Genomic DNA, 55868 nt, shown 5'->3' with positions numbered 1-55868 from the left:
GCCCAGTCGCTGTATTCCTGGCTCCAGAACGTGGTCGTCCAGGCGTCGTTGAGCGCCTCGAGGCTGCCGTGGCGCTCGCGCAGCCAGCGGCGGAACGCCTCGGCGGTCAGGTCGCAGTGGCAGGTGGTGCCGTACTCGTTGTGCACGTGCCACAGGGCCAGGGCGGGATGGTCGCGGTAGCGCTCGGCCAGGGCGGTGGCGATGCGCAGGGCCGCCGACCGGTACGCCGGTGCGCTCACGCAGTACGTGTCGCGGCTGCCGTGGCTCAGGCGTACGCCGTCCGCGGTGACCGGCAGCGCCTCGGGGTGGGCCAGGCTGAACCACGGCGGCGGTGAGGCGGTCGGGGTGGCCAGGGCGACCGAGATCCCCTGTGCGGCCAGGCGATCGAGCACCGTGTCGAGCCACCCGAACTCGAAGCGGCCGGGGGCGGGCTCCAGCCGCGACCAGGCGAAGACGCCGACCGTCGCGAGGTTCACCCGGGCACGGCGCATCAGCTCGACGTCCTGCAGTTGCACCTGATCCGGCCACTGCTCAGGGTTGTAGTCACCGCCGTAGAGCATCCGCTTGTCCTTTGTTGGGAATCAAGCCAAACTAGGAGCGGTGCGAGAAGCTGTCAATTGGGAGCACGCGCGGATCACCGGCAACGGTCGCCAAGGCGCCCTGTGCTGGGGCGATCCCGGCGCGCTGCGGGTCACGGTGTCCCACGAGCGCCTGTTCCTGCCGATGGGCCCGCCGCTGGACGCACCCGACACGGCCGCGATCCTCCCCCGCCTCCGCGAGCTGCTGAGCCGGGGCGAGTACGCCGCAGCCGCCGACGCCGTGTGCGCGCACGCAATCGCCGGCGATCCCGCGTACGCGGAGACGGTCTGGATCGATCCCCTGGTCGGCGCCGCGACGCTGACCCTGCGCCCCGACGTTCCCCTGACGGACCTCCGGCAGGACATCGATCCGGCGACCGGCCTGGTCACGCACCACTGGACGGGCGGCTCCCTGGAGGTGTTCGCCTCCCGGCCGGCGGACGCGATCGTGCTGCGGCTCGAGGGATTTCGCGGTGAGCTGCAGCTCGGACTCATCGACGGCACCCCGCCCGTCCCGATCGCCGTGAGGCACGACGGGCTGGCGCTGACCGTCGGCTTCGGCGCGGACTGGCCTGGTGCACCGACCGGCTATCGCGTGCGGTGCCAGCTGCTGCCCGGCAGCGAGGACGTGGTGCTGGTGCTGCGGACGTTGCTGCCCGGTGAGCCCGATCCGCCCGTCCAGGAGGACTTCGAGGCCCTGCTCGCCGCGCACCGCGAGGTCCACGGTGAGCTGATGGACCGGGTGCGGCTGGAGCTCGGCGACACCCGGATCGAGCGGCTCTTCGACGCCGGCCGGTACACGATCGTCAGCAGCACCGGTGAGCTCCCGCCGACCCTGCAAGGCGTGTGGAGCGGCACCTGGACACCACCGTGGTCCAGTGGTTACACCCTCGACGGCAACCTGCCCGCCGCGGTCGCCGGGCTCCTCCCCACCGGCACCCCGGAGCTGCTGCTGCCCGTCTTCGACCTGCTCGACGCCGTCCGCGACGACCTGCGCCACAACGCGCGCCGCCTCTACGGGGCCCGAGGTCTGCTGACACCCGTGCACCTGTCGTCGCACGGGCGGCAGAACCACTTCGGACCGGTGTGGTGCCAGACGTTCTGGACGGCGGGTGCGGCGTGGATGGGCCGGCTGTACACCGACTACTGGCGCTACACCGGCGACGACACGTTCCTGCACGAGCGGGCGCTGCCGTTCCTGCGGGAGGCCGCCGACTTCTACCTCGACTTCGTGACGATCGAGGACGGCGGGGCGGTGTTCAGCCCTTCGTACTCCCCCGAGAACGCCCCGCCCGCGACCGGTTCGCAGGCCTGTGTGAACGCGACGATGGACGTGGCGGTGGTCCGTGACCTGCTGACCACGCTGCTGTCCGTCGACGCCGACCATGCGGAGGCGCCGCGATGGCGCCGGCTGCTCGACGCGCTGCCCTGCTATCGCATCGCCGGCGGGCTGCTCGCCGAGTGGTGCCATCCGGACCTCGACGACCAGCCGGCCCACCGTCACGCGTCCCACCTGTGGCCGCTCTGGTACGAGCCGGATCCCCTGATCACGGACGACCCGGCGATGCGCGCGTCGGCGGTGGCCGCGATCCGCCGCCGCCTGGACTGGTGGCTGAGCGCGGACTCCGACGAGATGGCGTACGGCCTGGTGCAGCTGGGGCTGGCCGCGGCGGCACTGGGCCTGGCGTCCGAGGCGTACGCGTGTGTCGTACGGATGGCCGAGTGCTACTGGCGGCCGACGCTCGTGCCGACCCACAACCGTGACGCGATCTTCAACGTGGACATCGCGGGCGGCTTCCCCGCGGTCGTGGCGGCCATGCTGGTCCGCTGCGCCCACGGCCGCCTCGACCTGCTCCCGGCGCTGCCACCTCAGTGGCCCCGCGGGCGGGTGACCGGCCTGTGCGCGCGCGACGCCGTGCGACTGCAGGAGCTGCGCTGGGATCCGGACAGCGCCGAGGTTGTCCTCACGGCCCGCCATGACGTCCGCCTGACGGTCAGTGCCCCGCCCGGCCTGCTGATCGACGGCCGGCCCGAGGTGACCGTCGAGCTGACCGCCGGGCAACCCCGCCAGCTCAGGGCGGTCAGCCTTTGATCGCCCCGACGATCACTCCACGGGTGAAGTGGCGCTGGATGAACGGGTAGATCAGCGCGATCGGCGCGACGGTCACCACCACGACGGCCATCTTGATGGCGAGCGTGGGCGGTAGTGCCGACCCGACCGTCCCGGCGTTCTGCGGCGCCTGCCCGGCCAGGATGTAGCTCTGCAGAATGCGCTGGATCGGGAACTTCTCGTTGTCGTCGATGTAGAGCAGCGCGTTGAACCAGACGTTCCAGTAGCCGACCGCGTAGAAGAGCCCGACCACCGCGATGACGGCCTTGGACAGCGGCAGGACGATCCGCCACAGGATCCGGAACTCCCCCGCGCCGTCCATGCGGGCGCTGTCCAGCAGCTCGGACGGGATGTTCTGGAAGAACGCGCGGACCACGACCAGGTTGAAGACGCTCAGCGCGCCCGGCAGGATCAGCGACCACAGGCTGTCCTTGAGGCCCAGGCCCGTCACCACCAGATATTGCGGCACCAGACCGGGATAGATCAGGAACGTCAGCAGGAAGTAGAAGAGCAGGCCGCGGTGCAGCAGCGACCCGGGCCGCGACAACCCGTAGGCCGCCAGCACGGTCAGCACCAGGCTCAGCGCCGTGCCGCCCACGGTGACCAGGGTGCTCACCAGCAGCGCCTTGGTGATCTGACCACCCGAGAAGATGATCCGGTACGCCGAGAAGTCGAGATCGCGGGGCACCACCACCAGCCCACCGGCGGCATTGATGGTCTCGCGCGACGACAGGCTGGTCAGCAGCACCACCCACAACGGGATGAGCACGGCCAGCACCACCGCGGTCAGCACCGTGCCCTTGGCCGTCTGCGCGACGACGCCGGGCTGCTCCTCCCAGGCCGGGCGGTTCGGGTGCCGCCGCCGGGTACGCAGGTCAGTGGTCATGAGCGCGAGTACACCCCCCGTTCGCCGAGTGCGTGGGCGAACTTGTTGGCGGCCAGGATCAGCACCAGCCCCACGAGGGCCTTGAAGAGGCCGGCCGCGGCACCGAAGCCGTAGTCGCCGGTGGCGATGGCCTGGTGGTAGACGAACGTGTCGAGGACCTCGGCGGCCTGGCGGCCCACCGCGTCCCGCTGCAACAGGAACTGTTCGAAGCCGACCGAGAGCGCGTCGCCGAGCCGCAGGATCAGCAGGAGCACGATCACCGGCCGCAGCCCGGGCAGGGTGATGTGCCACAGCCGGCGCAGGGGTCCGGCACCGTCGACGGCCGACGCCTCGTACAGGTTGGGGTCGACCGCCGCGAGCGCGGCCAGGAAGACGATCGTGCCCCAGCCCAGGTCCTTCCAGACGGCCTCGGCGGTGACCAGCACGATGAAGGTGTCCGGGTTGGACATGATCTCCGGCGGGGAGATCCCGGCGTCGCGCAGCTCCTGGGAGAGCAGACCCGCACCGCCCAGCATCTGCACGAAGAACGTCACCACCAGCACCCAGCTGAAGAAGTGCGGCAGGTAGACCACGGTCTGCACGAAGCCGCGCAGACGGCTGGACATGATGCTGTTCAGCACGATCGCCAGGGCGATCGGCAGGGGGAAGAAGAAGACCAGCTGGAACGCCGTGATCGACAGGGTGTTCCAGAGGGCGTCCCAGAACGCCGGGTCGGCGAAGAGCTCCCGGAAGTTCTCCAGACCGATGAACGGGCTGGCGGCCATCGCCCCCAGCGGGCTGTCACCCAGGTACGGGTTGTAGTCCTGGAACGCGACCACGTTGCCGAGCACCGGCAGGTAGTGGAAGACCGCCAGCAGCAGCGCACCGGGCGCGACCATGACCAGCAGGGGCCAGTCGCGCCGCAGCCGGGCCCGCAGCGGCGAGCGCCGGGCCTTCTTCGGCGCCCGGCGCACCCGCGGCGGGGTCTCCGCCGCGGGTGCGCCGGGAGCGACGACCGGGCGGCTCGCCTGGTCGCTGCTCATCGACCGGCGTCGGTCAGCGCCGTCCCCAGCAACTGCCGCGCCTCGTCCCCGCCCGCGGCCCGCCACTCCTTGACCACGGTGTCGAGGTCGGTCAGGGGCCGCCGCCCGCGGACGATGTCGGTGATCTTGTCCTCGGTGGGCACCAGACCCGCCTTGTACTTGTTCGGCATCTCGAACTTCAGGCCGTCCCAGGGGTCCTTCTCGAGGTGCTTCACGGTCTCGTTCGAGTACGCCAGCAGCTGCGGCACGTACTGCGGCGTCTGCGGGTACGGCTGCACGACCGGGCTGCGCCCGCTGATGAAGAAGTACTGGTTCTGGATCTCCTTGAAGCCGAGCTCGGTCTTCACGGGCCCGTCGGCGCTGCGGGTGTGGTGCTTGCCCTCGACGCCGTACTCCCGCAGGTCGAACTCGCTGGTGCCGAACGGCGCCGAGCACCAGTTGACGATCCGCAGGATCTCCTCGACCCGCGCCTTGCCCAGCCCCTTCTTGACGAACGTGTACGAGATCGGCTCGTCGTCACCCCAGGCGAGCGGGCTGCCACCGGTGGCGGAGAAGAGCTTCACCGGCTGCACGTCGAAGCCGGGTGTGATCTTCTGCTGCTCGGCCTGCATGACCTGCCACATGCCGATGCCGTCCTGGTGGAACATGATCTTGCCGCTCTGCAGCAGCTGTTTGGCGTCGGCGCCCTTGCTGGCCACGATGTCCGGGTGGACCAGGCCCGCCTGGTAGACCTTGGCCATGAACTCGGCGGCGGCCTTGAACTCCGCCGTCTCGTACTTGAACTCCGGCGTGCCGTCGGCCTTGAGCCGCCAGCCGTCCTTGCTGCCCGGCACTTTGTGGAACATCTGGACCATGGCGAAGATGTCCGAGAACGCCCAGACGCCCTTGTCGGCGTCCGTCACCTTCTGGCCGACCTCGAAGAGCTCGTCGATGGTCGTCGGCGCCGCGAGCCCGGCCTTGGTCAGCAGGTCCTTGCGGTGGAAGAGCCCCCACGGGAACGGCCCATCGGTCGGGTTGGGCACGGCCATCAGGCGCTCGTTCCAGCACGCGTTGCGCCACGCGCCGGCCGGGAACGTGCCCAGCATCGGGTAGGCCCCGACTGCGGCACCCTGCAGGTACGGCGTGAGGTCCTCGAAGAGCGCACCGACCGCGTCGCCGAAACGGGCCAGCTTGGAGACCTCCCAGCCCGGGACGCAGAGCACGTCCGGGACGTCGCGGGCACCGAGGATCGCGCCGAGCTTCTCCGCGTACTTCAGGCCGTCCTGCACGCTGAAGTCGACCTCGGTGCCGAGCTCGGTGTTGATCGCGGTCAGGTAGGCGTTGCTCGAGCCGGACGGCGGCGCGGGCCCCCAGACCGGAACCATCGCGCGGATGGCCGGACCACCCGCGCCGGGCTTGTCGGTGATGGCGTCGACCAGCCGAGCCGGGAACTTCGTGTAGCCGTCGGCGACCGGCCGGGTGCTGATGATGTCCGGTTTGGGCACCGCGATGGTGAGCGCGCGCTGCTCGGGCAGGATCCCGGCGAGCTTGTCGAGCTGCTGGGTCGCGCCGCCGCGGGTGGCCTTGTCGGCGCAGCCGCCGAGCACTCCCCCTCCGGCGACGGCGGCGGCCGAGAGGCCGATCAGGCTGAGAAAGGTCCGGCGATCGGCGGACGGGCCGGCGGGTGAACTCACGGCGCGCTCCTGTTCGATGGTCGACGGGACCGACAGCTTCCCGCTAGAGTTTGTTTGGCTTGTAGCCAAACAAAGTAGCCGACGGTGGTGGGGCCCACAAGAGATGTCCGTGCCCGCGGAGCAGGGGCACGGCATGATGGGACGGGCCAGCCGGGGACCCGGCGGCGGGAGGCAGGACTGACGTGATCGGTACGCACGGCATGACGCAGCCGGCGGACTTGTCCGACGTGAGAATGACGAACCTGGCGGTGGTCCTCAGATACGTACGCACCCACGCACCCTGCTCGCGCGCGGACATCGCCGCGTCCACGGGACTGAACAAGGCAACGGTGTCCAGCCTGGTCGCCGATCTCCTGGAGCGACGGCTGCTCCGTGAGACCGGCATGGCGGAGAACAGGATCGGACGCCCGGCGGCGATGCTCACGCTCGAGTCCCGCCCGTACGCCGCGATCGGGCTCGAGGTCGCGACCGACCACCTCGCCGTGGTCGCGGTCGACCTGACCGGTGAACGCCTGCTGACCTGGCGCCGGGCGTACCCCGGGCTGGACGGCACCCCCGGGCGGGCCGAGGCCGCGGTCGCGGCGCTGGCCGGACGGGTGGTCGCGAAGATGGCCGCTCAGGACCGCCGGGTCCTCGGGCTGACCGTCGGTGTGCCCGGGCAGGTCGGCGCCGACGGTGGTGTGCGCTTCGCACCCCATCTCGGCCGGCCCGACCTGGAGCTGCACGCCGCCCTCGAACGCGGGCTGCGCCGGCCGGACTACGAGGTTGTCGTCGACAGCGCCGCCAATCTGGCCGCCCTGGCCGAGCACCGCGCCGGCGCCGACGCGGACACACCCGACCTGGTCACGCTGGTCGGTGACGCCGGTGTGAGCGCCGGGATCATCACCGGCGGCCGGTTGTTACGCGGCGGGCGCGGATCCGCGGGTCAGGTCGGTCATCTCCAGGTCGACTGCGACGGCCCGCTGTGCCGGTGCGGCCGCACGGGGTGCCTGGAAGCCGTCGCGGGGCTGCCCGCCCTGGTGCGCCGGGCGCTGCCGGACACCGAGGACGACGGCCCGGTCACCGATTACGCGCCCGAGCTGGAGCGGATCGTCGCGCTGGCCAAGGCGGGTGACACCCGGGTGACCGAGGTCCTCGCGGACACCGGCCGGCTGCTGGGCCGCGGCGTCTCGACCCTGGCCGAGCTGCTGGACCCGCAGGTCGTGGTGCTCGGCGGCACCTTCGCGACGCTCGCACCGTGGCTGCTGCCCGCGGTGGAGGCGGAGGTGAAGTCCCGGGCCGCCGCGCCGGGTGATCTCGGCTTCCGGGTCACGGTGTCCACCCTGCACCCGGACGCCGCGGCGGTCGGCGGCGCAATGCTGGCCCTGGACCGTCTGGAGGCCGGGCGGCTGCCCGTACCCGTCGAATAGGACATCGTCTTATCTAAATGTTTCTCTTGACCGGGATCGATGCCGGGTGTCAACCTCGAAGGGCTCCGCCGTAACACGTGCGTAACAGCGCGTCGGCGGAGCCTTTTCTCAGGCCATCATCGAAGCGCTTCGACGGACTCGCAGGGAGAGCACCGCGATGGACGACACGGCCCGCCGCACCTTCGAGGACCCCGGCGCGCCACTGTCCCGGCGGGTGGCCGACCTGCTCTCCCGGCTCACCCTCGACGAGAAGGTCGGACTGCTCCAGCAGTACCAGGGCGCGGTGCCCCGGCTCGGCGTCGGGCCGTTCCGTACCGGGACCGAGGCGCTGCACGGCGTCGCCTGGCTCGGCGAGGCCACCGTCTTCCCGCAGGCGGTGGGGCTGGGCAGCACCTGGGACCCCGAGCTGGTCCGGCGGGTCGGCGCGGCGGTCGGCGACGAGGTACGCGGCCTGCACCACAAGGACCCCGTCGGCACCGGGCTCAACGTCTGGGCGCCCGTGGTCAACCCGTTGCGCGACCCGCGCTGGGGCCGCAACGAGGAGGGGTACGCCGAGGATCCCTGGCTGACCGGGGTGCTCGGGACCGCGTACGCGTCCGGGCTGCGCGGCGACGACCCCCGCTACCTGCGGACAGCACCGACGCTGAAGCACTTCCTGGGCTACAACAACGAGACCGATCGCCACCTCACGTCCAGCGACCTGCCGCCGCGGGTGCTGCACGAGTACGAACTGCCGGCGTTCCGCGGGCCCATCGCCTCCGGTGCGGCCGTTGCGGTCATGGCGTCCTACAACCTGGTGAACGGCCGGCCGGCCCACCTGAGCCCGTTGCTCGCCTCCGAACTGCGCACCTGGACCGGCGACGACGTGCTGGTGGTCGGCGACGCGGGCGCCTGCACCAACCTCGCGGGCGACCAGCACTACCTGCCCGATCACGTGTCCGGGCTGGCCGCCGCGCTGCGGGCCGGGGTCGACTGCTTCACCGAGGACCCCGCGACGACCGTGACGCGGCTGCACGAGGCACTCGACCGCGGCCTGCTGACCGCCTCCGACGTGGACACGGCCGTCCGGCGCATCCTGGCGATCCGGTTCCGGCTCGGCGAGTTCGACCCCGCCGGCCTCGACCCGTACGCGGCCACGACCGCCGACGTCGTCAACTGCCCCGAGCACCAGGAGCTCGCCCGCGAGGCGGCCCGGGCTTCCGTCGTCCTGCTGAAGAACAGCGACGACCTGCTGCCCCTGGACGCCGGGCGGACGGTCGCCGTGATCGGGCCACTGGGCGACACTGTCGCGGCCGACTGGTACAGCGGCAGTCTGCCGTACGCGGTCTCGGTGCGGGCCGGTCTGACCGCCCGGCTGGGCGTGGACTCGGTGAGCGGGACCGAGGGTGCCGACCGGATCCGCCTGCGCACTCCGGCGGGAGTCGTGACCGGCGGCGACGGGCCCGAGGGTGCCGTGCTGCGGGCCGGCGGGAGCGGCGACGACCTCTTCGACGTGCTCGACTGGGGTGGCGGCACGCTCACCCTGCGCGCCGCGGGCAACCGGCGGTACGTGCGCGCGGGCGAGGACGGCGTGCTGATCAACGACCGGCCGGAGCCCGGCGAGTGGGTCGTGCGGGAGACGTTCGAGCCGCTCCGGCGGGGTCACGCCGTGCTGCTGCGGCACCTGGCGAGCAACCGGTGGGTCGTGGCCGGTGACGACGGTGTGCTGCGCGCCGAGGCCACGGAGGCCGCGACAGCCACGGCGTTCGACGTCGAGCTGGTCGAGGACGGTGCGGCAACCGCCGCGGCTGTGGCTCGCGAGGCCGACGTGGTGGTGGTCGTGCTCGGCAACCATCCGATGGTCGCCGGGCGCGAGACCGAGGACCGCACCGGGCTGGAGCTGCCGCCGGGGCAGGACGCGGTGCTGCGGGCCGTCCACGCCGCCAATCCGCGGACCGTGCTGCTGCTGACGAGCAGTTACCCGTACGCGATCGGCTGGGCCCAGGAGCACGTGCCGGCGGTGCTGTGGTCGGCGCACGGCGGTCAGGAGCACGGGACCGGCCTCACCGACGTACTGCTCGGCGCGACGGGGACGGGTGAGCCGGTCGAGCCCACGGGCCGCCTCCCCCAGACCTGGTACGCCGGCACCGACGAACTCCCCGACCTGCTCGACTACGACATCATCGGCAGCGACGCGACCTACCTCTACTTCCGGGGCACACCGCTCTACCCGTTCGGGCACGGCCTCGGCTACACCCGCTTCGAGCACCGGGACCTGCGGCTGAGCACCCCTTCCGTCTCGGCCGGCGACCGGGTCGAGGTCAGCGTCGACGTCGTCAACACCGGCGACCGGACGGGCACCGAGGTGGTGCAGTTCTACACACGGCAGCGGCGGTCGCGGGTCAAACAACCGCTGCGGCAGCTGCGGGGCTTCCGGCGGGTCCGGCTCGCTCCCGGCGAACAGGCCACGGTGACGCTGACCCTCGACCCGGCCGACCTGGCGTTCTACGACGTGGTCCAGGACCGGCCGCTGATCGAGTCGGCCCGGCACACCGTGCTGACCGGGCGCTCGTGCACCGACCTCACGGCGTCCGCGATCCTGACGGTGCACGGCGAGACCGTCCCGGACCGGCCGGCGACCAGCCTGCGGGCGGCGAACCGCGACGCCGAGTACGGCACCGCCCTGACCGCCGAGGGCCCGTCGGAAGGCGACGCCGTGGTGGCGGTCCGGGACGGCGGGTGGCTGGCCTTCGACCGCGTCGACTTCGGCGCGGGCGAACACCGCATCACCGCCTCGGCCGCGGCCTCCGGCTCCGGCGCACGGATCGAGGTACGCCTCGACGAGCCGCTCTCCGGTCCGGTGGCCGCGGTGCTGGACGTGCCGGCGGTGGCCGGACGCCACGACTGGATCGAGGTGGACGCGCCGCTGTCCGGCGCGTCCGGCCGCCACGACCTCTACCTGGTCTTCGACCGCGCCGGCGCCCGGGTCAGCGCTGTCGGTTTCGGGCCCTGAGCTGAGCCCCGGCCTCGGCGACGGTGGTGACATCGGCGTACTTCGCGCCCAGGTCGAAGATCGACGCGTCGTGCACGGCCCGGGTCCGGTCCCCGCAGGCGTCCGCGGCGACGATCGGGCGGAAGCCGTGCTGCAGCGCGTCGGTCGCCGTCGCCCGGACACAGCCCGAGGTCGACACCCCGGCGATGACCGCGGTGTCGATCCCCCGGGCGGTCAGGGTGGCCGCCAGTGAGGTACCGAAGAAGCCGGACGCGTACTGCTTGACGACGACCACCTCGCCCGCGCCCGGTTCCAGCTCGGGGACGAACTCGCCGAGGTGTCCGGCTCCCTCGGCGAGCACCGCGAGACCGGGCACCTTGCGGACGAAGAGGCCCCCGTCGGTGAGGTCCGCGGCATAGGCGACCCGGGTGTGCACGACCGGGATCCCGGCCGCCCGCGCCACGCCCAGCAGCTCGGCGCAGCCGTCGACCGCGGCCCGGGAGCCGAGGTCGAACGGGCTGCCCGGCGTGAAGTACGCCCGCATCATGTCGATGAGCAGCAACGCCGGGCGGTCACCCCAGCCGAGGGTGGCGCCGAAGGGCGTGGTCATGTCCAGACGGGCCGGGTCGGCGCGGGCAGACCGGTCTCCTCCTCGCACCGGGCGAGGATCTCGTCGAGGCCCGGTCCCATGTCGAAGACCGGCAACTCGTCCGGCCGCCCGGCCCGCAGCCGCCGGCGCAGGTCCTCGGTGCCGTCCGTGTCGACGGCACCACCGTCGTCGGTGACCACGCCGTACCGGCGGGCGCCGTCGCTGCTGACCAGGCCGCGGCGGACCTCCAGGCCGACCAGCGCGGGGTCGCGTTCGAGCGGGTCACCCCAGCCGCCGCCACCCCACGTGACGAAGTGCAGCACGTCGCCGGGGTGGACGGGCACGTCGTGACACTTGCTGGGCAGGATCTCCCGTTCACCGCCCGCGCGGTCGATCCACTTGCGACCGCGGGCGCCCGGGGTGCCGCCGTTGACACCCCACGGGTACATCAGCCAGCGGTCGTCGTGGATCGCGATCGTGCCGGGCTCGAGGAAGCGGTAGGCGACGTCGACACCGTTGCCACCCCGGTGCAGGCCCGCGCCGCCGGTGTCGGCGAGCGTCTCCCACTTCTCGATCCGCAGCGGGTAGTACGACTCGAGGAACTCGCACGGGATGTTGACGAAGCTGGGCCAGAGCGAGTGCCCGTCGGGACCGTCGCCGAGCGGCCGCCCGGGGATGCCGCCGAAGCCGATCGAGTAGAGCTGGAACCACTCCCCCTTGCGGTCGCCGCCCGAGTAGTTCCCGGAGTACATGAAGTGCGGCGAGGACGAGAAACCGGCCGCGTTGAGCAGCGCCGGGTTGGTCTGCCCGAGCAGGCCGCCGAAGAGGTCGAAGACCCGGCCGATGCCGTGGTTGCGGGCGTTCAGGGCGGCCGGATGTTTCGGCTTCCAGTAGGAGCCGTCGGGGATCGTCACGTCGACCAGCGGGTAGAAGCCGTCGTTCCAGAGGATCTGCGGGTCGGCCACGGTGATCATGTAGATGCCGAAGAACATCCGCGCCAGGTTCTCGTTGAGGTAGTAGTTGATCGGCCCGGCGGCCTGCGGTGACGAGCCCGTGAAGTCCAGGTGCACCTTCTCACCGGTCCGGGTCAGCGACAGCTTCAGCTCGTACGGCCCGAAGCCGACCCCGTCGTCGCAGATGTAGTCGGTGAACGAGAGCGTGCGCCCCTCCTCGAAGACGACCTGGAGCAGCACCTTCATCGCGTCGTGGTTGCGCTGGAGCAGATCGTCGAGCGCGGACAGATAGGTCGCGGTGCCGAAGCGGGCGCACATCTCCTGCACCCGGCGGGCGGCCGTGCGGCACGCGGCGACGAGGCCGTTGAGGTCGGCGCGGTTCCAGTCGGGGACGCGTACCTGGTTGAGAATGATCCGGAGGGCGTCCTCGTTGACCTTGCCGTTCTCGTAGAGCTTGAAGGGCGGGATCACCACACCCTCCTCGTAGATCGTGCGGGCGTCGGTCGGCATCGACGACGGCGTCTTACCGCCCACGTCCGACATGTGCCCGAACATCGAGGCCCAGCCGACGACCCGCCCGTCGACGTAGATCGGGAGAACGACCAGCCAGTCGTTGGCGTGACTGATCGCGGCGCCGCACGCGTACGGGTCGGAGGTGAGCAGGACGTCACCCTCGCCGATGTCACCGTCGAAGCCGGCCAGGAAGTCGGGGATCGAGAGGCCGAACTGGCCCACGACCATCTTGCCGCTCGCGTCGGCGATCAGCGGGAACTCGTCGTGCTGCTCCCGGATGCCGGGTGAGAGGGCGGTGCGGAAGAGGACCTCGTCCATCTCGTACCGGGCGTTGCGCAGACCGTTCTCGACCAGGTCGAGCGTCACCGGGTCGACGTCGGCCCGGGCGAGCGGGGTGGTGTCGCGTTCGACGATGCGTGCCATCTCAGGCCTCCGAGGGGCGGATCAGGAGACTGCCGCCGGCGTCGGCCGTGGCGGTGTGTCCGGGGAGCACGAGGGTGGTCGAATCCATCTCGGCCACGATGGCCGGCCCGGCGATCACGTCGCCGGCCCGGAGCTTGAGCCGGTCGTAGAGCCCGGCATCGACGAACGCGCCGTCGACGTACACGCGGGTGTCACCGGTCCGGGCGGCGGAGGGGTCACCGTCGCCCTTCTCCAGGTGGATCGGCGCCACGCGGGGACGAGGGCCGGTGACGGTGGCTCGGGCGTTGACCAGCTCGTGCCCGGCCGCGAGGGTGAACGAGAAGAGCCGCTCGTGCTCGGCGTCGAAACGGGCGGCGAGCAACGCGGGCGCGTCCGGCGCCGCCAGCAGCTCCTCGTCGAAGGTGACCGGCAACTCGTTGCCCTGGCCGACAAAACGCAGATCGGCGGAGTAGGTCGTGGTGTGCCGGTCGGCGGGGACCCCCTGGGCCACCAGACGCTGGGAAGCCGCCTCGGCGAGCTCGCGGAAGACCGTGGCGAACTCCCCGGCATCGAGGTCGCCGACCTTGCGCAGCACGGTCCGCGCCGCCTCGTCGCGGGCCGACGTGGTGGCGTCGCCCAGCGCGCACAGCACACCGGGTGACGGCGGGACGATGACCGGCCAGGCGCCGGTGAGCCGCCCGAGGGCGTTGGCGTGCAACGGTCCGGCACCACCGAACGCCACCAGGGCGAAGTCGCGCGGGTCGAAGCCCTGCTGCACGCTGACCAGGCGCAGACCGCCGAGCATGTTCTCGTTGACGATGTCGATGATCCCGGCGGCGGCCGCCTCGGCACTCGGCAGGCCCATCGCGTCGGCGACGGTCTGCACGGCGGCGCGGGCGGCCTCGCGGTCGAGGGTGATCTCGCCACCGGCCAGCGAGGACGGCAGATAACCCAGGACCACGTTCGCATCGGTCACGGTCGGCTCGGTGCCCCCTTTCCCGTACGCGGCCGGCCCCGGCTCGGCACCGGCCGACTGCGGCCCGACCCGCAACGCCCTGGTCAGCTGCGGCACGTGGGCGATCGAGCCGCCACCGGCACCGACCGTCCGGACGTCGACCGCCGAGGCACGCACGGTCAGGTCACCGACCTTCGTCTCGCGGCCGATGCGGGCCGTCCCGCCCTGCACCAGCGCGACGTCGGTCGACGTGCCGCCCATGTCGAAAGTGATCAGCTCGGTGTGCCCGGACTGCTCGGCCACCCAGACGGCACCGGTGACACCACCGGCCGGGCCCGACAGCAACATCGTGACGGGCGCGGAGATCGCGGCGGTGGCCGACGACAGGCCGCCGTCGCTGCGCAGGATCGACAGCTCCCCGCGTACGCCCTCGGCGGCGAGCTGGGCGGACAGGTTGGCGACGTACCGCGCGACCTGCGGCTGGACGTATCCGTTGGCGACGGTGGTGAGGGCGCGTTCGTACTCGCGCATCTCGGGGAGCACCACGCTGGAGAGCGAGACCTCGATGCCGGGGAGTTCCTCGGCGGCGAGCTCGGCGATGCGCCGCTCGTGCTCGTCGTTGGCGAAGGCGTTGATGAGCGACACCGCCAGAGCCTCGATGCCGTTGTCCCGCAGCTGTCGCAGGGCCTTGCGCGTGGCCTCCTCGTCGAGCGGCCGGACGACGCTGCCGTCGCTGCCCGTGCGCCCGGGCACCTCGACGGTGTTCTCCAGGGCGGCGAGCGGTTCGGGTTTGGGCCAGATGATCCAGCCGGCCAGGCCGCCGGGCACGAACGACCGGGCGATCTGCAGCACCTGCCGGAAACCCTCGGTGGTGACGAGACCGACGGTGGCGCCCTTGCCCTCCAGGATCGCGTTCGTCGCGACGGTCGTGCCGTGCAGGACGTGCGCGACGTCGCCGCGCTCGACACCCGCCTCGGCACACACCTTGTCGATGCCGTGCAGCACACCCACCGACTGGTCACTCGGCGTCGAGGCGGTCTTGGCCCGCCAGGTCGCCCCGGAATCCTCGTCGACCAACAGCACGTCGGTGAAGGTTCCGCCCACATCCACGCCGAGTCGATATGACATCTCGCTCCCTTCTCAGATGATGCCGGCTGCACGCAGGCGCGCTTGCTCCGTCTCGTCCAGACCGATGAGTCCGCCGTAGATCTCGGTGTTGTGCTCGCCCAGGGCCGGCCCGGCGGTGCGGACGGCTCCCGGGGTCTCGGAGAGCCGCGGTGTTGCGTTCTGCATCGGCAGCTCACCGAAATCGGGATGGGGCACGGTCACGATCGCCTCGCGGGCCGCGAAGTGCGGGTCACCGAACATGTCCTTCGCCCGGAAGATCCGGCCCGCCGGTACGCCGTTGGCATGCAGCAGTCCGAGCAGGTCCTCGGCCGCGCGGCCCGAGGTCCAGCGGGCGATGTGGTCGTCGAGCTCGGCCATCGCCGCGCCGCGGGCCGAGTGGGTCGCGTACCGGGGGTCGGCGGCGAGCTCCGGCTCCCCCATCGCGACGGCCAGCCGCCCGAACACCGTGTCCTGGTTGGCGGCGATGAGGATCAGATCGCCGTCACCGGTCGGGTAGACGTTGCTCGGTGACACGTTCGGCAGCGTCGCGCCGGTGCGCTCGCGCTGGTAACCGGCGACCGCCCACTCCGGCAGCAGCGACTCCATCATCGCCAGCACCGCCTCGTAGATCGCCGAGTCGACGATCTGCCCGCGGCCGGTCCGCCCACGGCTGTGCACCGCGACGAGTGTGCCCAGACAGGCGTAGACCGCGGCGAGCGAGTCACCGAGCGAGATCCCGGCGCGGACGGGCGGGCTGCCGGGCTCACCCATGACGTAACGGATGCCGCCCATCGCCTCGCCGATCGAGCCGAAGCCGGCCCGGCTCGCGTAGGGGCCCGTCTGGCCGTACCCGGTGACCCGGGTGATGATCAGGCCCGGATTGGTCTTCCACAGCGTCTCGGGCGCCATGCCCCAGCGTTCGAGGGTGCCCGGCCGGAAGTTCTCCACCACGATGTCGGCGGTGTCGATGAGCCGGCGGATCAGCGCCTGCCCCTCGGGGTCCCGCAGATTGCAGGTGATCGACTTCTTGTTGCGGGCGACGACCGGCCACCACAGCGACTTGCCGTGCGGCTTCTCCCGTCCCCACTGGCGCATCGGGTCACCCGTCGCCGGGTCCTCGACCTTGATGACCTCGGCACCGAAGTCGCCCAGCAGCTGACCGCAGAACGGCCCGGCCAGCAGCTGACCGAACTCGACCACTCGCAGGTCGTCCAGGGGCAGGGTCATGCGGTCACCCCGATCATCGTGGCGCGGGCGTTGTAGAGGTGGGCGCGCATGATGGCCTCGGCCCAGTCGCCGTCACCCGCGCGGGCCGCGGCGACCATCTCGACGTGGTGGTTCAGGCTGCGCAGCAACGCATCCGGCGCGTAGTCGTGGAAGTTCTGGTGCACCACGGCCGCGTGCGTGACGCCGCGCAGGGCCGCCGCGAGCGGTGCCGCGCCGGCCGCCTCGATGAACAGACCGTGGAAGCGCCGGTTGAGGTCGACGATCGCGGTCAGGTCCTGGTGCCGTCCCGGACGACCGATCCGGAGCATGGCCTCGGCGAGCTCGTCCAGCTCGGCGAGCTCCCCGGCACCGAGCTTCGGTACGGCCTGACGCACCGCGTACGGCTCGAGCCGCAGGCGCAGCTCGAAGATCTCCCGCAGCTCGTCCGTCGACCAGGTGGCAACACGGGCGCCCCGGTTGGGCTGCAGCTCGACCAGCCCTTCGGCGGCGAGCCGGCTGAGCGCCTCGCGGATCGGGGTCCGGCTCACCGACAGGCGACTGGCCAACTCGGCCTCGCCGAGCCGGGTCCCGGACGCGATCACCCCCGAGAGGATCTCCTCTCGCAGTGACTGCGCCGCTTGCTCCGCCGCTGGTCGCACTGGACCTCCCGCTCAGCTCGATTGCATGCAATCCTGGTCACTGCCGGGACGTTTCCGCAAGAGGGGTGTCCATGATGTTGGTGGGTTGTATGCAATGAGCGTTTCGGTGGTAGAAGTCTCCCCGCGTGACGGGCTGCAGAACGAGGACGTCCTGCTGAGCACCGACGACAAGGTCGCCCTGATCTCGTCGCTGGCGGCGGCCGGCCTGCGCCGCATCGAGGCGACCAGCTTCGTGCACCCGAAACGGGTCCCGCAGATGGCCGACGCCGAAGCGGTCGCCGCACGGCTCCCCCGCGGGCAGGTGTCCTGGATCGGGCTCGTGCTCAACGAGCGCGGTCTCGACCGGGCGATCGCCGCCGGTCTGGACGAGGTCAACGTTGTTGTCGTCGCCACGGACACCTTCAGCACCCGCAATCAGGGCGTCACGACGGCCGAGGGCATCGCGGCGTGGCAGCGGATCGCCGTGCGGGCCAAGGATGCCGGTCTGCGGACCACGGTGACGATCGCCGCCGCGTTCGGCTGCCCGTTCGAGGGTGAGGTACCGGTGAGCCGCGTCCGCGAGGTCGTCGCCGGATGCCTGCAGGCACGACCCGACGAGCTGGCCCTGGCCGACACCATCGGCGTCGGTGTGCCCGCGCAGGTGCGGGCGCTGGCCGGAGTCGCGGCCAGCGAGGCGCCGGGTGTGCCGTTGCGGTGGCATTTCCACAACACCCGCAACACCGGTTATGCCAACGCTCTGACGGCTGCCGAGCTGGCCGGGGACTCGCCGGTGGCGCTCGACAGCAGCGCCGGTGGCATCGGCGGATGCCCGTTCGCACCGGACGCGACCGGGAACATCGCGACCGAGGACCTGCTCTACCTGCTCGGCCGCAGCGGATACGACGTCGGCGTGGACGTCAGCGCGCTGCTGCCGGTAGCCCGCCGCCTGGGCGACCAGCTCGGCCACGAAGTACCCGGGCAACTGTCACGCGCCGGCCTCTTCCCGCTGGGGTCAGCAGTGCGGTGACCAGCCGTCGGTGCCGGCCAGGTAGGACGCGACGGTGTAGCCGGTGGCCTCGGCGGCGGTGAGTTGCGGGCGGTCCGGGGTCACCAGCGCGCCGGGGCCGCGGTTGCGGAACTCCGCGAACCGCGCGTCACGCCACGACCAGGTGCCGAAGTCGCTCCACGGCGCCGGGCCGATGTGCGCGCCGAGCACCGAGTTCCGGATCACCGCCTGCCCGATCGCGTTCGGGTCCTGGCTCGGATGCCACGGCCGCCCGAGGAAGACACTCGCCGCGGGTGCGTCGGAGGCGAACGAGCAGCGTGAGAAGAGCAGCCCGTACGGGTTGGTGATGCTCGTGCTCGGCGCGGTCACGTATCCGTTGTTGGTCTCGGATCCGCGGGTCAGCGAGTGGATCCGGCAGCGGTCGAAGGCGGCCGTGCCACGGCCGAAGATGAAGTCGACGTCACCCTCGACGTAACAGCCACGCAGGTAGATCCGGGCGGGTACGTCCGCGGCCGGACTGTTGAGGTAGAGCGTGTCCTGGTTGCCGAGGAACCGGACGTGATCGAAAACGAGCCGATCAGCGCGGGTCAGCACCGCCACCGCCTGCCTGCCGGTGATCTCCGGGTGGGCGGCCTCGTCGAAGGTGTTGGCGAACGTCAGGTTCGTGGCAGTGAAATCCGAGGCGTCGACGGTGACCGAGGCGCTGCCCGAGGTGCCCCACGTGCCACCTTCGGGGCGCGGGGTGCCGTTGGCGCGGTCGTCGCTGATGACCACCTGCTCCGCACGGGTGGCCCGGCCGCGCAGCAGGACGTGCGGCTTGTCCGCCGGAACGATGACCTGCCCGGTGTAGACACCCGGCCGCACGTCGATCGTGAAGCAGGTGGTGTTCCCGGATGGCACCGCGTCGATCGCGGCCTGGACGGTCGTGACGTCACCGCTGCCGTCGGCCGCGACCGTGATCCGCCGGCCCGGGTGGGCCGGCCCGGGAAGGCCGTCGGCCGCGACCCGCCCGCCTGGGTGGGCCTGCCCGGGAAAGCCGTCGGCTGTGGTCGGCCCGCCTGGACGGGCCTGCGCGGAACGGCCGGTGGCAAGGCCGGCGGCCACCGCGGCGCCGGAGGTCGCGGCCAGCCGGATCAAGGTGCGGCGGTGCATGGGACCTCCCGAGGTAAGCGCTTACCTCAGGACGGTAGGACCGGCAGTGACATTCGTCAATGGATGCGTGTCAGCGCGCCGGGGCTTCGTGTCGGCGGCGTGTCAGCCGTCTCCGCGAAGCTCGGTCCATGACTGATCTTGCTTACGCCGGGTTGTTCTTCGCCGGGCTGCTCGCGGGCTTCGAGATTCTCGTGCGCTTCGCCCTGCGTGATCCGCTCGGGGCCGTGGAGCCGGAGCCGCAGATCCGGCTCCGCCAGGCGCTCATCCTGCGGATGAGAATCCTGGTCGCGGGTGTCTTCCTGCTCACCGCGGCCCTCGCGGTCACGGTCTCTATCACCGACGGCTCACTTCTCCGGTACGCCGGACTCGCCGCCCTGCTGGTGTGGGCCGTGACGACCTTCGGCGGGACCGTCCCGATCAACAGTGCCGTCCTCACCTGGGACCCGCAGGCCCCGCCGCCGGACTGGCGCACCCTGGTCACCCGCTGGGAACGCCTCGACACCGTCCGCGCGGGCGCGGCGCTCGCGGCCTTTGTCCTCTTCCTCCTGGCCGTGACGCCGTGAGCTCGCCCGCAGGTGGAAGCGTTCACCCTGCGGGCCGAGGATGCTGAGGAGCTCGACCGGGTGGGTGTCGGCCGTGCCGAACCAGTGCGGGAGATGGGTGTCGAACTCCGCGACCTCCCCGCTGCTCAGGACCAAACTCTGGTCGCCGAGCACGAGGCGCAGCCGGCCGTTGAGGACGTAGAGCCAGTGGTAGCCCTCGTGGGACTTCGGATCGGGCTCCCGGTCGGCCGGCCCCGCGGGCAGGACCATCTTGAACGCCTGCAGTCCGCCGGGTTTGCGGGTGAGCGGGATGACCGTCAGGCCGAAGCGGGTGACCGGGCGGGGGAAGACCCGGGGGTCGCCGCTGGCCGGAGCCCCGACCAGATCGTCGAGCGGCACCTGGAAGGCCTTGGCCAGCGGCAGCAGCAGGTCGAGCGCGGGCCGGCGCTGACCGGACTCCAGCCGCGACAGCGTGCTGATCGGGATGCCGGTCGACTCGGCGAGGGCGGTCAGAGTTGATCCGCGGCGCCGGCGCAGCTCCCTCAAACGGGGGCCCACCGCGGCCAGCACGGCGTCGAACTCGTCGTTCATGGGCGCCACTCTGCCCGACTGTTTGTCCTGGTCGCACGAAACTTTGTCAGATCGGCAAACGGCCGTCCCGCGGGGGCGGGACGGCCGTCGTGTCAGCTCACCAGAGGACGCCGGGCTGGGGCAGCTCCGATCCGGCGGCGAACCAGGTGTGCCAGCGGACGCCGGTGCCGGCGAAGGTCCGGGCGGTCGAGCGCGCCACGAAGACGTCCGCGGCCGCGCCCCGGGTGAACGTGGCGATGTCGGTCAAGCCGTCGCCGGTGAAGTCGCCGGTGCCGGGGATCTCCGAGCCGGCCGCGAAGTAGTCGTGCCACTTGACCCCGGTGCCCACGAACCCCGAACCCGTCGACCGGGCCACGTAGACGTCGGCCGAGGAACCGCGCGTGAAGGTGACGATGTCGTCCTTGCCGTCACCGGTGAAGTCGCCGACCGACGGCAACTCCGAGCCCGCCGCGAAGTAGTCGTGCCACTTGGCGCCGGTGCCCACGAACCCCGAACCCGTGGACCGCGCGACGTACACGTCCGCCGACGCGCCCCGGGTGAACGTGGCGATGTCGTCCTTGCCGTCACCCGTGAAGTCGCCGACGGCCGGGATCTCCGAGCCTGCCGCGAAGTAGTCGTGCCACTTCTGACCCGTACCGGAGAAGGCGGAGCCGGTCGAGAGGGCGACGTAAACGTCGGCCGAGGAACCGCGGGTGAAGGTGGCGATGTCGTCCCTGCCGTCACCGTTGAAATCGCCGACGGCCGGGATCTCCGAGCCCGCCGCGAAATAGTCATGCCATTTGGCGCCCGTTCCGGTGAAGGAGGAACCGGTCGACAAGGCGACGTAGACGTCGGCTGCCGCGCCACGGGTGAACGTCACGATGTCGTCCTTGTTGTCACCGTTGAAATCACCCACCAACGGCGTTTCGGTCCCGGCCGCAAAATAGTCATGCCATTTGACTCCGGTACCGGTGAAGGCGGAGCCGTTGGACAACGCGACGTAGACGTCGGCCGCCGGCCCGCGGGTGAAGGTGACTATGTCGTCGCGGCCGTCACCGTTGAAATCCCCGGCCACGCCACCGAATCCGCCGCCGGACGGCGGTGCCGCCGCGGCCGGAAGGCCCTGCAGTTGTGCCGCCACCGTCATGGCCGCGATTGCCGTCAACGCCAGCAGGCGCCGGTTCCCGTTCATCTTTCTCCCCGTTCTCGTGGTGGACATTCCGGGAACGAACCTAACGCCGGTAAAGGGCATTGCCGTCATTGCGTCCGGTTGCCGTCGGTAACCGGAAAAGGCCGCGAAGCGCGTGGCCCGGGCGTACGATTTTTTGCCCGTCCGTGGACTCGCGGTCGCTGAAGATCGGGCTTACGCTCGCCTTCGTCCGGGCGTCTGCCGCAGGTGGGGACCAAGAAGCGGCGGCCCGGTCACGAACCGAAAGGCAGGACATGAGAAGACTCCTGGCCGCCCTCGTCGTCGCCGGCCTCACCGCCGGCGGCGCGGTGGCAGCGGCGCCGGTGCAGGCCGCACCGGCTCGCGGCGAGTCCGGCTTCACGCCGGCGCCGATCTCGTGGGGACAGTGCGAGAGCCCCGGGCTCCAGTCCCGCAACGCGCAGTGCGGCCTGCTCACGGTGCCGCTGGACTACAGCCGTCCGGGCGGCACCAAGATCAAGCTGGCCGTGTCGCGGATCGTGCACAAGTCGTCGGCCGCCGACTACCAGGGCGTCATGCTGACGAACCCCGGCGGTCCCGGCGGCTCGGGCCTGACGCTGTCGGTGCTCGGCGAGTACGTCCCGGACGACGTCGGCAGCGACTACGACTGGATCGGCTGGGACCCCCGCGGTGTCGGCTCCAGCGAACCGTCCCTGACCTGCGACGGCGAGCTGACCACGGCGTACAACCGGCCGTACTACGTTCCGGTGACCCGGTCGCTGGAGAAGACCTGGCTCAACCGCTCCAAGACGTACGCGCAGGAGTGCGCGAAGGCCGGCGGCGCGCTGCTGGACCACGTCAAGACCACCGACACGGTGGCCGACATGGAGAGCATCCGCAAGGCCCTGGGCGCCAAGCAGATCAACTTCTACGGCTTCTCCTACGGCACCTACCTGGGCCAGGTCTACAGCACCCTGCACCCCGACCGGGTACGCCGGATGGTGCTGGACGGCAACGTGGACCCCCGCGGCGTCTGGTACGACGCCAACCTGGCCCAGGACACCGCCTTCGACGCCAACTCCAAGGTGTACTGGAACTGGATCGCCAGGTACGACTCGGTCTACCACCTGGGCACGACCGGCAAGGCGGTCGAGAAGAAGTACTACGCGACCCTGGAGAAGCTCCGGAAGGCACCCGCGGGCGGCGTCATCGGCCCCGACGAGTGGGCCGACGTGTTCACCTCGGCGGCGTACTACGTCTTCGAGTGGACCGACATCGCCGACGCGTTCGCGGCACTGGTGAACAACAGCGACTACGCCCCGGTGAAGGCGCTCTACGACGGCGGCTACCCGCAGGGCCCCGGCACCGACAACGGCTACGCGATGTACCTCGCCACCCAGTGCACCGACGTCAAGTGGCCGCAGAGCTGGGACAAGTGGCGCCGCGACAACTGGCGTACCTACGCCAAGGCGCCGTTCCTGACCTGGGGCAACGCCTGGTTCAATGCCCCCTGCCTGTACTGGAAGGGTGACGTGGGCAAGCCCGTGCGGATCAGCGGCAAGAAGACCCCGCCGATCCTGCTCATCAGCGAGACGAAGGACGCGGCGACGCCGTACTCCGGCAGTCTCCAGGTGCGCAAGCTCTACCCGCGCTCGGTCCTCGTCGAGGGTGTCGGCGGCACCACCCACGCCGGCTCGCTCAACGGCATCGCGTGTGTGGACGACACGATCGCGGCGTACCTGGCCGACGGCTCGCTGCCGAACCGCGTCCGGGGCAACCGCTCCGACAAGCAGTGCGACCCTCTCCCCCAGCCCGACCCGACGGCTGCGGCGGCGAAGAGCGCAACAGCCACCGGCGGTGGCGCCGCCCGGTTGCTGCAGGGGACCTCGGTCCAGCGGTAGTGCACCACGCGGGAGGGGACGGCTGCCGTCCCCTCCCGCGCTGTTCCGTCAGCGCATCGCGGCGATGGCCGCATCCACGCGGCCACGCATCCTCTGCTGCCCGGCCGCGGTCGGGTGACCGGAGAGCTGCGTCTTCCCGCCGTTGGGCACGATCGCCTCGACGTAGGCATCACCGGTGCACAGCTCGTGCCCCGCCAGGACGTTCAGCGTGGAGACGTAGCTGACCGGGACCCCGCTCGTACGGGTCGTGGCCACGATCTGCGCGATGCGGGTGTCCAGGTAGGTGCCCAGCCCGACCAGAGCCTCGCGCGCGCCGCCCGACAGCCAGAGACAGTGCGCCTTGAACGCCGTACCGGTCGCCATGATGTTGGGATAACCGACGACCAGGACCCGACCGGCACGACCACCGGCGGTGAGCTGCGCGCCGATGCTGCGGTAGACGTCCGGCAGACGCGCCGGAAGCAGCCGGTCGATGTCCTGCTTCGCTCGGCGGACCCGGTTGATGCAGGGCCCGGCGCCGACCTCCCGGCCGCGGGTGGCCAGTCCCGTCAGGTAACAGGTGAGGATGATGTCCCCGAACCCGACGTCGTTGCCGCCGACCGAGACGGTGACGAGTTCCGGGACGTTCGCGACACTCCGCAACTGCGCGGTCTGCGGCCGCTCGGTCTTGAAGCTGTCCCGGACGACGTTCGTCGCCAGCGCACCCGAGCAGGCGAAGTGCCCGCTCAGGGCCAGCGGCGCCTCGATGTCGAGATAGCGTGCCCACGCGAACTTGCTGCGGTGGCACTTGTCGGCCTTGGTGTCGGTGCCCGCATCGAACGGCGGTGCACCCTCGCCGGAGGAGAACGAGTCGCCGAGCGCCACGTAGTTCGCCGGGCGGACCAGGACCTTCGTCGTGGCCCGGGCGCCGGGCGCATCGGTCGCGGTGAAGGTGATCTCGCCGGCGTGGTCCAGCCCCGACCTCGCGGTCGTGGAGCAGGTCGCCACCGAGCCGTCGGCCGAGCGTACACAATCGACCTTGACCGGCTGCAGGGGCAACTGCGACCAGGTCACGGTGACCGGACCGCCGTCGGGGTCCTGCGCCGCGACCCGGAAGCTGCCCGGCTGCGGAAAGACACCGTCGACCTGCTGCGGCGCCTCGGTGAACACCGGCGGCCGGTTGGCCGGCGCGGGTTCACCGCTGCCGGGACCCGGACCGGTGCCGGGCAGGAACGTGAGCCTGACCGTGTACGCGAAGTTCCTCTTGTCGGCGCGGCGCGTGAAGGTCCACACCGTCGTTCCGTCCCGCTGCAGGGCGTACCGGTCGTCCGACAGCTGGAAGGAACCGTCGAGCTCGCCGAGGGCGATGTCGAAGGGTGTCCCGGCCGGCTCGGACGGCGATTCCCACACGCCGCTCCCGCAGGAGCCGGAACACAACGGGGTGTCGTCGTAATCGTTGGCGACGAACGACAGGAAGTCCGGCTCGTAACTGCCGGCCGCCACGATCAGCTCGATCGACAGCCGGCCGTCCGCCGGGAAAGTCATCGCCGCGGTGTTGTCGGCGTGCGCGGGTGGTCCTCCGGCCAGCGTCAGGGCGACCACCACGAGGGCGGCCACCGCGCAGCGCACCGATCTCACGGGCGGTTACCGCCGATGAGCTCGCCCGACCAGCGGCGCGACCGGTGACCGTCACAGTCGTTCTGCACCGCCGGGACGCCGGTGCCGACCTCGCCGCCCGCGATCGTCAGGCAGCGGCCGCTGTTCGCGTTGCGCATGAGGAACGTGTCCCCCGGGGCGTCGAGCAGCCGCCAGCGGCGGGACTGCGCGTCGTCGCAGGGCGCCTGGACGGCACGGTTGTTGTTGTCCTTGCCGCCGGCCGCGATGGTGAGGCAACGGCCGCTGCGCAGGTTCTGGATCTGGAAGAGACCGGTCCAGGTGGCGAGCCGCATCCGCCACATCTGGGACCGCTGGTCGCGGCAGGGCCGCTGCACGGCGAGGCTGGAACCGTCGTCGACCGTCAGGCACTTCCTGCTGTTGGTGTTGATCAGCAGGAACCCGGAGAGGAAGTCGGTCGGGCCGGGCGGGGCGGCCTCGGCGGCGGCGCCGGGTGCCAGCAGGCCGGCGGTGAGCAGGGCGGTCACCGCGGCGGACAGGAAACGGCGGCGGACAGACATGGCGGTACCTTCCGGAAGGGATAACGGTCGGGTCGCACGCTATCCAAATAACCGGTCTAAATAGGGCAAATCGCCGCTCACGTTCAGCTGATGTCGGCCGCCGTCAGCTGAAGAGTCGCCGTCAGCTGAAGAACAGCAGGCGGGCGAGCGCGATCAGGCCGATGAGGATGATCAAGCCGCGCAGCAGGAAGGGCGACAGCCGGCGACCGAAACGTGCCCCTGCCAGTCCGCCCAGCGTCGCGCCCGCGGCGATCAGCGCGACCACCCGCCAGTCGACCGAGTCCCACGACACGATCATGAAGGTGATCGCGGCGAGGGCGTTCACGGCCGTGGTCAGCAGGTTCTTCAGGCCGGTGATGGACTGGATCGACTGCGTGGTCAGCACGCTGAGCAGACCGACGATCAGCACACCCTGGGCCGCGCCGAAGTAGCCGCCGTAGATGCCCAGCAGGAACACACCGGCGACGATGGCCACCCGGCGGGCCGGTGACTCCCCGGTCGCACGGCGGCGGGCGGCGCGGCGCTGCATCGCCGGGCCGGCGACGACCATGACCAGGCCGATCGTGATCAGGACCGGCACGATCGCCCGGAAGGCGCCCACGGGCAGGACCAGGAGCAGCAGCGCACCGGTGATGCCTCCGGCGGCCGAGGCCGGCAGCAACAGCCGCAGCCGTGCGCCCTGGCCGGCCAGCTCCGAGCGGTAACCCCAGGTGCCGGTGATGCCGCCACCGACCAGGCCGATGTTGTTCGACACGTTGGCGACCAGCGGCGGATAGCCGAACAGCAGGAGCGTCGGGAAAGTCACCAGCGTGCCGGAGCCCACGACCACGTTGATCATGCCGGCCCAGAACCCCGCGGCGAAGATCGCGAACAACTCGAGCACCCCGCGACCCTATGCTCCGGTTGACACCGGTGCGCGGCTGGGCGAGTGTTCCGAGATGAGCGATGACTGGCCACCGGCAGGCACCCTCATGGCATCCCGCTACCGGCTGGTCTCGCGCCTGGAAACGGGCGGGATGGCGCAGATCTGGCACGCCGACGACGAGCTGCTCGACCGGCCCGTCGCCCTCAAACTGCCCTCCGGGCTCGACCCGGCACGCGCGGACGTCCTGCACCTGGCCTGGAAAGAGGCCAGGATGGCGGCCCGGCTGTCGCACCCCAACATCGCGGCCGTGCACGACTACAACGCGGCGATGCGGCCCGAAGGGTTCATGGCGCCGTTCGTCGTGATGGAACTGCTGGCCGGTGAGTCGCTGGCCGCCCGGCTCGACCGCTCACCACTGTCCTGGCAGGAGTCCGCGGGGATCGGCATCGCGGTCGCGGACGCCCTCACCGCCGCCCACGCCAACGGTGTCGTGCACCGCGACATCAAGCCGGGCAACGTGATGCTGACGCCGACGGGCGTGAAGATCCTGGACTTCGGCATCAGCGCCGCCACCGGTGAACCCGACGACGACGAGACCGGCGTGACCTTCGGAACCCCCGCCTACGTCGCCCCGGAACGGCTCGACGGCAAGCCCGCCGAACCCGCCACCGACGTGTACGGCCTGGGTGTGCTGCTCTACGAGATGGTCACGGGGGATCCGCCGTACCCGGTGGACACCTGGGAGGAGCTCGACGCGGCCCGGACCGCACCGCCGCGGTCCCTGCCGGCGGAGCTGCCGGTCGCCTTCCGGGAGCTCGTCGAGCTGTGCCTGCGCGAGGAGCCGGACCGGCGGCCGACCGCGGCCCACGTCAGTCGTGAGCTGGCCGCCCTCACCCCGCCCGCTGCGCCGCCTGCGCCGAGGAAGAAGCGGCGGGTCGCGCTCTTCTCGGGGCTGGCCGCGCTGGTGGTCTCGCTGATCGCCCTCTTCGCCGCGCTGGGCTCGTCCCGGCAGAGCATCGACGCGGCACCGTCCACGGCGCCGTCAGCCGCACCGTCGGCCGCGCCCTCGGGCGTCACGCCCAGGTCCGCGCCCGCGAGCACCCGGCCGGCGGCCCCGCCCACCGCAAGAGCCACCCCCACCCCCACCCCCACCGCCGCGGCGCCGCTGCGGGTGGACGATGCGATCGATCGGGTACGCGCGACGGTCCGGACCGGCAGGGAGAGCGGTCAGATCCGCCCGGACGTGGCGCAGGATCTGCTCAACCTGCTGCAACCGCTGGGCCGGGCCGAAGCGGCGGACGTCAGCGTCAGGGTGGAGGAGCTCCAGCGCAAGGTCCAGGAACGCACCGACGAGGGCAGCGTCGACGAAGCCCGCGCCGATCTGCTCTCGGCCCGCCTCGCCGACCTGTCCCGCGCTGCCGAACGCGCCACGGGCTGAACCCGCTCACGTCCTCGCTCTCGCGGGAAGCGCGCAGCCCGAAGCGCGGCCCGAAGCGCGCGGCCCGAAGCGCGCGGCCCAGAGCACGCGGCCCAGAGCGCGAACCGCGGGGCCCGGCGACGGTAGGTCAGGCCGAGCCGCGGAGGACCAGCCGGGTGCTCAGGACCAGCCCGCCCTCGCCGGCGTCCTCGTGGTCGATCTTGGCGAGCAGGAGACGGACCATCTCCTGGCCCATCTCCTCGATCGGCTGGTGCACGCTGCTCAGCGGCGGGTCGGTGTGCCGGGCGATCACGGAGTTGTCGAAGCCGACCACCGCGATGTCCCGGGGCGCGGAGAGCCCGCGCTGGCGCATCACCCGCAGGGCGCCCGCCGCCATCATGTCGGAGGCGGCGAAGACCGCGTCGACGCCGGGGTGCCGGTCGAGGAGCCACTGCATGGCCGCCGCGCCGCTCTCCTCGCTGAAGTCGCCGTTCGCGACGATGCCCTCGCCGACGACGTCGCGGTATCCGTCCAGGCGGGCGATGCCCGCGGCCATGTCGAGCGGGCCGGTGATGGTCGCGATCCGGCGGCGGCCCAGCTGGGCGAGATAACCGGTGGCCTCGCGGGCGCCGCCACGATTGTCGGCGTCGACGAAGGTGCCCGCGTCGGCGTGGGTGGGACGCCCGGCCCGGACCGTGGCGACACCGCGCTGCTCGAGGGTGGCCATCAGGTTGTCGTTGCCGTGCAGCGAGAGCAGCAGCGCGCCGTCGACGTGCTGGCGGGTCAGGTAGCCCTCGAGGCGTTCGCGCTCCTGCGGCGACTGCGAGATCATCAGGACCATCTGGAGGCCGCGGTCGACGAGGCCGGACGAGATGGACTGCACGATCCGGCCGAAGAACGGTTCGGCGAAGAACCGCTCCCCCGACTCGAAGATGACCAGCGCGATCGAGTCGGTCCGCTGTGTCACGAGCGTGCGCGCGGCCCTGTTCGGGACGTAGCCGAGCTCGGCGATCGCGTCCTCGACCGCCGCGCGGGCACCGGGACTGACCTGCGCCGAGCCGTTCACCACGCGGGAGACCGTCCCGCGCCCGACACCGGCCCGGAGCGCGACCTGGTCGAGCGTCGGGCGTCCGGTGGCCCGGGTCCGCTCCGCCGTCATCGCTGTCCTCCGTCCGCTGCGCTGAGGAACAACCTATCCCCGTCGCGCTACGCGAGGTCGGCGCAGGGTGCGCGCGCCCTCGCCGTATGGCCCGTTCGTACGTAACCGGTTCCGGAACTCAGGCGAGTTGTCCTGATCAAGGGGTGATTGCCGCCCCCGGGCACCGAATCTCCGCTTGACATGCGGCTTCGTCTATCGCTTCCTGTGACCTGGTTCATTGCAACCCTGTTACGGAAAGGACCTCACCGCATGACGACACGCCCCACCGGCGGACGTCTCGCCGGGCCCCGGACATATCGCCGGCACCTCGCCCGCACCCTTGCTGTTGTTCTCGCGGTCACGACCATCGGCACGGTCACCTCGACCGCCGCCGAGGCCGCCCCGCGTCCGGGAACGACGTCCGGGGCGAACCTCGGGGCCAACGTCACCGTCTTCGACCCGAGCATGCCGGTCAGCCAGATCCAGGCGACGCTCGACGCCACGAACGCGCGGCAGGTCGACAACGAGATGGGCACCGAGCGCTACGCGTTCCTGTTCAAGCCCGGCACCTACGGCACGGCCGAGCAGCCGCTGCAGATCAAGGTGGGCTACTACACCGAGATCTCCGGTCTCGGCGCCTCCCCCAGCGACGTTGTCATCAACGGCAAGGTGGAGGTCTACAACCGCTGCCTCGCCGACGGTGGCACCAGCAACTGCCTGGCGCTCGTCAACTTCTGGCGGACGCTCTCCAACCTGTCGATCAAGGTCAACGGGGCGGGTCAGGACGGCTGCCGCGCCTCGGCGAACTTCTGGGCCGTGTCGCAGGCCGTGTCGCTGCGCCGGCTCGACATCAGCGGCGGCAACCTGTCGCTGATGGACTACTGCACCGCGGGCCCGCAGTACGCGAGCGGTGGCTTCATCGCCGACTCGAACATGCCCGACGTGGTCAGCGGCTCGCAGCAGCAGTGGCTGACCCGGAACAGCAAGGTCACCAGCTGGTCCAACGGCGTGTGGAACCAGGTGTTCTCCGGCGTCGAGGGTGCACCGGCCGAGGCCGGCTTCCCGACCCCGCCGTACACGACGCTGGACAAGACCCCGGTCAGCCGGGAGAAGCCGTACCTGTTCGTCGACGCCAAGGGCAAGTACAACGTCCGCGTACCCTCCGCGCAGAAGAACTCGTCCGGCACGTCGTTCGCGAACGGTCTCACCCCGGGTCGTACGCTGCCGCTGAGCGACTTCTTCGTCGCGAAGCCGTCGGACCCGGTCTGGCTCATCAACGCCAACCTGGCGCTGGGCAAGAACCTGCTGCTGACCCCCGGTGTCTACGACATCGCCAGCAGCATCAACGTCTGGCGCCCCAACCAGGTGGTGCTCGGCATCGGTCACGCGACCCTGACCGCCGTCAAGGGCTCGACCCCGCTGAAGGTGGCGGACGTGCCCGGCGTGGTGATCGCGGGTGTGACCATCGACGCCGGCACCAAGGAGTCGAAGACGCTGCTGCAGGTCGGCAACAAGAACGGCCTCGGCATCAGCTCGGCGAGCAACCCGACGACGCTGTCCGACGTCTACTTCCGGGTCGGCGGGCCGCACATCGGCAAGACCGACGTGGCGCTCGAGGTCAACAGCGACAACGTGCTCATCGACCACACCTGGGTGTGGCGCGCGGACCACGGCGTCGAGGGCTTCACCGGTGGCGTGAACGGTGACAACGAGCGGTGGCGTACCAACATCGGTCGCAACGGCGCCGTGATCAACGGTGACAACGTGACCGCGACGGGCCTGTTCGTCGAGCACTTCCAGGAGTACAACACCATCTGGAACGGCAACAACGGCACGACGGTGCTCTACCAGAACGAGCTCCCGTACGACCCGCCGACGCAGGCGGACTGGATGAACGACAACGGCACGCAGGGCTGGGCCGGCTACAAGGTCGGTAACAAGGTCCGCAACCACACGCTGTACGGCGCGGGTGTCTACGTCTTCAACCAGAACAACCCGGAGATCCACACCGAGAACGGCTTCGAGGTCCCGAACCGCCCGGGTGTGAAGCTCCACCACATCATGACGGTCAACCTCAGCGCCGGCACCATCGACCACGTCGTCAACGGCGTGGGCGGCCCGGCGGACAACAGCAACACCGGTGCGCCGGTCTACGTCGTGGACTACCCGGCAGTTCCGTAACACCGCATCACGCACGAAGAAGCGGTCCCCCGAGCCGGGGGGCCGCTTCTTGTGTCTTCCGGGAGGTACGGGCGGTGATCAGCCGTCCAGCTGGCCGCGCAGCTTGACCAGGGCGCGGCTGATCAGGCGGGAGACGTGCATCTGGGAGATGCCGATCTGCTCCGCGATCTCGGTCTGCGTGAGGTTGCCGTAGAAGCGCAGCGTGAGGATCCTCTGCTCCCGCTCGTCCAGCGACGCCATCGCAGGCCCGAGGGCGATGCGGGCCTCGGCCAGTTCGTAGCCGTGGTCCTCGCCGCCGAGGGTCTCGCCGAGCTCACTGCTGCCCTCGCTGCCGACCGGGGTCGACAGGGAGGTGGCGTTGTAGGCCCGTGCGCCCTCGAGGCCCTCCAGGACCTCTTCCTCGGTGATGTCGAGGTGCGCGGCGATGTCCGGGACCGTCGGCGACCGGCCCAGGGTGTGGGTGAGCGTGCTGTTCGCGGCCGTGATGGCCAGGCGGAGCTCCTGGAGGCGGCGCGGCACCCGGATGGCCCACGTGCGGTCGCGGAAGTGCCGCTTGATCTCGCCGATGACGGTCGGGATCGCGTACCCCGCGAAGTCGGTGCCGTAGTCCGGGTCGAACTTGTCGACCGCCTTGATCAGACCGACGACTGCGGTCTGGAGCAGGTCGTCGTTGGGCTCGCCGCGACCGGAGTAGCGGTTGGCCAGGTGGCGGGCCAGCGGCAGCCACGCCTCGATCGCACGTTCGCGCACGGCGGGGCGCGACGGGTGATCCACCGGCAGGGCCGCCATCGCGGCGAGAAGTTCCCCGGCGTTGTCAGCGGTACGAGCGCTGGTCAACGGGTTGCTCTCCGCCGCTGTCCGCCGAGCGGTAGTTGTGGTCATGCAAAACTCCCTGTGTCGATTGTTGCCCCGCCGCAACTAACTGTAGCCCATGCGGATGAGACACAAACAACCGAAAGTATGAGTACCCTTTCGTGTCGTTCCGCTACAAGCCGGAGGAATGCCCTGTAGGTGTACCCGTGATCACGGCGGGTATGCCTCGCCATATGACACTGCAAGCCTTGGTTCTCGGTTGTTCCCTCAAGCCCTCCCCCGCGCCGTCGAGCTCCGAACTGCTCGGCCGCGAGGTCCTGACCGCCCTGGCCGATCACGACGTGACCGGTGAGGTGATCCGCGTCGTCGACCGGAACGTCAAGTTCGGCGTCTCGATCGACGAGGGCGACGGAGACGGCTGGCCGGAGATCCGCGCCAAGATCCTCGCCGCGCAGCTCCTGGTGATCGCCACGCCGATCTGGATGGGTCAGCCGTCCAGCGTCTGCAAGATGGTCCTGGAGCGCCTGGACGCCGAGCTGTCCGAGACCGACGACGAGGGACGCCTGCTCACCTTCGGCAAGGTCGCCGCCGTCGCCGTCGTCGGCAACGAGGACGGCGCTCACCACGTCGTCGCCGAGGTCCTCCAGGGCCTCAACGACACCGGCTTCACCATCGCCGCCAACTCCGGCACCTACTGGGTCGGCGAGGCGATGGGTTCGGTCGACTACCAGGACGCCGGGCCCAAGCCCGACACCACCGGCTCCGCGACCAAGACCCTCGCCGCCAACGCCGCGCACCTGGCCCACCTGCTTGCGAAGAGCCCTTACCCGGCGAGCTGATCAGCCGTCGATGCCGGTGGCGGAGTGCGGGGCGCCGACCGGTTTCGACTGCGGTGAGCCGCGCTGCCGCAGGTAGATCGCGAGGATCGCCATCGACGCGACGGCCAGCAGCTCGGACTGCCAGTTCTGCAGGGTCCGGTCCCAGAAGTCGGGCTCCATCAGGTACTCACCCCAGGAGACCGGGTCCTGCAGGTTGCCGAGCTGGTCCTCGTTGAACGCCGCGACCCCGGACACCGACTGGGCGAACCACGAGGCCAGGAAGATCGCGCCCATGACCAGGCCCAGCGAGTTGGAGAACAGGTGCAGGCGCCAGCCCCGCGCCCGCGCCCAGGCCGGGGAGTCGTCGTCGGCGAAAGCACCGACCTTCTGCTCCCGGTCCGACTCCAGGCCCGGCTCGTCGAGCGCCTTGGACTCCGGGGAACCCCGCTGCAGCAGCCAGACCGTGAGGAAGATGTAGAGGAAGAACTGCAGGTACTCGGACTGCCAGTTCTCCGCGACGTCCGTACCGAAACTGGCCGAGGTGACGTAGCGGGCGAGCGACACCGGGGGCAGTCCCTCGGTGAGCTGCTCCTGGTTGAAGTGCGCGTGACCGGCGAGGGCCTGCCCGACCAGCACGAGCAGGAACAGCACGCCGAAGACGAGGCCGAGGGAGTTGTCCCGGACGAAGCGCTTCATCGGTGCATCAGCCCCAGAGCGACGACGTAGATCAGGCCGATCGTGACCACCACGAGCAGCAGGACAAAAAGAGCTCGCATCGGTCAGCTCCCCTGCACAGCGCAGAGGTACGGCCGCTCGCCCCGCGAGGTGCAGCCGGCGGCGACGACCTTCCAGCCGTCGGGGAACACCGCGAGGAAGACCGTGTCGTCGCTGAGCCGCACCTGGGCCCACTGGCCGTACACGTCGGTGCCGGTGACCTGGCCCGGCGCTGGGAGATCCTCCTCGAGAACGGCCTCGGGGCACGGTTTGCCGGCGTTGCGGGAAACCTCGGACGCGGTCTCCGGAGCGAGAGCCGAGCAGGCGGTGACGCCGTCACGCGCGCCGACGGCGGTGAGCAGCCTGACGGCCACGGCGTCCGCCGCGCTCTCACGGTCGCCGCCGGCGCCACAACCCGCCACGGACAGACCGGCCGAAACCAGCAGAAGGGTCAGAACTCGCCACTTGTGCACGGGGCTGACTTCCCCGGTGAAGCCGATTTCATGCGTGATCACTCCGTGAGCAGGTCGAGGACCTCCTCCTCGGAGGCACCCGTGACCTCGCCGTCCTCGTACTTCTCGATCAGGCGAGGGTCGATGTACGACGCGCGGGCGACCGCGGGTGTGTTGCCGAGCAGCCCGGCGACCTCCTTGACGGCGTGCGTCACGACCTTCTTGCGGCCGGTCTTCGTCTCCTGCGGGCCGGCCGCGGCGAGCTCCTCGGCGGCCCGCAGCGTGCCGTGCCAGGTGCGGAAGTCCTTGGCGGTCATCTCCTCGCCGGTGGCCTCCCGCAGGTAGTCGTTGATGTCGTCGGCGCGGATCTCCCGCCACCTCCGCCCCGAGCCGTCCCAGTACGCGAACAGCCGCTGCTCCCCGCGACGGCGGCGCTTGAGGTCGCGCAGCACCTGGCAGACCTCCCCGTCCTCGACCGGGTTGGCGTGTTCGACACCCGCCTTACCGGTGAACTCCAGCACCACACAGCCGCCGCGGACCCGGACGTGCTCGGGCAGCAGCGTCGACAGACCGTACGAGGGGTCCTCGTCGCGGCGGGCGTACTGGTCGCTGCCGACCCGGAACATGCCCATGTCGAGGAGGCGGACGACGGCGGCCAGCACCCGTGCGCGGGTCAGGCCCCGGCCGCTGAGGTCGGTGCAGAGCCGGGACCGCAGCTCGGGCAGGTGCCCGGCGACCTCCAGGGCATGATCGAACTTCGCCTCGTCCTGGGTGCTGCGCCAGACCCGGTGGTAGAGGTACTGCTTGCGCCCGGCGGCGTCCTTGCCGGTGGCCTGGATGTGACCCTGCGGGTCGGGGCTGATCCAGACTTCTTCCCAGGCCGGTGGGATGACCAGCGCCTTGATCCGGTCGAGGGTCCCGGCGTCCTTGACGGCCTGTCCGTCCGGACCCAGATAGCGAAAGCCTTTCCCGGAACGCCGCCGGCTCAGGCCCGGTCCGGTCAAGTCACTACGCCGCAGTCGCACCGCGTACCTCCCTCACCGCCGGAACGGATCGTGGGGATGCCCCGCGCCCCGACCGGTAAACGAAGTGTCACGTTCGCCACTGCTGCCGCGTCCTGCCGGCATGAGCCTTCGTTTCAAGCGTCTTGTCGTGGCCCTGCTGGCCGTCTCCGCCGCCGTGGTCGGCATCTGGGCCGCCGCGTTCCCGGAGTCGTTCTACAGCGACTTCCCCTCCCCCGGGCGCAACTGGGTCTCCACCCTCGGCCCGTACAACGAGCACCTGATCCGTGACGTCGGCGGCCTCTACCTGGCTCTGCTGGTGCTCAGCGTGTGGACCTGGCGCCGGCCGACCGTGGCCGCCGTGCGGGTGACCGGCGGCGCCTGGCTGGTGTTCAACGCCGAGCACTTCCTCTGGCACGCCCTGCACCTGCAGGCCTTCCCGGTGATCGACCGGGTCGGGAACATGGTGGCGCTGGGCGGCGTCCTCGTCCTGTCCGTCCTGCTGCTCCTGCCCGACCGTGAACCCGCCCCCTCATGAGACGGCTGCCGCCGCCAGCTCCCACAGGCGGTCGGCCGCTTCCGGGTCGAGGGCGTGAGCGGCACCGCCACCGATGTGGTTGTCCTCGAAGTACTGACCGGTGACCCCCGCGACCAGCGGTGAGCCGGCCAGCAGGACGGAGGTCGAGGCGCCCTCGGCCAGGTTCTTCGAATACGGCTGCTCGATGATCACGCCGTGCTCGTCCATCGCCCCCATGGCCTTCATCGTCGTGTCGTCGACGTGCCGCTGCAGCCCGGTCATGATCCAGCCCGGGTTGACGGCGTTGGCGGTGATGCCGTCGGCCGCCCACCGCCGCGCCGCGCCCACGGCCAGCAGCACGTCCGCGGTTTTCGACTGCCCGTACGCGACCCACCGGTCGTACGGCCGCCGCGCGAACTGCGGGTCGGCAAAGTCGAACGGCACGTCGCGGTGGGCGCCGGAGCTGACCACCACGAGCCGCGCCGCGCCGGCCTCGCGCAGGTTGTCGTGCAGGGCGGTGGCCAGCGCGAAGTGGCCGAGGTGGTTGGTGGCGAGCTGGAGCTCCCAGCCCTGGGCGGTGAGCCTGCGCTCGGGGACGGCCATGACACCGGCGTTGGCGACGAGCGCGTGCAGCGGACCTCGCCACCAGCGGGCGAACGCGGCGACGGAGTCCAGGTCCGCCAGGTCGAGCGGCGGCACCCCCAGGGACTTCGCCGTGGCCGGGTCGCGGACGCCGAGGGTCACGTCCGCACCGGCGGCGGCGAGCACGCGTACCGTCTCGGCCCCGAGACCGGAACCGCCCCCGGTGACCAGGATCCGCCGGCCGGTGAGGTCGGCACCGGCCAGGATCTCCTGGGCGGTGGTCCGGGCGGTGAAGGGTGATGTCTGAGTCATATCCGAACGGTAAGTCGCCAGTTCTGGACTGTGTATCGTTGGCGGTCCACGATTTGTTAGCCATCGTCCAGACAGGGATCGCCATGGACCCGCTGCAGGACGTGCTGACGCTGCTCGATCCGGCGGCCTACCTCTCGGCCGGCCTGGTCGCCGGGGGCAGCTGGGCGGTCCGGTTCGAGCCACCGGCCGGGGTCAAGTTCAACGCCGTGAGCCGCGGCAGCTGCCTGCTGACGGTCGACGGTGTGCCCGGCACGATCCCCCTCGCCGAGGGTGACTGCTTCCTGCTGACCCGGCCACGCGGCTTTGTGCTCGCCGGCGACCCGGAGGCGTTCCCGGTGCCGGCCGGCCTGATCTTCGCGGCGGCCGCCGGCGGCCCGGCCCGCGCCGGGACCGGCGACGAGGTGGCCCTGCTCGGCGGCGGTTTCGACTTCGGGGCGCGGGCCCGGGACCTGCTGCTCGACGCGCTGCCACCGGTCGTCCATGTGCCGGCCGGCACCCGGGAGGCCGGCACCCTGAGGTGGGCGATCGGCCGGATCGACGCCGAACTGCGCGAGGGGCGGCCCGCCTCGGGACTTCTTGCCGAGCACCTGGCCGTCGTCATGCTGATCGAGATCCTGCGGCTGCGGCTGAGCACCACACCGGCGCCGGTGTCCGGCTGGCTCGCGGGCCTGGGCGATCCCGTGGTCGCCGCGGCGCTGCGGGCGGTGCACGCCCGTCCGGCGTACCCGTGGACGGTGGCCGGTCTGGCCCGGGAGGCCGCGGTGTCGCGCTCGACCCTGGCCGCGCGGTTCCGGGCGCTCGTCGGCCGCGGCCCGCTGGACTATCTCACCGGGTGGCGGCTCGAGCTGGCCGCCGACCGGCTGCGCCGCGGCACCGACCCGATCGCGGTCATCGCCCGCGACATCGGGTACGGCTCGGAGAGCGCGCTGAGCGTGGCCTTCAAGCGGGTGCTGGGCGATTCACCGGCGGCCTACCGCTCCAGGCACTCGGCGGGCAGCAGGAACCAGCGCAGCTTCTCGAAGGAGTCCGGCAGGTCGAGCCCGGCGCCGTCGGCGGGTTCCGGTCGATCCGCCATGATCGAGCGCGCTTCGTCCAGGTAACCGGTGAGCACCTCCTCACCGAGCGTCGGGCGCGGTCCCGGCATCGTGACCACACCGTCGGGACCTAAGTGCAGATCACTCAGGCGTACGGGCAGACGTGCCCCGCCCGCGTGCCGCCACAGTCCCGTCCGCGGGTCGAAGCGGTAGTCGGCCAGCAGCCGGTGCCCGTACCGGGCGATCAGCGCGACGGCGTCCGCGAGGTAGGCGGCGACGGTGTCGGAGATGAACCAGTTGAGGTTGATCCGGGCCCAGCCCGGTTTGATGCCCTCCCACCCCTGCACGATCTCGGCCTGGAACTCCCGCGAGTGCGCGTCGTCGATGCCGAGCAGCCGGTGGCCGTACGGCCCGGCGCAGGAGCATCCGCCGCGGGCCTGGATGCCGAACAGGTCGTTGAGCAGCGCGACGACGAAGTTGTGGTGCAGATGGCGTGCACCCGAGCGGACCTGGAACGACACGATCGAGAGCCGGTCGACCTCGAGATCACCGAGCACCTCGATGCGCTCCTCGCCGGCCCAGCGGGCCAGCAGCCCCGACCACAACTGCCGTTCACGGACGGCGATGGTCTCCGTGCCGACGGCGTCCTTGACCGCGAAGACGAGTCCCGCCCGGATCGACTCGACCACCGCCGGGGTGCCGCCCTCCTCGCGCGCGACCGGATCGTCCAGATATCGGTGCGAGCCCGGATCGACGAAGGCGACCGTCCCGCCACCGGGAACGGTCGGGACGCGGTTGGTCAGCAGTGTCTTGTTCACGACAAGCACGCCGGGCGTCTGCGGCCCGCCGACGAACTTGTGCGGCGACAGGAAGATCGCGTCCTGGTGGTCGCCACGCCCGGGCGCCGACTCCCGCATCCGGATCTCCACGTACGGGCCCGCGGCCGCGTAGTCCCACACGGCCAGCGCGTGGTGCTCGTGCAGCACCCGCGACACGGCATCGGTGTCGGTGAGCAGCCCGGTGACGTTCGACGCGGCCGAGAACGCCCCGATCCGCACGGGCCGGTCCGCGTACGCGGTGAGCTGTTCCCGCAGGTCGTCCAGGTCGACGTGGCTGTCCGGCCCGGCCGCGATGACCACCACGTCGGCGATCGACTCCCGCCACGGCAGCTCGTTGGAGTGGTGCTCGTAGGGCCCGACGAACACCACGGGCCGCTCACCGGCCGGGATGTGCGCGCCCAGGTCGTACCGGTCGTCCAGGGTCTCGGGCAGACGCAGGCCGAGGGCGGCGACCAGCTTGTTGATCGCCGAGGTGGCGCCCGACCCGCAGAAGAGCACCACGTCGCCGGGGCCGCCACCGACGCTGCGGTGGATGATCCCCCGCGCCTCCTCCCGCAGCGCCCCGGTCTGCAGCCCGGTCGTCGACGCCTCGGTGTGGGTGTTCGCATAGCGGGTGAGCACCTGGGCCCGGATGAAGTCCTCGACGAAGTCGAGCGCCTGCCCCGACGCGGTGTAGTCGGCGTAGGTGATGCGGCGGGCGCCGTAGGGCCCGTCGAGCACCTCCCCGGCCCCGATCAGCCCCCGGCGGATCCGTTCGAGCATCGTCATGGCCAGACGTTACCGCCGGGACGCCCGTTTGCGGCTCGGCCGTCGGGACAGCAGGCCTGGGAGCGTTCCCAGGACCCGGGGGGCGTGATCGGATCGTGCCCTGCGTTGTCGGACCCCCGTGCTAGACATGCACGTTGTGAGCACACCCATCTACGAAATCGACTCCGACGTGTCCCCCGCGGGCGTCCTGCGGGTGCGACTGGCGGGCGACTTCGACATGAGCGTCGCGACCGAGTTGTCCGAGTCCCTGGTCGCCTCGGCCCGCACGCCGGGCGTGGACCGCGTCGTCGTCGACCTCGAGCACACCAAGTTCCTCGACTCGCACGGCCTGGCCGCGCTGATCGCCGGTTTTGACGCCGCCGTCCAGGAGGGACGATCCTTCACCGTGGCCAACGCCCACGGGATGGTCCGGCAGGTCCTCGACATCACCGGCCTGGCCGAGGTCCTGATCGCGCCCTAGATCGGGAAGGACGCCCAGACGTGCTTGTCGGTGTCGGTGGCGTACCAGCACAACTCGCCGGCCAGGGTGCGGGCGATCTGCAGGCCCCGGCCGCCGCTGTCCGCGTGGTGGGCGTTCGCGAGGAGCGGCACCCCCGTCAGGTCACTGTCGGCGACGTCGAGGATGAATTCCCCGTCGCCGCGCAGCAGGCGGACGTCGGCCGGCAGGCGGCCGTGACGGATGGCGTTGCTGGCCAGTTCGGTCGCCACCAGAACGATCCGCTCACCCAGGTCGCCGGTGCCGACCAGGAGGTGCAGCCCGGACCGCATCGAGCGCAGTTCGTCACCGCTGGACAGGAGCCATCGCTGCAATTCGACCGCCCGGGCGGGCGGTCCGGCGGAACGCAGGAGACTCATGGCTTCGCTCAATGCCCCGCGGGATCATGTGGAAACCCTTCATGTTTGTCTCGCCCCGGTTACTTTGCTCCGGGGCAGGCGTCCGGCCCGGGAAAATCCGGTCAGCCCGGCGCCCCGCACGATCACCTCGAAGTCCAGATTCAACCGCAAAGGCCTGGTCACGGCCTGTCTCCAGGTCACCCGCAGGCCGTCGGCGGTGTCCGTGAGGCCGATGTCGGTCAGAACGACCGTCTCGCCGCTGCCGGTTGCGGTGCCGCTGACCACGCCTTCACTCTCGGTGAAGACATAGACGGCGGCGAGGGTGCCGATCGGCGTCCGCACGCTCAGGTCCCAGGTTCCCGCGACGGTGTCCACGGGCTCAGACCTCGACCGGGGTGCGGCCGGTGTTCGCCCACACCGTGCCCCGCCGGTCGTACTGGAAGAGGAGCTCGACCGCGTGGGCGATCCGCGGTCCGTAGGCGTGGTCGAGCAGGTGGAAGGCCAGATCCAGGCCGGAGGTGACACCGCCTCCGCTGATCAGGTCGCCGTCGTCGACCACCCGCGCGGGCACGGCGTTCACGCCGGTGGCCTCCAGCATGTCCATGCCCTGGGCGTGGGTCACCGCGTACCGGCCCTCGAGGAGGCCGGCCATGGCCAGGGCGAGGGAGCCGCCGCAGACCGTCGCCACGGTGACCTCGGGGTTGTCCAGGGCCCGCCGCATCAGCGGCACGGCGGCGGTCGTGCCGAAACGGGCCAGCAGGACCGGGATCGTCGCGACCCCGGCGTCGGGGTCACCGGCGACCGGCCCGCAGACGCCCGGCACCACGACGAACCCGGGGCGGTCCGGGTCCAGAACTGAGGTCGCCCGCAGCGTCAGGCCGCGGTTGCCGCTCACCACGTCGCGCGCCCCCTCCGCGGAGACGAGCTCGACCCGCGGTCCGCCACCGGCCGCGTCACTGCCGGCCGTGAGCACCTCGTACGGGGCGACGACGTCCAGCGGGTCGAACCCGTCGTACAGAACGATCTGCGTATCCATGCGTCCATGGTCGTCAGGGGCCGCCGGGGTCACCAGTGGCAAGAATGCCAGCCGCCGATTGTTTCTTGCCAGCCGCAGTCGTTAGGCTCCCGCCGTGCATTCCGTGTTCGTCCTCGCCCTGCCGGACTCCATCGGGTTCGACCTGACCACGCCGATCGAGATCTTCGGCCGGAGCCCGGGGTACCGCGTCGAGATCTGCTCACCCGATCCGCTGATCAACGCCGGACCGTTCCGGCTCGCCACCGATCACCGGCTCGACGCCCTCGCGACCGCCGGCACGATCGTGCTGCCCGGTCGTGAGGACCCCGCCGCCCCGATCGACGCCCCGGTCCTCGACGCCCTGCGCGAGGCGGCCGCCGCCGGGACACGCATCGTGTCCATCTGCGTCGGCGCTTTCACCCTCGCGGCCACCGGGCTGCTCGACGGCCGCCGCGCCACGACCCACTGGGCCGCCGCCGGCCTGTTCCGCCGGACCCACCCCGCGGTCACCCTCGACCCCGACGTCCTCTACGTCGACGAGGGGCAGTTCGTGACGTCGGCCGGCGCCACCGCGGGCATCGACATGTGCCTGCACCTGATCGGGCGCGACCACGGCGCCGCGGCCGCCGCCGACGCCTCCCGCCTGGCCGTGGCGCCGCTGCACCGCGACGGCGGGCAGGCGCAGTACATCGTGCGGAACCGTGCCGCCGAGACGCCGACAGGGCTGTCCGCCGTGCTCGAGTGGATCGAGGAGAACGCGTACCGCGACCTGACCCTGGCCGACATCGCCGGGCGGGCCGGGCTGAGCACCCGCACCCTGAACCGCCGCTTCCACGAGGAGACCGGCCGCACACCGCTGCAGTGGCTCATCGGCGTCCGCGTACGGCAGGCGCAGGAGTTGCTCGAGCGGACCGGTCACGGCGTCGACCGCATCGCGCACGAGGTCGGCTTCGCCTCACCGGCGACCTTCCGCACGCACTTCAAGCGGCTCAGCGGGGTCGGGCCCCAGGCCTACCGGGCCACCTTCCGCAGCGCCTGAGCTTCGCTCATTTCCAGTGCCTGGCGTACTTGCGGCGGTACTTCAGGTCCGGCTCCTCGTCGATCAGCTCGCGGGCGGTGGATTCGATCACCGGGTCGGCCATGCTGGCGTGCAACTTCCGCAGACTCTCGACGATGTCGTTGCGTACCAGGGTGCCGTTCTTCTCCGAAGTGCTGTCCCGGTAACGCCGCGCCAGCGCGGTGACGACCGCCGCGCGGGCGGCGTCGCTGCCCAGGCCGACCTTCCACAGTGACTGCAGGCAGTGCCGCGCGGTGACGAAGCGCTCGTCCCAGGTCACGGCGACCAGGGCGTCGAGGTCGGCGCCGATGATCCGTCCGGTGGGGTCCTGCGCGGCGTGGTTGCAGAGCAACTGCGCGGCGATGGCCCGGTTGTGGTTGTCCTTGTCGGCCAGATGGGCGACCAGCTCGTCCCACGGGACGCCCGGCACGGTCTCCGCCATGGACGCGGCGTAGGCCTCGTTCTGCCGCTGCCGGTCGGTGCCCCAGAGATCCGCGGTCATCTCGGCAGGCTAACGGGTCGGTGGACCGGCCGGGCGTACCGTACGGCCATCTTCTGTTCATGTTGTGTCCGGCCACGACACACGGCCGCTGCCTAGCGTCAGGGCATGACTGAACGACCCCGGCTGCTACCCCTGCTCGGCCAGGCCGGCCACAGTGGGCGCGACTCGATGACCTGCCTCTACCGCTGCGGCAACGCCTGCGATCACCCCGTGCCGAACAAGTCGGACAACCCGTACCTGGGTGACGTCGTCAACGCGGAGATGTCACGCCGCGGTGTCGTCCGTGCGGGTGCCGTCGGCGCCCTGGTGCTCGGTCTCGGTGGGACGGCCGCCGCAACAGCGAGTCCGGCCGCGGCCGCCGAGGTGGCGCCGGCGATGCCCGGCACCCTGAAGAAGGGCAAGGCCGGGCCGCTCACCTTCAAGGCGATCCCGCCGAACCGCCTCGACAACCTGATCGTCCCCAACGGGTACGACTCGGCCGTGGTCATGCGCTGGGGTGACCCGGTGCTGCCCGGCGCGCCCGGTCTCGACGTCACGAAGCAGACCGCGAAGCGTCAGTCCGCGCAGTTCGGCTACAACAACGACTTCGTCGGTGTGCTGCCGTTGCGCGGTGACCGCCGGGCGCTGCTCGTGGTCAATCACGAGTACACCAACGAGGAGCTGATGTTCCCGGGCTTCACCAGCCTGGAGGCCCTGACCGTCGACCAGGTCGAGGTGGCCATGGCCGCGCACGGCCTCTCGGTGGTCGAGCTCGAGCGGGTCGACGGCACCGGACAGTGGCAGCCCGTCCGCGGACGGCACCTGCCCTACAACCGCCGGATCACCGCGCTGGCGACGTCGTTCGCGTTCACCGGCCCGGCCGCCGGCTCCGCCTGGCTCAGGACCGCGGCGGACCCGAAGGGCACCACGGCGATCGGAACGCTCAACAACTGCTCCGGCGGGGTCACCCCGTGGGGAACGGTGCTGTCCGGCGAGGAGAACTTCAACCAGTACTTCGTCGGCGGTGACGGCGCGCCCGAGGCACTCAAGCCGAAGCTGGCGCGGTACGGCATTTCGACCACTGCTCGCGTACCGGCCGGGTCTCGCCGCTGGGAACGCGCGCAGGAGCGCTTCGACCTGGCCAAGCACCCGCACGAGGCGCACCGCTTCGGCTGGATCGTCGAGGTCGACCCGTTCGACCCCGAGTCCCGTCCGCGCAAGCACACCGCGCTCGGCCGGCTCAAGCACGAGGGCGCCAACGTCATCGTGGCCAAGAACGGCAAGGTCGTCGCGTACATGGGTGACGACGAACGCTTCGACTACCTGTACAAGTTCGTCTCCGACAAGAAGTACCTGCCGGGCGACTCCGCCTACGCGCGGCGGCACAACCTCACCCTGCTGGAGTCGGGGACGCTCTACGTCGCCAAGGTCACCGGCGACAGCCCGGCGGGCGAGATCGACGGGTCCGGCAAGCTGCCGTCCGACGGCGCCTTCGACGGTACGGGCACCTGGATCAAACTCGTGTCGGGCAATCGCTCGTACGTGCCCGGGATGACCGCCGCCGACGTCCTCACGTTCACCCGCCTCGCCGGTGACGCCGTCCTCGCGACGAAGATGGACCGTCCCGAGGACGTCCAGCCGAGCCTGCGCACCGGCAAGGTCTACGCCGCGATGACCAACAACTCCAACCGTGGTGTCGGCACGAACCCCGGCCCGGACGAGGCGAACCCGCGCAACGCCAACAAGCACGGGCACATCTTCGAGCTGGTCGAACAGGGCGGCGACAACACCGCCGAGTCGTTCACCTGGTCACTGCCGATCGTCTGCGGCGACCCGGCCGACCCCTCGACCTACTTCGCCGGCTACGACAAGGCGGCCGTCTCGCCCATCTCCTGCCCCGACAACGTGGCGTTCGACAGCGCCGGCAACCTGTGGATCTCCACCGACGGCAACGCGCTGGGCGCCAACGACGGCCTCTTCGCCACCGCCATCGAGGGTTCGGAACGCGGACACCTCAAGCAGTTCCTGACCGTCCCGTACGGCGCGGAGACCTGCGGCCCGTTCATCACCGGCGACGACCGCTCGGTCTTCGCCGCCGTCCAGCACCCGGGTGAGATCACCGGCGCCAGCCTGGAGAAGCCGGCCTCGACCTGGCCGGACGGCGACTTCGCCAAGCCCGCGGTCGTGGTGACCTGGCGTCTCGACGGCGGCCCGGTCGGCAGCTGACCCGCTCCACCATCACGGCAAACGCCCATCCGGCCCGCTGCGGCCGGGTGGGCGTACGTGCGGGGCGGCCCGGCCGCTCTTCGCGCGAGAAGTTCAGCGGATGACGGCCCGGGACGGGTTCAGGCCCGGCTCGAAAACCGCGACCGCCTTCCCGTCCGCGGTGGAGGCCACCCACGGATGACCGAGGTAGGTCTGCTGGGTGTAGGCCTCCCCGGGCCCCAGCACCTGGTACTGCACCCGCTTGCCGTCCGGCCCGAGCCAGGAGACCGTCACCGGCTCGGCGCGGGTGTTGAAGAAGGCCACCTGGGTCGCCTGCCCGTTGCCGGCCGACCGCAGGCCTGCTTCGGCAGAGCCCGGCAGCGCCGTGAGCTCGGGCCAGGCCCCGATGTCAGGGCCGGCCGGCAGCGGCGCCGAGCCCTCGGCCGGTTCGGTGACCACCGCGGCCGTGGGCCGGGCGATCGGCTCGGGGTCGGGCAGCTGACTCTCGGCGCGGAGCAGGAAGAACAACACCGCGGCCCCGGAGAAACAGACCAGGGCGGCGAGCACGGCGGCACCGCCGAGCACCCACGGCAGCCGGCTCCGGCGAGGCGGCGGAACGTATGTCACCCCGTCACCGTATTCAGCCGGTCAACCCGCGTGGTGAGATGAGCTCATGGATCGGCTCCGACCTGCGACGACCGCCGACACCACCGCGATCCGTGAGCTGGTGCGGCTCGCCTTCTCCCGGTACACGCCCCGCATCGGCGAGGAACCCGCGCCGATCGGCGCAGACTACGCCTCACTGACCGCCCGCGGCCTCTGCTGGGTCGCCGAACTCGACGGACGCATCGGCGGCCTGGTCGTCCTCGTGCCCGCCGGCGACCACCTGGAGGTGGAAACCCTCGCGGTGGCCCCGGACCTGCAGGGCCGCGGCGTGGGCACACGGCTGCTCGCCCTCGCCGACGAGCAGGCCACCGCCGCGGGTTTCACCGAGATCCGGCTGTGCACCAACGAGAAGATGACCGAGAACCTGGCGTTCTACCCCCGCCACGGCTTCCGGGAGACACACCGCGCCGAACAGGACGGCTTCTGCCGCGTCTTCTTCGTCAGAGAAATCGTCGCACCGGCGGGGTAGCGTGAACCATCGCTACGGCCGCGGAGGTGCCAGGTGGACGACGCCGAGAACCGCCGCTTCGGTGACATCGCTGCCCGCCTTCGCGACGAGGGGGTCGGCCGGCCCGCTCCGCGCCGCCGGCGCCCCTGGGCCCTGATCGCCGGGGTGGTCTTCGTCGCCGCCGCGATCCTCCTGCTGGCGTTCGGCGGGGTCAAGGGGGCCGTCCTGGCCATCGTGCCGTGGCTGCTGGGCATGGCCTGCGTCCTCAAGGGCCGCGGCTGACGCCTCCAGCCCGGGCTCTTCAGCCGGCGGTGAGCTCGCGTTGGTAGAGAACCGTGTCGATCCAGCGGTCGTGTTTGAAACCGACGGCGGTGAGGCGTCCCGCCTCACTGAAGCCGAGCCTGCGGTGCAGTGCCGCCGAGGCCGGGTCGCCCACATCGGTGATGACGGCGATCATCCGGCACATCCCGGCCTCCGCACTGCGACGAATCAGCTCGGTCAGCAGCAGACGCCCGGCCCCACGCCCACCCTCACCCGGCGCGACGTAGATCGTGTCCTCGACCGTGTAGCGGTACGCGGGCTTCGGCCGGAACGGCGCCGCGTACGCAAACCCCACCACGTCGTCGCCGGCCCGGGCCACCAGGAACGGCAGGCCGCGGGCCTGAACGGTCTCGAGCTTGTGCCGCCAGTCATCCCCGGACGGCGCGACCTCGTCGAAGGTGGCCAGCGAATGCTCGACGAAGTGCCCGTAGATCTCCGTGATCCGGTCCACGTCCGCCCCGCGCGCCTCGGCGATCCTCATCTCACCCCTCCGGTCGATCATTTTCCTGCAAAGTAACAACCCTCCGGGTGCATCCACCGGGGCCGCCACGGGCGTAGCCCTTCACGAGGACAGCGATCCGCGCGAGGAAGACGAGGTACCACCGTGCAGGCCACCCACACTGTCGAAGAGATCATCAACTGGCTGCAGGCAGCGGTCTGGGACCTCTCCTGCGCCGGCGAGGTCGAACCGGAACAGGCAGTACGCCTCCACCAGGCCGCCCGGCTGCTGGCCGCGGCGAGCGACCGGGTCCTGCAGACCACGATCCAGCCGGTCGCCGACTGAGCCAGCCCACCCCACGCCGGCCGGGCACGCAGCATTGACTCACCCGCTCCCGGCCGGCGACCAGGGCGTTCCGCCGACCATGTCGACGTGAACTCGCCACCCAAACCGTGCCTCCCCAGCCGACGCCCGTGACACGCCCGGCCGCGTGACTGCACTTTCAAGCCCTTACCTACGGCCGCGCGCTTTTGTCGGCATGCCCCGGCGGCACGGCTGCGGAGGTGCCCTCAGCCCGCAGCTGGCCACTTTTGTCGATGACCCCGGGCCGTGGCTACGCACTTTCGTCCAAACCCCGACCTCCAGCTGCGCGCTTTCGTCGACGAACCCCCGCCTCCAGCTGCGCATATTCGTCGAAGCCCCGGGCCGTAACCACGCGCTCCTGACGAACCCGCGGCCGTAATTGCGCGCCCCTATCGACCCCGGCTGTCATTGCGCGCTCTGATCAACAACTCAAGCGTGGGCTATGCCCTTCGTTCAACCGGGCGCGTAGCTGCACGATTTTGTCGGCAACCCCAGGCCCTATGACTACTCGTTTCGTCAACGACCCCGGGCTGGAACCATGCGCTTTTGTCCAAACACCGGCACGGAGCCCGTGGGCTTCGCACCAACCCCCCGCCTGCAGCTGCGCACTTACGTCGACGAACGCTCCGGCTGCAACTGCGCGCTTTCGTTGACAACTCCGGGAGTGGGCCACGCGCTTTGGTCCGAACACCGGCGCGGAGCCGTGCGCTTCGCCACCAACCCCCGCCTGCAGCCGGGTGCTCTCGTCGCCGAACCTGCCTGCAGCTGCGCGCTCTCGTCGACGACTTCGGGCGTGGGCCATGCGCTTTTCCTGAACATCGGCGCGGAGCCTTGCGCTTCGCCGCCAAACCCCGCCTACGGCTGCGTGCTCTCATCGCCGAACCCCCGGCCTGCAGCTGCGCGCTTTCGTTGAGGGACCCCCGCCTACAGCTACGGCATTCGTCCAAACCCTGTCCCTCCAGCTTCGTGCTTTCCTCGAAACCCCGGGCTGTGGCTACGCACCTTGGTCCAACCAAGACCAGAAGTTGAGCGCTTCGTCGACCCACCGGTAGCTACGCGCTTTTGTCCAATCCACAGCCTGCAGCTGCGCACTTGTCCGAACCCCGGCCTGCACGGCCGCGCTTTCGTCGGCGTGGCCGGCCGCGTTTGCGGGTCCGCCTCGGCCGGTTAGGCGCGTGCTTCTGACGACCGCCCACGGCCGTGAACGCGTGCTCGTGACGAGACGGCAACGGCCTCAAGGGCGGCACTAGCCCCGCCGCGCGGGGATCTCGGCCGGCGGCTTCTCGGCGCATGGTGCTCGGGTGTGGGGTGCGGCGCACACCCCGCAGGGCATCCTAGGAGGATAGGTAGCAGGGTTGAAGGAACCGGGGCGGCTGGGTGGGCGTCGGAGGGTGCGGAGGTGTGACGATGAGCCGACCCGGAGCGTTGATCACGATCGGGGCGCTGATCGCGCTGCTGGCCTCGGCCTGTGGTGGGCCGCCCGAGGCGTCCCCGCAGGTCAACGAGGCCTGGCGTTCGTGTGAGGCCGAACCCGCGGTTGACGCCGCCTCGCCACTCCCCCGGCTCGATGACAGTTTCGCCCCCGTGGCGGCGATCGTCTGCTTCACCGGGCCGGCCCGCCGCGCCGACGGCGGCGAGAGTCAGGTCGCGACCGAGAGTCGTGCCGACGACATCACCAGCCTGCTGGCCGCGTTGCGGTTGAAGGACGAACGGCGGACGAACGGCGCTTGCACCCTGGAGCTGCCCGTCATCCCCCGTCTGGTGCTGCTGGATCGTGACGGCCGGTGGATCACCCCGGGGATCCCCCAGGACTCCTGCGGCAAGGTCCGGGTCGAGGTCCGCCGGGCCGTCGGAGATCTACGTCTGACGCCCGTCTCGTCGCGCCCGGTTCGCGAGCTCGAGTCGGCTGAGGCCGCCCGGACGGGCTGCGGCCAGCATCGGGCCGACATGATCGGTGCCACGATCGCCATGGGCACCAGGTCGGGTTCGAAAACGGGCCTGCTTCCGGCCGGCGCCGGGGCCGTGAGGATGTGCGTCTACCGGGTGCCGGCCGACCAGCAGGGGTCGGGCAAGCCCGCCGGCGATTTCCTCTCCGGTCGGGCGCTGTCCGGCAGGGAGTGGGCTGCGGCAAAGGCGGCGATCGAGAACGCTCCGGCGGCGAAGGACTGCACGACACACGCCGGCCGCTTTACCGTCCTGCTCACCGGGGGCGACGACGTCTACGTGGAACTCGACGGTTGCGAGCGCCTGCTGGCCGGGTCCTTCCTCGGACAGAGCAGCCGGGCCCTGCAGGACCTCCTGGCGAAGAGCAACTAAGCCGGCCCGTACGCGGTGAGGCCGCTCCAGGCGACGTAGTCCTCCGGGGTGCCGTCGGCGAGGGCCGACCGGGCGTGCCAGACCGCTGTCGCCAGTGTGTCGCCCTGGCCGATGCGTTCGTGGAGAACGGTCATCGGGCCTGCGCAGGCGCCGTCCGGGATCGGGACCTCGGCCGCGACGAGGCCGGCGGTGCCGTTGGACATCAGGGCGCTGACGAAGCCGAGCATCTCGTTGCCGCCGTACGGCTGCTGGGTGCCCGAGTCGCAGGAGGCCAGGACCACCCGGTGCGGGGCGACGCCGCGGGCCAGCATCTCGTAGAGCGTCAGCGGGCCGTCGCTCAACTCGAGGGCCGAGAAGAGCGGGCTGTCCGACCGGAAGAGTCCGTGGCAGGCGAGGTGTGCGAGGTCCGCGCCCTTGATGAGCTCGACCGCGGCGTCCACGGTGCTGTCCGGGGGCAGGAGCGTGACGACTTCCTTGTGCCCGGCGGCCACCGCGTGCGCCTCCTCGATGGCGCCGGGGAGGTCCGGGCCGGCGATCACCGCGACGCGGACCGGGCTGTCGGTGCGGGTGCGCCGGGCCCGGGCCCACAGGCCGCCGGACGGTGTCACGGAGACGGGCGCGGGGTGCAGCGGGGACCACAGCACCCGGAGCAGCTCGCCCGACGGGACGACGACCAGCGGCACGTCGGCGGGCACACCCAGCGGCACGATCAGCTGGCGGGACAGCGCGTCGAAGGCGCTTTGCGCCGCGGTACGGGCCGCGGCCGAGAAGCGGGTGCCGTGCAGCAGGCGGCGCAGGCCGAACGCCGCCGCGTCCGCCTCCTGCAGGACCGGGGCGATCGGGCCGAGCTCGACCATGCGGGTGCGGCGCGGCTCTACCACGACGGCGAGGATCTGACCGTCGACAACGGCGAACTCCGCCAGCCACTGGCCGTCCAGGGCGGCGCGCAGGTCCGCGGCCGAGGCGAGCGCGGCCGCCTCCCCGCCGACGTCCTCGCCCGCCCAGGAGCGGCGGCGGATGCGGGTCTCCAGGGCGCTCTGGCGGGTGAGCAGCGCCGGGGGCTCCTCGCCGCGTTCGAGGCGGGCCGTGCGGAGCTCCTGCTCGACGCCGCGCAGCGCGATGACGTCCTGGTCGACGCCGGTCGCCGGGGGCTGGACGCGCAGCAGGGCGGCTGTCCGGGTGCGTTCCAGCCAGCCGAGGATGCGGCCGGCCGAGGCGGTCGGGAGCAGCCGGCGCAGGCCGAGCTCACCGAGCTCGGCGCCGTGACCGGCGGCGAGGACCCGCAGCTCCAGCGAGGGCAGGGCGGCACGGTGGCGGGCGAGGTCCCGCAGACCGCGTGAGCATTCGCTGACGACGTCGCCGGTGCCCTCGGCCTCGGCCAGCAGCGCCCGCGCCAGGTTGCCCCGCAGGCGGACCAGCAGCGACTGGTCGCGGGCCAGGTCACCGGCGAGGGTCAGCGCACGGCGGGCGGCGGGTCGCTGCCCCAGGGCCAGCGCGGTCCGGCCGGCGGCGAGGTGGCCGTACACGGCCTCGGTGCGCAGGCCGAGGCGCTGCAGGGTGGCCGCGGCACCGCCGAGCCGGCGTAACACCTCGGGTGAGTGACCGTCGCACGCCGCCCGGGCCTGAGCCTCGGTGACCGCGGCGCGCGCCGCCCAGGCGGGCCGCCGCTGCCGCCGGAAGTCGTCGGCCGCGGCGGCGGCGTCGGTCAGGGCCGTGGCGCAGTCGCCGAGCTCCAGGGCCAGACGGGCGCAGCGCAGACGGGCCTCGGGGGCCATCAGCCGGGCGCCGTGGCGGTCGAACTCCACCTCGGCCGACCGCGCGGCGGCCATCGCCTCGTCGAGCAGGCGCAGGTCGTTGAGGACCTCGGCGTACTCGAGCTGGTGCTCGCCCAGGGGCAGCCCGGCGGCGGCGTGCAGGCGGCCGGCCTCCTCGAAGCGGCGGACGCTGGCGGCGAGCTGTCCGGCGTGGAAGGTCGACCAGGCGCGGCTGTTGGCGATGACCGCGAGCAGGCGCGGGCTCAGCTCGCGGCACAGCTCGGCGGCGTGGGCGAGGTGGTCGAGGGCCTCGTGCGGGCGGCCGAGCTGTGTCAGGGCGTTCGCCAGGTTGTTCGCCGCCTTGACCCAGACGACCGGCGGGCAGGCCGGGTCGGCGAGCACCTCCTGGTAGGCCTGCTCGGCGGCGCGCACCCGGCCACGGTTGTGGTCGAGGATGGCCAGCTGCAGGTGCAGGTCGGGGCGCTCCTCGGGGGCGACCAGCGGCTCGGCACGCCGCAGATCGCGGGCGGCGGCGTCGTAGCGGCCGAGCTCGTGCAGCGCGACGGACCGGGTCACCAGCAGGTCGCCGAGGCGCCCCGGGAGGCCGTGCGACTCGGCGAGGCGGACGGCCTGCTCGATGAGCCGGCGGGCGCCGTCGTTGTCGAGCGCGACGTGCCGCGCCCAGGCCTGGGCGCGCAGACCCACGACCAGCGCCTCGATGTCACCGGCGGCCCGGGCCACCCGAACGGCTTCTTCTGCCTCGGGGGCGTATCTGGCCGGATCCAGAACGACTCTTCTGTACGCGGCGTCCGCCTCGGCAATGAGGCTCACCTGAATGTCCAATGCGCACCGCCCCGATCGACGACGCCAGCCTATCGATGGAGAGGGACAGTAAGCCATGACCCAGAACTGGCCACTTCCGGACCACCGCACCGCCGGGCAGATCGCTCAGGACCAGGTGGCTGTCCGCGCCCAGGTCGCCAATCTCGTCTCGCCGGCCGCGGACGTCGCGGCCCGGCGGGATCTCGACGGCATCGTGGAGCGGATCCGCCGGCGCCAGCTCGCGGCGACCGACGAGCACGCGACACGCTTCGTGAGTTTCAGCCCTTCGGACGGCGCCGGCCCGTTGCTGTGCGCGGAGGGCGAGCTTGTCATCGACGGCGGCGCCGCGCAGGCCCCCCGGCTGCGCGGCCTGCTGTCCGGATTTGCGGCGGCGGACCGCACCGATCGCAGCGCCCGGCGCCGCACCCGTGTTGTCCGCAGCACCTCGGCACGGTCCTTCGAGGAGTTGCGCGCCGAGGCCAAGCGGCTCCGCGACGACCACAACGTCATGGCGAACGTCAACGCCATCGTCCCGCTCGGCTACATCGTCAAGGGCAACTCGTACCCCGGGGCGACGACCGCCCCGCCTCCGTTCACGAGCAACGGCGGTGGTGCACCGGTGCGGGTCGCCGTCATCGACACCGGGCTGACCGCCACGCCCCGTACCGACTCGTGGGACGCCGGCATGGTGCGCGAGGGCACCGATCTGGTGAACGTGCTGGCGCCGCTGGACCGGATCGACTGGTTCGCCGGCCACGGGACGTTCGCGGCCGGGATCGTCCGGCAGATCGCCCCGGACTGCGAGGTGGTGGTCTACCGCTTCACCTGCACCGACGGCCTGGGCACCGACGAGGCGGCCGCGGACATGATGATCCGGGCCGCCGACGAGGCCGCGGGACAGCGTCTGATCATCAACGCCTCGTTCGGCGCGCCGGCGGTCGACGGCATTCCGCCTCTCGCGATGCGGGAAGCCGTGGAGTACATCACCGAGACGTACCCGAAGGTCCTGATCGTGGCGAGCGCGGGCAACGACGGCCTGGACGAGCCGCTCTATCCGGCGGCCTTCCCGGGGGTCAAGGCGGTCGGCGCGCTGAACAGCGACCTGACTCCCGCGGCGTTCTCCAACCACGGCAGCTGGGTGCAGTGCTCGACCGTCGGGGTCGGGATCGTGTCGACGTTCGTCGAGGGCAAGCTGCCGCCGGAGGACAACATCGGGACGGACGTCACCTTCCCGGCGAACTCCTGGGCGACGTGGAGCGGCACCTCCTTCACGGCGCCGCAGATCGCCGGGGCGGCGGCCGCCCTCTGCGGCGAGGACGGCGCCCTGCTGCCGTCGGCCGCCTTCGATCAGCTCGTCGCGGCCGGCGATCCCGTGCCCGGTCTGGGGGCGGCGGTGCACCTGCTGCCCGGCACCCCCACCTGATCAGAGCAGGGTCCACTGGGTGGCGACCGCCGGCCAGTCGGCCCTGCGGCAGGTGAGCCTCATCGGTCCCGGAAGCACGTCGTCGATGACAAAAAGACCCCGGAGGTCGGCGTCGACACCGCGTGCCTGCGGGACCGCGGGCTGCCGCACCTCGATGTGCGCGGGGCCCTGCGGTGCGAGATGACCGGTGAGCCGGCGGTGCCGGCCCACCGACTCCACCTGCACCGCGATGATCAGCTCGTCGCGGCCCTGCGCGTCGACCACCTGGAAGGTCAGTTGCCGCGGCTCGCGGGCCGAGCCGCGTACGGCCACCGACCGCACGGAGGCGGCCGGGCCGTGGGAGTCCTCGACCAGCAGGGCCAGCTCGGCGTCCAGCTCACGGAGCACAAAACTCTGCCTGGCCAGCTCGAGCACCTCGGCGGGCGGCTCCTCGGCCCCGGCGAGCACGGCGCCGAGCCGGGTGAGCAGACCGTCGTCCGGCGTCATCGGATCGGTCACCGTGTCTCCTCTGGCCGGTGGGAAAATGCGTTGCGTAGCGTGTCCATCACTGTCACGATCACGCGCCGGCGCCGTTGATACCTTCTGTCAGGAACTGGCGTAGCTGGGTCAGGCATCGTCCCCGGGTGGGCCCGAGACTCCCGATGGGCATCTCGAGCACCTCGGCCGCGTGCTCGTAGGACGGACGCCCGTCCTCGGCCTCGACGACCAGCACCCGCAGCACGTGCTGGCACCGGGAGCTCAAGCGCTGGAAGGCCGACCACAGCTCGGCGTCACGGTCGGCGATCAGGAACGGGCGCTCGGGCGCCTCCTCGGGCCCGGTCGGCCTGTCCAGCAACCACGTCTGCCCGACCGGCGTGGCCCGCTTGGCCCGCCGCAGGGCCACGAGCGCCTCGTTGCGGCAGGTGGTGGCGATCCAGGCGCCGAGCCGGGCCGGATCGCGCAGCGACCCGAGGTTTTCCAGCACCCGCAACCAGGTCTGCTGGAAGACGTCGGCGGCGTCGGCCTGACTGAGACGGTAGGCCCGGCAGGTGGCCCACACACGCCGCCCGAACCGCTCGACGATCTCGTTCCAGGCGGCCTGGTCACCGCCGACAGCCTTGCTGACGAGCTGGGCCACCTCGTCGCTCGGCTCCGTGCCGGTCATCGTCGCCTCCGCTGTGGACCCGCGAGCTGGTGACCCCCGAGCTGGTGACCCCCGAGCTGCTGACCCGTCGCCCGGTTCCCGCCCATCGGCTGCCGTAGATGTACCGATTTACCTTAGACCACCGCGGCCTCCGGAAGGTCCGGGCCCGGGGACTTCCGCGGTTCGTCCCCGCCGCACCCGGACGGGGTACCACGAAAGGGTTCGGCCGGATGTCCGCTGCATCATGCACCTGCGACCCCGCACCGTTCACTCGCACGGAGGGTTACTACGCGAGCGTCAAGCGTTACGTTCGCAGTCATGGATTTCTCCGCCACCTCCATCCTGCTCGGACTCGTCGTGATCGCCGCCGCCCTCGGCGGGGGCCTCGCGATCTATCTCGGCCTCCGCGGGGAGGAACCGGCCGTCGAGGAGCCCGGCCCGGCCGACACCGGCCGTCATCACGTCCCGGAGTGGCTCCTCGACGGTGACACCCGCCGGCTCGGCCCCGACGTGGTGCAGCGCAGCCGCGCCGACCAGCACCAGGCCTGACGCGAACGAGCCTTCACCAGCCCATCGTGCCCGGCGCACCCTTGAACGGGCCGGTGATGTCCGCAGTGATCCAGCCGCCGTAGAAGTCGCCCTCCTGGGCACGCACCACCTCGTCACCCACCCGGCACTCGTCGACACGGCCGGGGTAGAAGGCCACCGCGCCGGTCAGGTCCGCGTACGCGGGTGACGGCCGCTCGTAGGACCACCCGGCCTCGGGGACGCGGACCTCCCCGACGACCAGGTCCCAGTAGCTCGCGTTCCCCTTGAACTCGCAGAACGACCGCCCGCGCGCCGCCACCAGCACGTCGGGAGTGATGTCCTCCCGCGGCACGTAGTAGACGGGTGGGTGGGACGTCTCCAGCACCCGCAGGCACCGGTCGCTGCGGGCCACCACCACACCGGCGTGTGTGACCGTCACGCGGGCGGCGCTGCGTTCGAGCCGCGGCGGGCGCGGATAGTCCCAGACCGATTCCATCGTCCCAGTGTGGCAGTGCCTCCGGTCACCGCTCGTTTTCCTCGGTTTTCCCGGCCCCCGGCCGATCAGACGGACGGCCGAGGACGAGGGGGGATGACGCATGGGCACGACGCAGGTGTCCGTCCTGTCCCCGCGCAGCCTGCTGAAGGATCCGGCCCTGCGGGTCCTGGGCGCGATCACGGCGGCCGGTTTTGTGCTGTTCCTGATCTTCGACGGGCAGCAGACGCGGCTGGCGCAGACGTTCTGGGCGTTCCAGGTGCCGCTCGACGCGGCGCTCGCCCTCGGCGGGTGGCGTCTGCGGCAGGCCGCGCCGGCCCGGTTCCGGCGGTTCTGGACCATGATCACCTTTGCCGGTGTGTCGTTCACCATCGGCGACAGCTACCACTTCCTGCACACGCTCTTCGCCGCCGGCGTGCCCTCCAGCACCGGCGGCAGCGTCCAGACGGCCTTCTTCGCCGTGGGCATGTCCAGCAACGTCATCGCCTGCCTGATCTTCCCGCAGGGCCTGCGTACCGGGCGGGAGAAGTTCGTCTTCTGGCTGGACGCGACCACGGTGCTGGTCGGCGGGTCCGTCATGGCCTGGTGTTTTGCCGTCAACCCGATCGGGGACGCCCACACCGACCGGGTCACCGCGAGCGTCACC

Annotated in this window: 51 protein-coding genes and 2 pseudogenes (2 of these 53 running past the window's edge); 21 read left to right on the top strand and 32 right to left on the bottom strand. The window is 71.2% G+C overall.

Going from position 1 to position 55868, the window contains the following annotated elements:
- Positions 1 to 560, bottom strand: partial view of a beta-galactosidase gene (locus AFR_RS17770; protein ID WP_023362081.1) — the 5' end (the start) only. 1375 nt of this gene lie to the left of the window's left edge; only the first 560 of its 1935 coding nucleotides appear in the window; its start codon is at positions 558 to 560; the stop codon falls past the left edge of the window.
- 40 nt (positions 561 to 600) lie between these two features.
- Between AFR_RS17770 and AFR_RS17765 the strand changes: the two genes are divergently transcribed.
- Positions 601 to 2670: a glycosyl hydrolase family 95 catalytic domain-containing protein gene (locus tag AFR_RS17765; RefSeq protein WP_023362079.1), complete on the top strand. Its 2070-nt coding sequence runs from the start codon at positions 601 to 603 to the stop codon at positions 2668 to 2670.
- Here the strand turns inward: AFR_RS17765 and AFR_RS17760 are convergent.
- From AFR_RS17760 to AFR_RS17750, 3 genes are read right to left on the bottom strand one after another with little or no spacing between them, the layout of a single operon-like run.
- On the bottom strand, positions 2660 to 3574 hold the full coding sequence (locus AFR_RS17760) for a carbohydrate ABC transporter permease (protein WP_023362077.1): 915 nt from the start codon (positions 3572 to 3574) through the stop codon (positions 2660 to 2662). The genes AFR_RS17765 and AFR_RS17760 overlap by 11 nt on opposite strands.
- Positions 3571 to 4596: an ABC transporter permease gene (locus AFR_RS17755; RefSeq protein ID WP_023362075.1), complete on the bottom strand. Its 1026-nt coding sequence runs from the start codon at positions 4594 to 4596 to the stop codon at positions 3571 to 3573. Before AFR_RS17755 ends, AFR_RS17760 begins: the two co-directional genes overlap by 4 nt.
- Entirely contained in the window at positions 4593 to 6269 is a 1677-nt protein-coding gene (locus AFR_RS17750; RefSeq protein ID WP_023362073.1) for an extracellular solute-binding protein, read from the bottom strand. The genes AFR_RS17755 and AFR_RS17750 overlap by 4 nt, the downstream gene beginning before the upstream one ends.
- A 248-nt stretch (positions 6270 to 6517) precedes the next feature.
- Between AFR_RS17750 and AFR_RS17745 the strand changes: the two genes are divergently transcribed.
- Entirely contained in the window at positions 6518 to 7678 is a 1161-nt protein-coding gene (locus AFR_RS17745) for an ROK family transcriptional regulator (RefSeq protein WP_238547295.1), read from the top strand.
- 157 nt (positions 7679 to 7835) lie between these two features.
- Positions 7836 to 10670 (top strand): glycoside hydrolase family 3 protein, encoded by a 2835-nt coding sequence (locus AFR_RS17740; RefSeq protein WP_023362069.1) that lies wholly within the window; start codon positions 7836 to 7838, stop codon positions 10668 to 10670.
- On the opposite strand, the gene AFR_RS17735 is transcribed toward AFR_RS17740, so the two are convergent.
- From AFR_RS17735 to AFR_RS17715, 5 genes are read right to left on the bottom strand one after another with little or no spacing between them, the layout of a single operon-like run.
- The gene (locus tag AFR_RS17735; protein WP_041840944.1) at positions 10645 to 11259 is read right to left on the bottom strand and encodes an isochorismatase family protein; all 615 of its coding nucleotides are present in this window, start codon (positions 11257 to 11259) and stop codon (positions 10645 to 10647) included. The two genes, AFR_RS17740 and AFR_RS17735, sit on opposite strands and share 26 nt — an antisense overlap.
- On the bottom strand, positions 11256 to 13127 hold the full coding sequence (locus tag AFR_RS17730) for a hydantoinase B/oxoprolinase family protein (RefSeq protein WP_023362065.1): 1872 nt from the start codon (positions 13125 to 13127) through the stop codon (positions 11256 to 11258). Before AFR_RS17730 ends, AFR_RS17735 begins: the two co-directional genes overlap by 4 nt.
- 1 nt (position 13128) lies before the next feature.
- Positions 13129 to 15189, bottom strand: coding sequence for a hydantoinase/oxoprolinase family protein (locus AFR_RS17725; RefSeq protein WP_041840943.1), 2061 nt, complete (start codon positions 15187 to 15189; stop codon positions 13129 to 13131).
- Positions 15190 to 15201: 12 nt separating this feature from the next.
- A complete protein-coding gene (locus AFR_RS17720; protein WP_023362061.1) occupies positions 15202 to 16395 on the bottom strand; it encodes a CaiB/BaiF CoA transferase family protein in 1194 nt (397 codons plus the stop codon).
- On the bottom strand, positions 16392 to 16976 hold the full coding sequence (locus AFR_RS17715; protein WP_023362059.1) for a GntR family transcriptional regulator: 585 nt from the start codon (positions 16974 to 16976) through the stop codon (positions 16392 to 16394). Before AFR_RS17715 ends, AFR_RS17720 begins: the two co-directional genes overlap by 4 nt.
- Before the next feature lie 151 nt (positions 16977 to 17127).
- Here AFR_RS17715 and AFR_RS17710 point away from each other — a divergent pair, with 151 nt between their 5' ends.
- The gene (locus AFR_RS17710; protein WP_041840941.1) at positions 17128 to 18039 is read left to right on the top strand and encodes a hydroxymethylglutaryl-CoA lyase; all 912 of its coding nucleotides are present in this window, start codon (positions 17128 to 17130) and stop codon (positions 18037 to 18039) included.
- On the opposite strand, the gene AFR_RS17705 is transcribed toward AFR_RS17710, so the two are convergent.
- Entirely contained in the window at positions 18025 to 19170 is a 1146-nt protein-coding gene (locus tag AFR_RS17705; protein WP_023362055.1) for a pectinesterase family protein, read from the bottom strand. The genes AFR_RS17710 and AFR_RS17705 overlap by 15 nt on opposite strands.
- Before the next feature lie 59 nt (positions 19171 to 19229).
- Here AFR_RS17705 and AFR_RS48710 point away from each other — a divergent pair, with 59 nt between their 5' ends.
- Complete coding sequence (locus AFR_RS48710) at positions 19230 to 19733, top strand: anthrone oxygenase family protein (protein WP_148307991.1); 504 nt, start codon at positions 19230 to 19232, stop codon at positions 19731 to 19733.
- Here the strand turns inward: AFR_RS48710 and AFR_RS17700 are convergent.
- Positions 19710 to 20303, bottom strand: a pseudogene (locus tag AFR_RS17700) (helix-turn-helix domain-containing protein); the annotation flags it as partial. The gene AFR_RS48710 and the pseudogene AFR_RS17700 sit on opposite strands and share 24 nt — an antisense overlap.
- Before the next feature lie 97 nt (positions 20304 to 20400).
- Positions 20401 to 21474 (bottom strand): FG-GAP repeat domain-containing protein, encoded by a 1074-nt coding sequence (locus AFR_RS17695; protein WP_023362051.1) that lies wholly within the window; start codon positions 21472 to 21474, stop codon positions 20401 to 20403.
- A gap of 251 nt (positions 21475 to 21725) precedes the next feature.
- Here AFR_RS17695 and AFR_RS17690 point away from each other — a divergent pair, with 251 nt between their 5' ends.
- Positions 21726 to 23330 (top strand): alpha/beta hydrolase, encoded by a 1605-nt coding sequence (locus tag AFR_RS17690; protein WP_023362049.1) that lies wholly within the window; start codon positions 21726 to 21728, stop codon positions 23328 to 23330.
- A gap of 48 nt (positions 23331 to 23378) precedes the next feature.
- Here AFR_RS17690 and AFR_RS17685 read toward each other — a convergent pair whose 3' ends face one another.
- The 3 genes from AFR_RS17685 to AFR_RS17675 all read right to left on the bottom strand — a co-directional run bounded on the left by AFR_RS17685 (position 23379) and on the right by AFR_RS17675 (position 26366).
- Positions 23379 to 24947 carry an SGNH/GDSL hydrolase family protein gene (locus AFR_RS17685; RefSeq protein WP_148307990.1) on the bottom strand — a complete coding sequence of 523 codons (1569 nt, stop codon included), beginning with the start codon at positions 24945 to 24947 and terminating at the stop codon, positions 23379 to 23381.
- Entirely contained in the window at positions 24944 to 25483 is a 540-nt protein-coding gene (locus tag AFR_RS17680; protein ID WP_023362046.1) for an RICIN domain-containing protein, read from the bottom strand. Before AFR_RS17680 ends, AFR_RS17685 begins: the two co-directional genes overlap by 4 nt.
- Before the next feature lie 121 nt (positions 25484 to 25604).
- Complete coding sequence (locus AFR_RS17675) at positions 25605 to 26366, bottom strand: sulfite exporter TauE/SafE family protein (protein WP_023362044.1); 762 nt, start codon at positions 26364 to 26366, stop codon at positions 25605 to 25607.
- Positions 26367 to 26421: 55 nt separating this feature from the next.
- On the opposite strand from AFR_RS17675, the gene AFR_RS17670 reads away from it, so the two are divergent.
- Positions 26422 to 27786 carry a serine/threonine-protein kinase gene (locus tag AFR_RS17670; RefSeq protein ID WP_158510552.1) on the top strand — a complete coding sequence of 455 codons (1365 nt, stop codon included), beginning with the start codon at positions 26422 to 26424 and terminating at the stop codon, positions 27784 to 27786.
- 127 nt (positions 27787 to 27913) lie between these two features.
- Here the strand turns inward: AFR_RS17670 and AFR_RS17665 are convergent, their stop codons facing one another.
- Positions 27914 to 28924 carry a LacI family DNA-binding transcriptional regulator gene (locus AFR_RS17665; RefSeq protein WP_023362040.1) on the bottom strand — a complete coding sequence of 337 codons (1011 nt, stop codon included), beginning with the start codon at positions 28922 to 28924 and terminating at the stop codon, positions 27914 to 27916.
- A gap of 249 nt (positions 28925 to 29173) precedes the next feature.
- Here AFR_RS17665 and AFR_RS17660 point away from each other — a divergent pair, with 249 nt between their 5' ends.
- On the top strand, positions 29174 to 31084 hold the full coding sequence (locus AFR_RS17660; RefSeq protein ID WP_023362038.1) for a pectate lyase-like domain-containing protein: 1911 nt from the start codon (positions 29174 to 29176) through the stop codon (positions 31082 to 31084).
- Positions 31085 to 31162: 78 nt separating this feature from the next.
- On the opposite strand, the gene AFR_RS17655 is transcribed toward AFR_RS17660, so the two are convergent.
- Positions 31163 to 31966, bottom strand: coding sequence for a SigB/SigF/SigG family RNA polymerase sigma factor (locus AFR_RS17655; RefSeq protein WP_041840940.1), 804 nt, complete (start codon positions 31964 to 31966; stop codon positions 31163 to 31165).
- Positions 31967 to 32130: 164 nt separating this feature from the next.
- Here AFR_RS17655 and AFR_RS17650 point away from each other — a divergent pair, with 164 nt between their 5' ends.
- Positions 32131 to 32736 (top strand): flavodoxin family protein, encoded by a 606-nt coding sequence (locus AFR_RS17650; RefSeq protein ID WP_023362034.1) that lies wholly within the window; start codon positions 32131 to 32133, stop codon positions 32734 to 32736.
- Here AFR_RS17650 and AFR_RS17645 read toward each other — a convergent pair whose 3' ends face one another.
- The 3 genes from AFR_RS17645 to AFR_RS17635 all read right to left on the bottom strand — a co-directional run bounded on the left by AFR_RS17645 (position 32737) and on the right by AFR_RS17635 (position 34906).
- Positions 32737 to 33411: a DUF6766 family protein gene (locus AFR_RS17645; RefSeq protein ID WP_023362032.1), complete on the bottom strand. Its 675-nt coding sequence runs from the start codon at positions 33409 to 33411 to the stop codon at positions 32737 to 32739.
- Between the two features lie 83 nt (positions 33412 to 33494).
- Complete coding sequence (locus tag AFR_RS17640) at positions 33495 to 33944, bottom strand: hypothetical protein (RefSeq protein ID WP_023362030.1); 450 nt, start codon at positions 33942 to 33944, stop codon at positions 33495 to 33497.
- Positions 33941 to 34906 carry a DNA topoisomerase IB gene (locus tag AFR_RS17635; RefSeq protein ID WP_041840939.1) on the bottom strand — a complete coding sequence of 322 codons (966 nt, stop codon included), beginning with the start codon at positions 34904 to 34906 and terminating at the stop codon, positions 33941 to 33943. The genes AFR_RS17640 and AFR_RS17635 overlap by 4 nt, the downstream gene beginning before the upstream one ends.
- A 100-nt stretch (positions 34907 to 35006) precedes the next feature.
- Between AFR_RS17635 and AFR_RS17630 the strand changes: the two genes are divergently transcribed.
- Positions 35007 to 35420, top strand: coding sequence for a DUF4345 family protein (locus AFR_RS17630; protein WP_041840938.1), 414 nt, complete (start codon positions 35007 to 35009; stop codon positions 35418 to 35420).
- Here AFR_RS17630 and AFR_RS17625 read toward each other — a convergent pair.
- On the bottom strand, positions 35415 to 36293 hold the full coding sequence (locus AFR_RS17625) for an SDR family NAD(P)-dependent oxidoreductase (protein ID WP_023362024.1): 879 nt from the start codon (positions 36291 to 36293) through the stop codon (positions 35415 to 35417). The two genes, AFR_RS17630 and AFR_RS17625, sit on opposite strands and share 6 nt — an antisense overlap.
- An 83-nt stretch (positions 36294 to 36376) precedes the next feature.
- Here AFR_RS17625 and AFR_RS45135 point away from each other — a divergent pair, with 83 nt between their 5' ends.
- Entirely contained in the window at positions 36377 to 37393 is a 1017-nt protein-coding gene (locus tag AFR_RS45135; protein ID WP_023362022.1) for an AraC family transcriptional regulator, read from the top strand.
- 389 nt (positions 37394 to 37782) lie between these two features.
- Here the strand turns inward: AFR_RS45135 and AFR_RS17615 are convergent.
- Positions 37783 to 38928, bottom strand: a pseudogene (locus AFR_RS17615) (aminotransferase class V-fold PLP-dependent enzyme); the annotation flags it as partial.
- A 142-nt stretch (positions 38929 to 39070) separates the two neighbouring features.
- On the opposite strand from AFR_RS17615, the gene AFR_RS17610 reads away from it, so the two are divergent.
- Positions 39071 to 39394, top strand: a complete 324-nt coding sequence (locus tag AFR_RS17610) for an STAS domain-containing protein (protein WP_202964004.1) — start codon at positions 39071 to 39073, stop codon at positions 39392 to 39394.
- On the opposite strand, the gene AFR_RS17605 is transcribed toward AFR_RS17610, so the two are convergent.
- The 3 genes from AFR_RS17605 to AFR_RS17595 are packed head-to-tail and all read right to left on the bottom strand — an operon-like array spanning position 39391 to position 40804.
- Positions 39391 to 39789: an ATP-binding protein gene (locus tag AFR_RS17605; protein ID WP_023362016.1), complete on the bottom strand. Its 399-nt coding sequence runs from the start codon at positions 39787 to 39789 to the stop codon at positions 39391 to 39393. The two genes, AFR_RS17610 and AFR_RS17605, sit on opposite strands and share 4 nt — an antisense overlap.
- A gap of 39 nt (positions 39790 to 39828) precedes the next feature.
- On the bottom strand, positions 39829 to 40143 hold the full coding sequence (locus tag AFR_RS17600) for a hypothetical protein (RefSeq protein ID WP_023362014.1): 315 nt from the start codon (positions 40141 to 40143) through the stop codon (positions 39829 to 39831).
- A gap of 4 nt (positions 40144 to 40147) precedes the next feature.
- Positions 40148 to 40804, bottom strand: a complete 657-nt coding sequence (locus tag AFR_RS17595) for a DJ-1/PfpI family protein (protein ID WP_023362012.1) — start codon at positions 40802 to 40804, stop codon at positions 40148 to 40150.
- Between the two features lie 94 nt (positions 40805 to 40898).
- Here AFR_RS17595 and AFR_RS17590 point away from each other — a divergent pair, with 94 nt between their 5' ends.
- The gene (locus tag AFR_RS17590) at positions 40899 to 41822 is read left to right on the top strand and encodes a GlxA family transcriptional regulator (protein ID WP_041840937.1); all 924 of its coding nucleotides are present in this window, start codon (positions 40899 to 40901) and stop codon (positions 41820 to 41822) included.
- Positions 41823 to 41829: 7 nt separating this feature from the next.
- Here the strand turns inward: AFR_RS17590 and AFR_RS17585 are convergent, their stop codons facing one another.
- Positions 41830 to 42342, bottom strand: coding sequence for a hypothetical protein (locus tag AFR_RS17585; RefSeq protein ID WP_023362008.1), 513 nt, complete (start codon positions 42340 to 42342; stop codon positions 41830 to 41832).
- A 105-nt stretch (positions 42343 to 42447) separates the two neighbouring features.
- Between AFR_RS17585 and AFR_RS17580 the strand changes: the two genes are divergently transcribed.
- Positions 42448 to 44547: a PhoX family protein gene (locus AFR_RS17580; RefSeq protein WP_023362006.1), complete on the top strand. Its 2100-nt coding sequence runs from the start codon at positions 42448 to 42450 to the stop codon at positions 44545 to 44547.
- A gap of 93 nt (positions 44548 to 44640) precedes the next feature.
- Here AFR_RS17580 and AFR_RS45130 read toward each other — a convergent pair whose 3' ends face one another.
- Entirely contained in the window at positions 44641 to 45153 is a 513-nt protein-coding gene (locus tag AFR_RS45130; protein ID WP_148307989.1) for a VHL beta domain-containing protein, read from the bottom strand.
- Between the two features lie 46 nt (positions 45154 to 45199).
- On the opposite strand from AFR_RS45130, the gene AFR_RS17570 reads away from it, so the two are divergent.
- Positions 45200 to 45661, top strand: coding sequence for a GNAT family N-acetyltransferase (locus tag AFR_RS17570; protein WP_023362002.1), 462 nt, complete (start codon positions 45200 to 45202; stop codon positions 45659 to 45661).
- Between the two features lie 33 nt (positions 45662 to 45694).
- Complete coding sequence (locus AFR_RS17565; RefSeq protein WP_023362000.1) at positions 45695 to 45922, top strand: hypothetical protein; 228 nt, start codon at positions 45695 to 45697, stop codon at positions 45920 to 45922.
- Positions 45923 to 45941: 19 nt separating this feature from the next.
- Here the strand turns inward: AFR_RS17565 and AFR_RS17560 are convergent, their stop codons facing one another.
- Positions 45942 to 46463: a GNAT family N-acetyltransferase gene (locus AFR_RS17560; RefSeq protein ID WP_023361998.1), complete on the bottom strand. Its 522-nt coding sequence runs from the start codon at positions 46461 to 46463 to the stop codon at positions 45942 to 45944.
- A gap of 102 nt (positions 46464 to 46565) precedes the next feature.
- Between AFR_RS17560 and AFR_RS17555 the strand changes: the two genes are divergently transcribed.
- Together AFR_RS17555 and AFR_RS17550 are read left to right on the top strand one after the other, a co-directional pair.
- Positions 46566 to 46745, top strand: a complete 180-nt coding sequence (locus tag AFR_RS17555; protein WP_041840935.1) for a hypothetical protein — start codon at positions 46566 to 46568, stop codon at positions 46743 to 46745.
- A 1425-nt stretch (positions 46746 to 48170) separates the two neighbouring features.
- Positions 48171 to 49079, top strand: a complete 909-nt coding sequence (locus AFR_RS17550) for a hypothetical protein (protein ID WP_148307988.1) — start codon at positions 48171 to 48173, stop codon at positions 49077 to 49079.
- Here the strand turns inward: AFR_RS17550 and AFR_RS17545 are convergent.
- The gene (locus tag AFR_RS17545) at positions 49076 to 51664 is read right to left on the bottom strand and encodes a CHAT domain-containing protein (protein ID WP_238547294.1); all 2589 of its coding nucleotides are present in this window, start codon (positions 51662 to 51664) and stop codon (positions 49076 to 49078) included. The two genes, AFR_RS17550 and AFR_RS17545, sit on opposite strands and share 4 nt — an antisense overlap.
- 67 nt (positions 51665 to 51731) lie before the next feature.
- Here AFR_RS17545 and AFR_RS17540 point away from each other — a divergent pair, with 67 nt between their 5' ends.
- Positions 51732 to 53078 carry a S8 family peptidase gene (locus AFR_RS17540; RefSeq protein ID WP_023361992.1) on the top strand — a complete coding sequence of 449 codons (1347 nt, stop codon included), beginning with the start codon at positions 51732 to 51734 and terminating at the stop codon, positions 53076 to 53078.
- Here AFR_RS17540 and AFR_RS17535 read toward each other — a convergent pair whose 3' ends face one another.
- The gene (locus AFR_RS17535) at positions 53079 to 53576 is read right to left on the bottom strand and encodes a hypothetical protein (RefSeq protein WP_023361990.1); all 498 of its coding nucleotides are present in this window, start codon (positions 53574 to 53576) and stop codon (positions 53079 to 53081) included. It abuts the gene before it with no gap.
- A gap of 58 nt (positions 53577 to 53634) precedes the next feature.
- Positions 53635 to 54222: an RNA polymerase sigma factor gene (locus AFR_RS17530; protein WP_023361988.1), complete on the bottom strand. Its 588-nt coding sequence runs from the start codon at positions 54220 to 54222 to the stop codon at positions 53635 to 53637.
- 297 nt (positions 54223 to 54519) lie between these two features.
- Between AFR_RS17530 and AFR_RS17525 the strand changes: the two genes are divergently transcribed.
- A complete protein-coding gene (locus AFR_RS17525) occupies positions 54520 to 54750 on the top strand; it encodes a hypothetical protein (protein ID WP_023361986.1) in 231 nt (76 codons plus the stop codon).
- 13 nt (positions 54751 to 54763) lie between these two features.
- Here the strand turns inward: AFR_RS17525 and AFR_RS17520 are convergent, their stop codons facing one another.
- Positions 54764 to 55225 carry a DUF427 domain-containing protein gene (locus AFR_RS17520; RefSeq protein WP_023361984.1) on the bottom strand — a complete coding sequence of 154 codons (462 nt, stop codon included), beginning with the start codon at positions 55223 to 55225 and terminating at the stop codon, positions 54764 to 54766.
- A gap of 100 nt (positions 55226 to 55325) precedes the next feature.
- On the opposite strand from AFR_RS17520, the gene AFR_RS17515 reads away from it, so the two are divergent.
- Positions 55326 to 55868: the 5' end (the start) of a putative bifunctional diguanylate cyclase/phosphodiesterase gene (locus tag AFR_RS17515; RefSeq protein ID WP_023361982.1), read on the top strand. 1812 nt of this gene lie beyond the right edge of the window; only the first 543 of its 2355 coding nucleotides appear in the window; its start codon is at positions 55326 to 55328; the stop codon falls past the right edge of the window.

It is taken from the genome of Amorphoplanes friuliensis DSM 7358 (genome assembly GCF_000494755.1).
Classification (GTDB): Bacteria; Actinomycetota; Actinomycetes; order Mycobacteriales; family Micromonosporaceae; genus Actinoplanes; species Actinoplanes friuliensis.
The sequence above is the reverse complement of the archived record's forward strand: the minus strand, read 5'-3'. Positions and strand labels throughout refer to the sequence as shown.

Bases quoted from the DNA above. Each gene is read 5' to 3' on its own strand.
- AFR_RS17760 (WP_023362077.1), bottom strand. From the start codon at position 3,574: ATGACCACTGACCTGCGTACCCGGCGGCGGCACCCGAACCGCCCGGCC.
- AFR_RS17665 (WP_023362040.1), bottom strand. From the start codon at position 28,924: ATGACGGCGGAGCGGACCCGGGCCACCGGACGCCCGACGCTCGACCAG.
- AFR_RS17605 (WP_023362016.1), bottom strand. From the start codon at position 39,789: ATGAGTCTCCTGCGTTCCGCCGGACCGCCCGCCCGGGCGGTCGAATTG.
- AFR_RS17655 (WP_041840940.1), bottom strand. From the start codon at position 31,966: ATGACCACAACTACCGCTCGGCGGACAGCGGCGGAGAGCAACCCGTTG.
- AFR_RS17710 (WP_041840941.1), top strand. From the start codon at position 17,128: ATGAGCGTTTCGGTGGTAGAAGTCTCCCCGCGTGACGGGCTGCAGAAC.
- AFR_RS17680 (WP_023362046.1), bottom strand. From the start codon at position 25,483: ATGTCTGTCCGCCGCCGTTTCCTGTCCGCCGCGGTGACCGCCCTGCTC.
- AFR_RS17730 (WP_023362065.1), bottom strand. From the start codon at position 13,127: ATGGCACGCATCGTCGAACGCGACACCACCCCGCTCGCCCGGGCCGAC.
- AFR_RS17725 (WP_041840943.1), bottom strand. From the start codon at position 15,189: ATGTCATATCGACTCGGCGTGGATGTGGGCGGAACCTTCACCGACGTG.
- AFR_RS48710 (WP_148307991.1), top strand. From the start codon at position 19,230: ATGGATGCGTGTCAGCGCGCCGGGGCTTCGTGTCGGCGGCGTGTCAGC.
- AFR_RS17550 (WP_148307988.1), top strand. From the start codon at position 48,171: ATGAGCCGACCCGGAGCGTTGATCACGATCGGGGCGCTGATCGCGCTG.
- AFR_RS17585 (WP_023362008.1), bottom strand. From the start codon at position 42,342: ATGACCGCGGATCTCTGGGGCACCGACCGGCAGCGGCAGAACGAGGCC.
- AFR_RS17570 (WP_023362002.1), top strand. From the start codon at position 45,200: ATGGATCGGCTCCGACCTGCGACGACCGCCGACACCACCGCGATCCGT.
- AFR_RS45135 (WP_023362022.1), top strand. From the start codon at position 36,377: ATGGACCCGCTGCAGGACGTGCTGACGCTGCTCGATCCGGCGGCCTAC.
- AFR_RS17660 (WP_023362038.1), top strand. From the start codon at position 29,174: ATGACGACACGCCCCACCGGCGGACGTCTCGCCGGGCCCCGGACATAT.
- AFR_RS17650 (WP_023362034.1), top strand. From the start codon at position 32,131: ATGACACTGCAAGCCTTGGTTCTCGGTTGTTCCCTCAAGCCCTCCCCC.
- AFR_RS17625 (WP_023362024.1), bottom strand. From the start codon at position 36,293: ATGACTCAGACATCACCCTTCACCGCCCGGACCACCGCCCAGGAGATC.
- AFR_RS17530 (WP_023361988.1), bottom strand. From the start codon at position 54,222: ATGACCGGCACGGAGCCGAGCGACGAGGTGGCCCAGCTCGTCAGCAAG.
- AFR_RS17580 (WP_023362006.1), top strand. From the start codon at position 42,448: ATGACTGAACGACCCCGGCTGCTACCCCTGCTCGGCCAGGCCGGCCAC.
- AFR_RS17520 (WP_023361984.1), bottom strand. From the start codon at position 55,225: ATGGAATCGGTCTGGGACTATCCGCGCCCGCCGCGGCTCGAACGCAGC.
- AFR_RS17540 (WP_023361992.1), top strand. From the start codon at position 51,732: ATGACCCAGAACTGGCCACTTCCGGACCACCGCACCGCCGGGCAGATC.
- AFR_RS17735 (WP_041840944.1), bottom strand. From the start codon at position 11,259: ATGACCACGCCCTTCGGCGCCACCCTCGGCTGGGGTGACCGCCCGGCG.
- AFR_RS17670 (WP_158510552.1), top strand. From the start codon at position 26,422: ATGAGCGATGACTGGCCACCGGCAGGCACCCTCATGGCATCCCGCTAC.
- AFR_RS17740 (WP_023362069.1), top strand. From the start codon at position 7,836: ATGGACGACACGGCCCGCCGCACCTTCGAGGACCCCGGCGCGCCACTG.
- AFR_RS17690 (WP_023362049.1), top strand. From the start codon at position 21,726: ATGAGAAGACTCCTGGCCGCCCTCGTCGTCGCCGGCCTCACCGCCGGC.
- AFR_RS17595 (WP_023362012.1), bottom strand. From the start codon at position 40,804: ATGGATACGCAGATCGTTCTGTACGACGGGTTCGACCCGCTGGACGTC.
- AFR_RS17630 (WP_041840938.1), top strand. From the start codon at position 35,007: ATGAGCCTTCGTTTCAAGCGTCTTGTCGTGGCCCTGCTGGCCGTCTCC.
- AFR_RS17755 (WP_023362075.1), bottom strand. From the start codon at position 4,596: ATGAGCAGCGACCAGGCGAGCCGCCCGGTCGTCGCTCCCGGCGCACCC.
- AFR_RS17695 (WP_023362051.1), bottom strand. From the start codon at position 21,474: ATGAACGGGAACCGGCGCCTGCTGGCGTTGACGGCAATCGCGGCCATG.
- AFR_RS17525 (WP_023361986.1), top strand. From the start codon at position 54,520: ATGGATTTCTCCGCCACCTCCATCCTGCTCGGACTCGTCGTGATCGCC.
- AFR_RS17645 (WP_023362032.1), bottom strand. From the start codon at position 33,411: ATGAAGCGCTTCGTCCGGGACAACTCCCTCGGCCTCGTCTTCGGCGTG.
- AFR_RS17705 (WP_023362055.1), bottom strand. From the start codon at position 19,170: ATGCACCGCCGCACCTTGATCCGGCTGGCCGCGACCTCCGGCGCCGCG.
- AFR_RS17720 (WP_023362061.1), bottom strand. From the start codon at position 16,395: ATGACCCTGCCCCTGGACGACCTGCGAGTGGTCGAGTTCGGTCAGCTG.
- AFR_RS17560 (WP_023361998.1), bottom strand. From the start codon at position 46,463: ATGATCGACCGGAGGGGTGAGATGAGGATCGCCGAGGCGCGCGGGGCG.